The following is a 55,748-nucleotide window of genomic DNA, read 5'->3' as shown; positions in this document are numbered from 1 at the left end:
TCGGCATCACCCTGAGCGATGATCTGTGCTTTCTGAGCGCACTCATCCGCGCATATGCTGAAGATAACGGCCGGCGCCGCCGGCTAACCAGGATTCGAACTCAAGCGAGGCTTATGATGTCCGACTCTCTGCACGCCGCCGAAATCTCCCAGAACCAGCTCCCCGTCATCGATGTCAGCGGGCTTTCCTCGTCGAAATTCGCAGATCGCAAGGCAGTCGCCAAGACGATGCACGCTGCCTGTGTCAATAACGGCTTTTTCTACATCGCCAATCATGGTGTGCCGCAGGGCCTGATCGATGCCGTGCAAGAGCAGACCCGGATCTTTTTCGACCAATCGGAAGAAGACAAGCGCAAGGTCTCGAAGGCACTGTCGAACTGCAACCGCGGCTGGGAACCGCTGAAGGCGCAGACGCTCGATGTCAATGCTCCGCCGGACCTCAAGGAGACCTATTATATGGGTCTCGAACTGCCCGCCGATCACCCGATGGTCGTTGCCAGGAAATTCAATTACGGCCCGAACCTGTGGCCGCAGGATCTGCTCGGCTTCAAGCCGACGATGCGCGCCTATCACGCTGCTATGCGCGACCTCTCGGAACGCGTCATGATCGGTCTGGCGCTGTCGCTCGATCTCCCAGAAGATTACTTTGACGGCTTCAACCGCGATCCGCTCTCGACGCTGCGGATCCTGCACTACCCGCCGCATCCGGCCGATGCCGAGGCTGGCCAGGCCGGTGCCGGCGCACATACCGACTATGGCGCGCTGACGCTGTTGCTGCAGGATAGCAATGGCGGCCTGCAGGTGCGCGACGCCGGCAATAGCTGGATCCACGCTGCACCGATCCCCGGCACATTCGTGTTCAACATCGGCGATGCCATCGCGCGCTGGACCAATGACCTCTATCGCTCCACGGTACACCGCGTGGTCAACGTCTCCGGCAAGCGCCGCTATTCGGTCCCGTTCTTCTATTCGGGCAATGCCGATCATCCGCTGGAATGCATTCCCGGATGCCTGAAGCCGGGCGAGGCACCTAAATACCCGACCGCGACCGTGGCTGAACACATGCAGCAGATGTATGCGCGCAGCTATAGCACGGCGCCGAAGGCGGCCTGATCTTCGCTTTCTGTTCGCAATGAAAAGGGCCCCCGAGGGGCCCTTTGTCTTGGGGCGCTTGAGTAACCGCTTACTGATAGTCCATCGAGAGCATGTTCGGTGGCATCTTGGTGAAGCCAATGACTTCCGGACCGGCGACCTTGAAGACAATATCGAAGGTTTGGTCGAGTGCAGCATTCATGTCGGGCGTGAACTTCTTGACCAGATCGCGACGGACCTGATCGCGGAACGCGATGATGCCCTCAGGGGACAACTTCATCTCCGCACCGCGCTCTTCCCAGACCTGATCGTTGGTCATAAGGATATCGTGGACCTCCTGGTAGGCGGCAACGAAGGCTTTGACGTTATCCGGGTGCTCCTTGACGTAGTCGGCGCGCATGCCGAAGAACAGATATGGCACGGTCGGGATTCCAAGATCTTCGGTGATCTGCCGGATCGTGATCAGCGTTTTATACTTCTTCGACGCCAGCATGTCGGCCGCCAGAGAATTCCACATCTGGGTGGCATCGAGCTGCCCCTGGTCGCTCGCGCCGCGCAGCAGCGGTGCAGCAGCTTCCTGGATGGTAACCTCCTTGGCGAGATCGATGTTGTACTTCCGCTTCGCCGCCGCCTGCATGATCATCCAGTCGTAGGATGTCTTGCTGTGCACACCGAGTTTCTTGCCCTTGAGGTCCGCCAGGGTCTTGATGGTCGAATCGGCCGGCTCCAACACCGTATTGATGTATGTCATGAACGGCGCCACGCCAACCACGGGAATGCCGCCGTCGATGATACGCGCGGTGGCGAGCCACTCATAGACGATCATCTCCGCGCTCTTGCTCTGCATCGCGGCCGTCGCGGTGTTGGCATTGGTGTAATTGATGGTTTCGAACTTGAAGCCATACTTCTCGTCGAGCTTGAACTTCTTGATCACAAACGGCGGAAACGACATCGTGCCCGCCGGATTCAGCATCATGCGGATGGTGCCGCCGTCGCCCTTTGGCGCGGCATCGGCTACCGAGCCAATGACCGAGGTCGCGAAAAGAGCGAGCAACGGAAATGCCGCCGCGCGCAGAAGACGTTTGGTGCCAGACATCAATTTTCCCTTTCGTACAAAACGGTGATTAAGCGAGGACAGGATCGGTTCGGCCGGAGTGACTGCGGAGTGCATTGACGACGGTCTTGCTCTTTTCGAAAAGGCCGAGGTCCTCATAGGACCGCGGGCGCTGTACGCCGGCCATGCTGATTTCCTCCCGGATCGTTCCTCCGGGATCGCTGCCCATGACCATAATGCGATCGGCAAGAAACGATGCTTCGGTGGCATTGTGACTGACGAACAGGATGGTCGTGCGAAATGCCGACCAGATATTGAGCAGGCTCTGGCGCAGATGCCGCGCGGTCATCTCGTCCAGCGCGCTGAATGGTTCATCCATCAGCAGAATGTCGGGCTCGATCACAAAGGCACGAGCGATCGAAGCGCGCTGCTGCATGCCACCGGACAATTGCTGCGGATAGAACTCGGAGAACTTCGAAAGCTCGACCAATTCCAGCACGTTGTCGACGCGGTCACGCCACTCACTGGCCGGGAACTTCGAGGCCTTCAGCGCGAATTCGACATTGCCGCGCACCGTCTTCCAGGGCAGCAGGCGGGATTCCTGAAAAACGTAGGCGACCCTAAATCCTGCCGCGATCTGCTCCTCGATCGTCTTCCCTTGAATGGTGAACTGGCCATCATAGTCGTTGTCGAGACCGGCCACGATGTTCAGCAGCGTGGATTTTCCGCAACCGGACGGCCCAAGAATGCCGACGATCTCACCGACCTCGATCGAAAGATCGACGCCGTTCAACGCCGTCCAGCTTCGGGCACCGCGCTGGCCACCGAACTCCTTGCGGACATTACTCAAAACAATCTGCGACACGTAATCTCCTCGCGAGGACGAAAGCAACTTCTGTGGCTATTGCGCACGCCAGCGGAAGATGCGTTTCTCGATGGTTCCAAGGATGACAACTTCGATGAACAACATCACCATGAGGAAGCTGAGCGCATGCGCGAGCACCTCCTTCATGTTGAACATCTGGTAGAAGAATTCGATCTTGTAGCCGATGCCGTCGCCACGCCCGAGCAACTCAGCGAACAGGATCATCTTCCAGACCAGTCCGAGGCCGAAGCGCGCCGACGCGAGCAGAATCGGCGCGACCTGCGGCGCGACGACCTCGAATATCTGCTGCCGGGTGCTGGCGCGGAACGCCTTCGCCATTCCGAGCAATCGCGAGTCGATGCCCTTCACGCCATCGCGAATATTGATGGTAAGGATCGGAATGATCGGGATTGCCGCGCCGAAGATCGCGGCCTTGTCGTTCAATCCGATCACCATGTAGCAAGTCAGCATGATGACCAGCGCCGGGATGGTGATGAAGCAGACGATCCACACCCGGAAGAAAACGCTAGCGCGGTGCGAAAGCCCCATGGTGAAGCCAAGCGCGACCGAGATCGTCATGGAGATAGTGAACGCAATCAGGATGCGGCCAAGCGTGATGCCGATATCGAGCCAGATTCCGCCGGAACGCATCGCCTCAAAGAGTACCACGGCAACGACGTGCGGCGCAGGCAACACTTTCTCCGACATCGTCCACGAGCCAAGATACCAGGCGCCGATGATCGACAGCACGGACAGTACGCTGGTGATCGCATCCGCCGTGCGCGATTGACCGGCGCTGAAACCGGCCATCCGCAAACGGCTTGCGAGCGGACGAGACGGCATCGGCTTGATCGCGGATGACGGATCAGGCGACGCGCCAGGCATACTGGGAGCAGAAATCCGCATGCAAATTCCTTGGTGACCGGATTTTGCAACGCAAGGAGTGTGCCAATTTGCATACACGGTATTTTCGTTGATCTACGCGTGGAAACGCCCTAGTTTTGACGAAACACGACTTTTCCCAATCATTCCGCGGGCGGATTCTGGGATTTATGTATGCAAAATAGATCAAAGAGAATGCATCGATGGCGAAAAAGAATGCGGCGGCCGTTTCGGAGAGCGTGAGCCTCAAGCCGGAGACCGGCGAGACACTGACCGAGGTTCTGCACCGCGAGCTCGAGCAAGCCATTCTCAATGGCGAGCTTAAGCCAGGCGATCGACTCGACGAGCAAGAAATCGCGCAGCGCTTCGGCGTGTCGCGGACCCCGGTCCGCGAAGCGTTTCGACTGCTCGGCGCCAACGATTTAGTCGACCTGCGAAGCCGTCAGGGCGTCGTGGTGCGCAAAATCGGCATCAACACGTTGCTTGAGATGTTCCAGGTGATGGCCGAACTCGAAGGGCTCTGCGCCCGCCTCGCCTCACGCCGGATGCTGCCGGAACAGGAAATCGAAATGCGGGCAGCTCATGAACGGCTGAAGACATCGGCCGATGGCACTGACGTCGATGAGTTCAACGCGTTGAACATTGCATTTCACCGCATCATCCATGATGGCGCCCGCAACGTCTATCTCGCACAGGAAACAAGGCAACTGCGCAACCGTGTCGCGCCATTCCTGAGGCGCGTCACTTACAAACCGCACCGTTTTCAGACCACGATCACGGAGCATCAGGCAATCATCGACGCTATTTGCGCGCATGACGCAGAGAAAGCGCATTCGGCAATGCGCGTTCATGTCAATTTGCTGGGAGATGATCTTACGGACTTCATTGCCGCCTATGAGTGATGGATTGAGATGTCAGCCAACTTTGGCTGCGATGGCCATCGCTGTTCGCAGTTTCTGTGCGTATCGCGTATCGGCCAATAGCCGAGCTTGTCTAGAACGCCACCATAAACGTTGCTTGCGTAGCTGAGCTATTGTCCGCTTTGTGCGGTGAGTTCAACCGATCGCTGCAACACATTCGGCAAACCTCTCAGCCGGCGTCTGATAAAGCAATGTTTTCCGTGGTCGCTCATTGAGCTGCCTTGCAATGGCGCTGAGCTTGGCCTGGCTGTGCAAGGACAGATCCGTACCACGCGGCAGATATTGGCGCAGTAATCTGTTGGTGTTCTCGTTTGATCCGCGTTGCCACGGAGAGCGGGGGTCACAAAAATAGATGGCGACGTCGGTGGCCAATGCCAGTCGCTGATGGTCGGCGAGCTCCTTGCCTCTGTCCCAAGTCAGGGACCTGTAAAGTTCGCTGGGCAACCGCCGCGATTGCTTGATCAGCGCCGAGACAACGCTTTCGGTGTCCTTGTTCGCGACCTTGATCAGCATCACATAACGCGAATGCCGTTCAACGAGCGTTGCGATATAGCTATTCCTCGATCCGCCGATCAGATCGCCTTCCCAATGGCCAGGGACCGCACGATCATCGACGGAAGGCGGTCGTTCACTGATGGATACGGCGTTCTTGATCTGGCCGAGTCCGTTCCGTTCCATGCTCGCATGCCTGGAGCGACGAACCGTACGCTTTGCTCTCAGGTGCTCAAGAAGCTCCTTTTTCAGGACGCCGCGCGCCTGGATGAACAGGCTGCGATAGATCGTCTCGTGTGACACCTGCTTTTCGGGCTCCGCCGTGTGCGTGCGCTTCAGCCAGCCGGCAATCTGTTCCGGTGACCATTGTCTCTGCAATAAGGTCGATACTGTCCGCCTTAAGAACGGACGACAAGCCAGCTTGCAGAGCTTGGGTCGTCGCGATCTATCCCAGGCGGCCTGATCGGACCGGGCTGCCCGATAGCGATCCGCCCCACCATTGCGTTGGACTTCACGGCTGATGGTTGAAGCAGATCGTCCCAAATGACGCGCGATCGACCGCAATGAACGACGCATGCTGAGCCAACGAGAAATCTCCTCCCGTTCAGACAGACTAAGCGCTCGCTTGGCACGGCACCGATCAGGCGGTCGGATACCGCCAGTCGGCGATATGATCGAGAATACCAATGAGGAATCGCGGTCAAACCGGTGTCCGATCGAACTCATCGGTTCGCCTGCTTGCCTACGATCCCAGATCTCGGATCGTTGCGCCGCCGAATAGTTAATGCGTTGTCGCCGCTTCATGTCCGCACTCCATCTTTGCTAAAAGATTAGAGTGTTGCACCGACCAATTGAGCCCACCGCCAGAAGCGGTCATGTGGAAATCCAAAGACAGCGGAATTTCGGGAAGTCTTGCATAAAAGGTGACACCAATTGAGAATGGATGGCTCATCCAGAGCTTCGGCTCGGCCAGCGGCGAGAACGTACCGTACGTCTACCGATATGGCGGCATTTCTATCCAATCGTCGAAAGCAACGTCCGTGCCTTCTGTCAACAAAGCAAAGAAATCAACCAGCAAACGCCCGGCACGGACCAATGGCAGCATAACAGACGCAACCTATTTGAAGCTGCACAACCTGATCGAGTCGCGACAGCTGCAGCCCGGCGAGGTGATCGAAGAGCGCCGGCTTGCACTGCGGCTGAAAGTCTCGCGGACTCCGCTGCGGGCTGGCATCAGCCGGTTGCTGGGCGAAGGCAGGCTCGAGCAATTGTCCAACGGCACTGTGGTGGTTCGCACAATCGAGATGGCGGAATTGCTCGAATTGGTCCATCTCCGCATGGTGTTGGAGAGCGAAGCGACGTTCATTGCGGCGACCCGCATCGCGCTGGATATCCTTGCACCGATCAGGACCGCGTTGGAGAAGATCATTGCTGCGTCGACAGTGTCCGGGACGGTTCACTGGACCCTCGACGATGAAATTCATGACCAGATCGCACGGCATTGCGGAAATCGCTCGCTTGAGAAGCTGATTGGAGAAATCCGGCAGAAGATCCGTATGTGCAATGTGGAGCGTCAGCCTGGCCGGCTGCTGCCCGCCACCCGCGAGCATCTGGCGATTATCGATGCCATCATCGATCGTGATGCCGCCGCAGCCCGTCAGGCGATGATCCTGCATCTCACTAATGTGCGGCAGGGATTGCTCGAACGGTTCGGGATCTTCCTGCCCGAGCCTCACGGTTAGGTTGAGATCAGGCAGAATCCCTGCGGGTGCATGTCCGAAAATTCTGCAGCTGCCCGCAATTTTGTCGGACTCCGTCCAAATTTGACGCAGCTTCTGGGGCTTCGCAGCTTGACTGAAATCAGCATGGGCGGTTCACTGGTATACCAGTGGAATATCAAGCCGCTCCGCAACGCCGACCAACCAGATGTCCCGCCTGAATGACGCCAAACCACATTGCTTCCCACACCGTCGCGGCCGAATCGCTGTCCCCGGCCGCCTTTGCCGCCTTCGGCGATGTAGCCGAGCGACCGATCGACGTGCGCCGGCGCTATCTTCCGACATCGGACGATCGCACCGAGGACGCCGCCACCTTTTCCTTCTGGATCAGCAGCGCCGCCAGGCTCGGCAGTCTGCCCCTGCCAATCACGACGCTGGAGCGTCATCCGTTCTCCGCCCAGACCTTCATCCCGCTCGGCAGCAGCCAATACCTGGCGATCGTATGCGATGCCGCCCCGGATGGCCTGCCTGATGTGGCCACCCTGCGGTGCTTCATCGCCGGAGCACATCAAAGCATCACCTTCGCCCGCAATGTCTGGCATCATCCCATGACCGTTCTCGGCGCGGCCATGGAATTCGCTGTCGCCATGGGCATGACCGGCCGGCAGGACGACGACGTGTTCGTCGATATCGCAGGCAACGTTCGCGCCGTGATGCCGCAGAGCGCATAGGGATCGCAACGATGCCGCATGATGATCACCTCACCCGCGACTTCGTCGGCTACGGCCGCACCCCGCCGCATCCGCAATGGCCGGGCGCAGCGAGAATCGCACTCAACTTCTGCATCAACTACGAAGAAGGCTCCGAGCCGTCGTTCGCCGATGGCGACGGCGTCACCGAAGCGGCCCTGACCGAAGGCGGCGGCGGCGGCTTCGAGGGCCGCGACCTCGCCGCCGAGTCGATGTTCGAATATGGCAGCCGCATAGGCTTCTGGCGCGTGCTGCGCCTTCTGTCCGAGCGCGGCATGACCGCCACCGTCATGGGCTGCGCGCTGGCGCTGGAACGCAACGACGAAGCCTGCGCCGCCATTCGCGAATATGGCTACGACGTTTGCGCCCATGGCTGGCGCTGGGAGCGACATCCGTTGCTGTCCGAGGCCGACGAACGCGAGCGCATTCGCAAGACCGTCGAGAGCCTCAAGCGCACCACCGGCGAGCGTCCGCTCGGCTGGTATTGCCGCTATGGGCCGAGCGTGAACACGCGGCGCCTCGTGGTCGAGGAAGGCGGTTTCCTCTACGACTCTGACGCCTATAACGACGAATTGCCGTATTGGACACGTGTGCTCGGCAAGCCGCATCTCGTGGTGCCTTACGGTCTTGCCAACAACGACGCCAAGTTCAGCCGCGGCGCGATGGCAACGGCGGATGATTTCTTCGTCTATCTGCGCGACGCCTTCGACTTGCTCTACGCGGAAGGCGCCACCGCGCCGAAGATGATGTCGGTCGGACTGCACACCCGCCTGATCGGCCATCCCGGCCGCGCCGCCGGCCTGCAGCGCTTCCTCGACCACGTCGCCAAGCACGACAACACCTGGATCTGCCGGCGCGGCGACATCGCCCGTCACTGGCAGGCCACTCATCCCCCCACGCCCTGATCTCCACCACATCCGCACCCGAAAGGACGTCCCCATGAGACTGAAACCCACGGATTGGCTGTTCGCGCTGATGCTGTCGACTGCGGCATTCGCCGGCGGCGCCAGCGCGCAGGAAGCCGATCATCCGTCCGACAAACCGATGGTGGTCGCGTCCGACTTCGGCGTCGCGCCGTGGATGGTGCGCGGCCCCAACGGCCCCGAGGGTTTCGGTGCGGATCTGATCAACGAGATCGGCAAAGATCTCGGCCGCCCGAAGGTCGAGATCGTCGACATCAATTTCTCCGGCCTATTTGCGGCGCTGTTCGCCAAGCGCGCCGAATTCCTCGTCAACCCGCTCAACCTCACTGCCGAACGCTCCGAGCGCATGCTCTATACCGAGCCGCTATTCTCCACCGGCAACGGCTTCATCGTCCGCGCCGCCGACGAGATGAAGGGCTTCGAGGATCTCAAGGGCAAGGCCGTCGCCGTCAACCGCGGCACCATCTCGGATACCTGGGCCACCGCCAATGCGGAGAAATACGGCTTCGAAGTGCAGCGCTACGATGTATTCCCCGACACGGTGCAGGCCGTGCTGACTCGCCGCGCCTTCACAGCGCTCAATGAGATCCCGACAACCGTCTATGCCGCCAGCCAGAACAAGGCGATCAAGGTCGGTTTCAAGGACTTCAACGGCCGCAACTTCGCCTATGCATTCCGCCTGGAAGACACCGAGTATCGCAACAAGGTCGAGGCGGTCATCGAATGCATGAAGTTGGACGGCCGTCTGCGCAAGCTGCACGAGAAATGGTATGGCGCAACGCCCGATGCCGGCTCGGCCATCGACACTGTGTATTTCGGCTATGGTCCTCCCGGCTTCAAGGGTTTCGAGCCCACCTCGCACGTTCCGGCGTGCAAGTAGCACGCTTGCTCTGACAAGATAGCTGCGAACACCGGACCGGCCCGAGCCGGTCCGACCGCGGTTGGCGGACACCCGATGGACCGGATCGTCGAATACTACTTCAATGCAGAAGTCATCGCGGGCGCCTTCCCCCAGGTGCTCGCGGGCTTTCGCACGACGGTCATCGTATCGCTTTTGATTATTGCCTGCGGCACGCTGTTCGGCCTGTCGCTGGCACTGCTGCGCTGCGCCAACCTGCGCCCCGTCAATTTCATCATCACCGCTTATGTCGACGTGCTGCGCACGCTGCCGCAGCTCGTCGTCATCGTCTTCATCTATTTTGGCCTGCCTTATCTGGGCCCGACGCTGTCCCCCTTCGCAACCACTGTGCTGGCGCTCGGCATGGTGCTGTCGGCCTTTTCCACCGAGATCTTCTGGTCCGCGATCATGGCACTGCCGCGCGGACAATGGGATGCCGCGAGCGCGCTCGGCTTCAGCCGGCTACGGACGCTGATCACGATCATCCTGCCGCAGGCCGTTCGCCTCGCGATCCCGCTTCTGACCAACCGCGCCATCTCCATCAGCAAGGGTACTGCGCTCGGCACCGCCGTATCGCTCCCGGAAACGCTAGGACAGGCGCAGAGCGTGATGGCGCTGGTCGCCAATCCCTCGCCGCTGACGCTGGCCGCGGCGTTCTACCTCACCTTCTTCCTGCCGCTGGTGATCGCCAGCCGGTGGATCGAATATCGCTACAGCACGGGGCGTTGAGCGGATCGCATGCAAGATTTCCTGGACAATTTCGCCAACTGGGAGTCGCTGTTGCGGGTCTATCCGCTGCTGCTGCAGGGGCTGATCTATACTGTCTCACTGGCGGTGGTGGCGCTGCCGCTCGGCATTCTCGCCGGCCTCGCCATCGCCGTGCTGTACAGCTTCAAGAACCGCTGGGTAAATATCGCGCTACTGATCTATATCGACCTGTTCAGGTCGTTTCCCGTGGTGGTGCTGCTGATCCTGATCTTCTACGGCATGCCGTTTCTGGGCCTGACGCTCGGCGGCTTCACCGCGGCGGTGCTGGCCATCGTGCTCAACAATTCCGGCTATTATGGCGAGATCTTCCGCGCCGGCATCCTGTCCGTGCCCCACGGCCAGACCGAGGCTGCCCGAGCGCTCGGTTTCAAGCCGCTGCATGTGGTGTTCTCCATCGTGTTGCCGCAGGCGATCCGCAACGTGCTGGCGCCGCTCGCCAGCAATTCGCTGGAACTCGTCAAGGCGACACCAATTGCCGCCTTGGTCGCGCTGCCTGAACTGCTGCGCTCAGCCCGCGTCGCCCAGGAGCAAACCTACAACCCGACGCCGCTGATGGCGGCCGCGGTGATCTTCTTCGTCATTCTGTATCCGTTCGCGCGCTGGGTGGCGCGGCTGGAACGGCAAGCACTGAAAGCCCGCTGACATGGCCACACTGATCACCGGCGGCAGCGGTTTCATCGGGCTCGCGCTCGCCGAACGCCTGATCGCCGACGGCGAGACCGTTATCTTGTTCGACCTCTCAGCCCCCGGCCACGACATGCTGATGCGCGCCGAGCTTGCCGGCGCTACGCTGGTCACCGGCGATGTCACAAGCGTCGACGACGTCGACCGCGCGTTGAACACGGCCGGCATCGACCGCGTGATCCACACCGCCGCGATGACGCCGAATGCCCAGCGCGAGCATGACGCTGCGCGCCAGATCGTCGACGTCAATATCGGTGGCACCGTCAATCTGCTCGAACGCGTAACATTGCGACCCGCCATCAAGCGCGTCACCGTGCTCAGTTCGGTCGCAGTGTACGGCTTCTCGCAACCGGCCGCGTCGGGCGTGTTCGAGGAGGATTTGTCGCCGCCGGCGCCAGCCGCGCTCTACGGCATCACAAAGCTTGCATCGGAACAGGCGGCGCTGCGGATCGCCGACCTTCACAAGCTCGATGTGCGCGTGATTCGGCTCGGGCCGGTCTTTGGCCCATGGGAATTGCAGACCGGTGTCCGCGATGCGCTGAGTCCGCATTATCAGGTGCTCCGTATGGCCTTCGACGGCCGTGAAGCGATTCTCCCGCGCAGCATGGCCGGCGATTGGATCTATTCTCGCGACGCTGCCCGCGGCGTCGCGAGGGTGAGCGCCTCCGACACGCTGAAGCACCGCACCTATCACGTCAGCGGCGGTGTGTTGTCCGATCTGCCACGATGGTGCGAGATCATCGCGACGCACATGCCCGGCTTCCGCTGGCGGATGGCGGAGATCGAGGCGGAGGGCAACGTGATCTACGGCCTGCCGAAGGACCGTGCGCCGCTGAACATTGCGCGACTGGCCGCGGATGCCGGCTTCGCGCCTCAGTATCATCTGGAAGATGCGGCGCGCGACTATCTCGGCTGGTTGCCGCAGGCAGGAGAACCCGCTTGAGCAAACGTCTGGCTGGAAAGTCGGTTCTGATCACCGGCGCCTCCTCGGGCATCGGCCGCGCCATCGCCCGCCGGTTTGCTGCCGAGGGCGCGAAGCTCATGCTCGCGGAGCTCACCATGGACGTGCGCGAAGGCGGCACTCCGACATTGGAGCTGCTGCGTGCAGACGGTTATGAGGTCGATTTCATCCAGATCGACGTCGCCTCGGAGGACGACACCGTCCGCGCCGTCCAACAGACCGTTGCGCGCTACGGCCGCCTCGACGTGCTCGTCAACGACGCCGCCATCGGCACCGGCAAACGTCTGACCGACACCAGCCTCGCCGAATGGGACAGGACGCTGGCGGTCAACCTCACCGGCGTATTCCTGATGTCCCGCGCCGCCGTCAACCAGATGCTGACGCAGGATATCCGCAACGAGGCCCGCGGCCGCCTCGTCAACATCTCCTCGCAACACGGCATGATCGCCTGCCCGGAAGACATCGCCTATGGCACCTCCAAATCCGGGGTCGTCTACATGACGCGGCAGATCGCGGCGGATTACGCGAAGGATCACATCATCTGCAACGCAGTCGCGCCCGGCAAGATCGTCACCGGCAAACCGGGCCGCGCCGCGGAACCGCGCTGGATGGACTACTCCACCAGCCGCACGCCGATGCCGCGGCTGGGCCGTCCCGACGACGTCGCCAATGCAGCGCTGTTTCTGGCCTCCGACGAGGCAACTTTCATGACGGGCGAAAACATCCTCGTCGATGGCGGCTGGATGGCGTCATGAGCAACGTTTCGGAGAGCACCATGATGCAAGCGCCTGCGGAGACGTCCGCACCGATCATTCAGATGTCCGGTGTCACCAAATGGTATGGCGACGTCCAAGTGCTCAAGGGCATCGACTTCACGGTGGCGCGCGGCGAACGTGTCGTGATCTGCGGGCCTTCGGGGTCCGGCAAGTCGACCATGATCCGTTGCATTAACCGGCTGGAAGAACATCGCGACGGCCGCATCGTGGTGAATGGCGTCGAGCTCGATCACTCGACGCGCAATGTCGACGTGGTTCGCCGCGATGTCGGCATGGTGTTCCAGCAGTTCAACCTGTTTCCGCATCTGACCGTGCTGCAGAACCTCACCATCGCGCCACGCAAGATCCGCGGCGCAACAAGGCAGGAGGCCGACGAGGTCGCGCGCTATTTTCTTGAGCGCGTACGGATCTCTGAACAGGCCGATAAATATCCGAGCCAGCTCTCCGGCGGCCAGCAGCAGCGCGTCGCCATCGCGCGTGCGCTGTGCATGAAGCCGCAGATCATGCTATTCGACGAGCCTACCTCGGCGCTTGATCCGGAAATGATCCAGGAGGTGCTCGACGTCATGGTCGGCCTCGCCCGCGAAGGCATGACCATGGTCTGCGTCACCCACGAGATGGGCTTCGCGCGCACGGTCGCCGACCGCGTGGTGTTCATGGACGCTGGCCGGATCATCGAGGAAGGCGCGCCGGCCGGCTTTTTTTCGGATCCGAAACAGGATCGAACCCGTGCATTCCTCAAACAAATTATGCATCGATGACCGAAGCGTCTGCTTTGCGCCATGTGCCCCCGGATCGCATTGGACAACTGAATGCGTTAGCGCATCAGCATCAAGCGGGTCCGGTGCAGCACCATCACCGCCTGCTGCTCGCAGGACTTGATCGAGGTGATCGAGGTCGACGATACCCAAATCCGCATCAAAGGAAGCAAGGACGTGCTCGAAAGAGCGGTCTTGGCCAGCCGAAATGGGTCCAATCCGGGTTCGCAGATGAGTACTGAATGGCGCTCCGTAAGGGAATCGAACCCTTATTTTAGCCTTGAGAGGGCCATGTCCTAACCGTTAGACGAACGGAGCGTGCGCGGGAGGGGATAGCCGGGAATGGCGGTGGCTGCAAGATGCTGTCGCCCCCTCGCCCACTAATATGGTTATGGTTCGCAGGCGAACCCTTGGGGTTCGCAAGCGGACCTCAGGGCTCGCTGGCGAATTTCAGCGTTCCGGCGGGTTTCAGGCTCTTGGCGTCAAACGTGCGGATTTCGGTGCTGCCGCCGACGTCCAGCGTCAGCACGATCCGGTCGCCGGCTACCCCCGTGGAGAGGATTTTGGCGCCTTTCGGCAGGGTCGCAGTCGTCGTGGACGTGACAGTGCTTCCATCCGCGCGGAAAAGGCGGTAGCCGATCACGACGAGCAGCGCGCCGACGCCCAAGGCGGTGGTCAGGCCCGCGATCAGCATCATGCGGCGGACGCGCGCGATCATGGCGGCCTGTTCAAGGGTCGGTTCGGGCGCGCTATCTGCGGCGGGCTGGGTCATGCAAGCACTCGTCTCTTAATTCACGGCTCTCGAAGCAACACGCTTCTGTCAGGTAAGGCTTTACGGAATGAACGATCAACGGCTGGATGTCACGGTGCAGGGCGACGAAGGCTCGACCCGGCTCGATCGCGTGCTCGCCGTGCGCAGCCCGGCTTTGTCGCGGTCGCGGCTGAAGGCGCTGATCCTCGCCGGCCAGGTGACGATCACCCGGTCTTCGCAGGACCCCACCCCCGTGCGCGACCCCGCTTATCATGTCGCTGCCGGCGATACGATCACAATCGACGTCCCGCCGGCCATCGCGCCGGAGCCCGAAGGCGAGGATATCGCCCTCGATATCGTGTTCGAGGACGAGGACATCATCGTCATCAACAAACCCAAGGGCCTGGTCGTGCATCCCGCCGCCGGCCATGAAACCGGCACTCTGGTGAATGCGCTGATCGCCCATTGCGGCGCGTCTTTGTCGGGGATCGGCGGCGTCAAGCGGCCCGGCATCGTGCACCGGCTGGACAAGGACACCACCGGATTGATGGTGGTCGCCAAGAACGACGCCGCCCATGCGTCGCTGACGGCGCAATTCGCCGATCACGGCCGCACCAACGAGATGCGGCGCGGCTATATGGCCTTTGCCTGGGGCATTCCGAACCGGCCACGCGGCACCGTCGAAGCGCCGATCGACCGGCATCCCCATGCCCGCGAGAAAATGGCCGTCCGCGAAGGCGGCCGCGATGCCGTCACCCACTGGGAAGTGCTGCAGGAATTCCCGGATCGCCACGGCAAACCGATCGCGTCCCTGTTGGCTTGTCAGCTCGAGACTGGCCGGACGCACCAGATCCGTGTGCATCTGGCGCATATCCAGCATCCGCTGATGGGGGATTCGGTCTATGGCTCGCATTTCAAGACCAAGGCGTCGTCGCTGGGCGTGAAGAGCCGCGCGGCGCTGGAAGCGCTCGACCGGCAGGCGCTTCACGCCTATTTGCTGGCTCTGGAGCACCCTCGCACGGGCGAGATTCTGGAGTGGACCAGCGAGCTTCCTCACGATTTGGCGGTTCTGAGAGCCCATATGGCCGTGCCAGAATGACGCAGATGCATATAAAAAAGTAAGCCTTTCCAAACGCTTATATTTGCCCCACGGGAACGTGACAGGGAATTCACTTTCAATACGCTTGTAGTAGGGTGTATGTTGCACCTGCGTCAAATGAGACGCGGAACATCGCAGCCAGGGCGGCTTTAACAAAGCGCTCGCTGCCTGGCCCGCCGCTATCGGGGGTCTGAACCACTGGAGGGCATCATAATGGCCCGTACAGCTACCCTTCCGGTTCTCAATGGAGAATCCGGCCTCTCGCATTACCTCGCCGAGATCCGCAAGTTTCCGATGCTGGAACCTCAGCAGGAATATATGTTTGCCAAGCGTTGGCGCGAGCACGACGATCGCGACGCGGCACATCACCTTGTGACCAGCCATCTGCGACTCGTCGCCAAGATCGCCATGGGCTATCGCGGCTACGGTCTGCCGATCTCCGAAGTTGTCTCGGAAGGCAACGTCGGTCTGATGCAGGCTGTGAAACGCTTCGAGCCGGAGAAAGGCTTCCGCCTGGCCACCTACGCCATGTGGTGGATCAAGGCCTCGATTCAAGAGTACATCCTGCGTTCGTGGTCGCTCGTGAAGATGGGCACCACCGCGAACCAGAAGAAGCTGTTCTTCAACCTGCGCAAGGCGAAGAGCAAGATTTCCGCCCTGGACGAAGGCGATCTTCGCCCCGACCAGGTCAAGCTGATCGCCACGCGTCTCGGCGTGACGGAACAGGACGTGATCGACATGAACCGCCGCCTCGGTGGCGACGCGTCGCTCAACGCACCGATCCGTGACGACGGCGAAGCCGGCGAATGGCAGGACTGGTTGGTCGATAACTCGCCCAATCAGGAAACCATCATGGCGGAACACGAGGAGTTCGATCATCGCCGTCAGGCGCTGAACGGCGCCATCGGTGTCCTCAACCCGCGCGAACGGCGCATCTTCGAGGCTCGTCGCCTCGCCGATGAACCGATGACGCTGGAAGATCTGGCCTCGGAGTTCGGCGTCTCGCGCGAGCGTGTCCGACAGATCGAAGTCCGCGCCTTTGAAAAGGTGCAGACCGCGGTCAAGGGTACCATCGCCAAGGCGGAAGCTGCCGCTCTGGAAGCTGCGCACTAACAGGCGCAGCGGATACAACGAATACGAAAGCCGGCGGAAACGCCGGCTTTTTTGTTGGGTCCATGGAAGCTAGAGCATGATCCCGAAAAGTGGATGCCGGTTTTCGCCGACAAACGAGATCGTTTGTCGAGAGATCATGCTCCGATAAAGAACATTGTTCCGACACCGCGTGGCGCACTCTCCTCTTCCCGCAAGCCAGGTGAGGGAAATCGCTTCGATTGGCAAAGCGGATCGATTATCTGATCGGCTTCGCCAGCGCTTCTGTCCGGTCGCGCTCGGTCATGTCGATCACCGTTTCGACGGGTGCCGTCAGTTCATAGACGTAGGACACGTCGGTGAAGTAGCGCTTCGCCGTACCACCCAGCGCTTCCGGCGCCACGCGATCGAGCAGCACAAGACCGAAATCGCTGTCCGGCCGCCGCGTTGCTTCGCTGGTGTTGAACTCTTCCCAGCGGAAGTTGAACAGCCCATCCGGCTCACTGCCCGTGATCTCCCAATGCGCAACGATATGCGGATGTTTACCCACCAGCGACAGGCCCTCATCGGAATGCGAGGCCAGTTCAAAGAACAGCAGCGACAGGCTCTGCGCGGCGCGCGCGCTGACAATGATATCCGGACCTTCCAGTGCGATACGATCGGCATGCGGGATCGCTCGCGCCTCGAACAGACCCTTGAGCTGCACGCCCTGCCACTGGCTCTCGCTCAGCAGCGACACGACATTCGACATCGCGTGAATACGGCCGATCAGGAGATCGCGCGCGCTGTCCACGTCGGAGCCATGACGCAGCGTGCGCGTCACGATCGACTGGATCACCGCCAAAATGTTCTTCACGCGATGATTGAGCTCGTCGATGACGGCGGTCAGTCGACGTTCGAAGCCGATGCGTATCTCCACCTCGCGCCGCAGCCGCAGATTGGCGTAGGAGACATAGCCAAACAGCCCGCAAACAATGGCCGTCAGCGCGAGGCCGAACCCACCGACGATGATCGCGGTGCGCTGCGCGCGCAGCTCGGTATTGATCTTCGGGTAATAGCCCAGCGACCAGTCACGCCCGCCGAACGAAACCGTGCGCAGGACTGCCAGCGCAGGACCATTCGCCACCAGCGGGCGCGCCGTTACCCTGCCATCGTCGTCGGCGACGATTTCGCCGTCAGCGACGCGCGGATCTTTCAGCGCCACCGAGAACAATGACATCTCGTCATTGGCCAGCATCAGGGGCCCGAGCTCATAGGAGAACGACACGAAGCCGGCCGGCGCGGGATCGCCTTCGGGCACAACTGGCGTCACCAGTACCAATCCCAGCGGTCCATCGGGCTGCTGCAGCGGCGTGGGGCTGGAGGCGACCGGCTTGCCCTCGTTCACGGCGCGCACCAGCGTTGGCCCTGTGACGGGAGAGAAATTCAGGGCGCGACCGGCAAAGCCTTCGGTGACGGAATTGCGCGGCTCCACATCCATCAGCACGTCGAGCGGCTGCCCGAGCGCCCTGGCATCGAGGCGATCGTCGTTGTAGCTGCGGATCGTGGGATTGCGGTAGCCGGCACTGGCCAGCTCCGCGCTGGCGGCCGCCAATTCGTTCGGCTGCAGGCGAGCGATCCAGGCGGCAATCGCGAAATCGGTCTTGAAGGCGTAGATCGAGGCCCGCAGCGGCTGCAGCATATTGGCCTTCATGACCGTCGGCGCACGAAACAGCCCGGCTGCGACGCGCGCCAGCAATTCGCGCTCGGTCAAACGCTCCTGCACCAGGCTGGCATGGATATCCACGGCCCGGCCCAGCGCGATATTCTCGATCGCCAGCTCCTGGTCATGCACGCGATAGGCCGCAAGGCCGGAGAGCAGAGCTCCGACCAGTGCCAGTAATGCGATGATGAAACCAAGCCGGACCACACGGATACTCGGGAAATTAGGAGACGTTGCTGCCGGGTCAGCGGCTCAGGAGTATGCCAATCATGCCGGAACAATTTGGTTCCAGCTCGATGGAAATTATTTCCGGACCGGACAAATCTTGAAAAACAGGCTTAACGCAATATCACACGACACATTGGCCGACGGGCGTCGACCAGCCCGTCGTTATAGCCAACCCAATATGAACGCCTCAAGTCGAAGCCCGCTCGTGAGACTACGGCAGAGGCCTTATTCACAAGTCTCAGGCGACTGCCTTGGCCTTGAGGCCGCCCTTGCTCTCAATGAATGAGATAATCCGGTCGAGACCTTCCTGCGTCTTCATATTGGTCATCACGAAGGGCCTGACCCCGCGCATCCGTTTGGCGTCGACGTCCATCTTCTCGAGCGAAGCTCCGACATAGGGCGCAAGGTCGATCTTGTTGATCACCAGCAGGTCGGAGCGCGTGATGCCCGGCCCACCCTTGGAGGGAATCTTGTCGCCGGCTGCGACGTCGATGACGTAGATGGTGATATCGGCCAGTTCCGGCGAGAAGGTCGCCGCGAGATTGTCGCCGCCGGATTCGATCAGCACCATATCGAGATCGGGAAACTTGACGCGCATATCGGCAACGGCGGCGAGGTTCATCGAGGCGTCCTCGCGGATCGCCGTATGCGGACAGCCGCCGGTTTCGACGCCAGCAATGCGATCCGCTGTCAGCGAGCCCGAGCGCACCAGATATTCGGCGTCCCACTTCGTGTAGATGTCATTGGTGATCGCCGCGATGTCGTAGCGCTCGCGCATGGTCTTGCACAGCAGGTCCATCAGCGCGGTCTTGCCGGAGCCGACGGGACCGCCAATGCCGACGCGGAGCGGACCGTGAAAACTGGACATGTCAGGGGTGCTTTCGGTTGAGGATGAAGCGACGGCCCTCATCCTGAGGAGCGGCGGCTTCGCCGCGTCTCGAAGGATGCGCCAAGCAACTCATGGTTCGAGACGCGCGCCAAGCGGCGCGCTCCTCCAGCCTGAACGCGATTGCGTTCAGGCGACCATGAGGGGTCTGGTGTGTGATTTGAGCTGGAGCCATCATGACCTGAACAACCGCGTATACTGCGTCTCGTGACGCATGCTGGCGATATCAGAACGGAATGTCGCGCCGCCGAGATCGTCGAGGGATGCGGCCATGGCGCGATGGCCTGTGGTCACGACGACGGGCTCCAGCGCTGCAAGTACGCGCTGGCTGTCGGTCTGACCGAGCGGCACCAACCGCGCGCCAGCGGAAATCCAGTTCGAGACCACCGCGTGAAAAAAACCATGCATGGTTGCCGACAGCGGAACGCCATGGGTGGCGCTCACAAGTCCGACGGCAACGGGATAGACGATCGGGCTGTCGCATATCGCGATCAGCCGCTCCATACCCTCATGCGACCAGGCATTGCGCGCGATCTCGATGAAGGCCTTGCCTTGCGTGGTGGTCTCCAGCTGACGCTCCCTTGATGGCACGAAGGCGCTGGCGAGTTCGGCAACCTCGCGCAATGCCTCGTCGTCGCCGTCAGATGCCGCGCGGTGTACATGAGCGAGAAACACGCCATCGCAAAAACCTGCGCCATCGGACAGCATCGCCGACAGCCAGTCCTGCAGGCTTGCAGCATCAGTGATGTCGCCCGCTTCCACCGTCCATTCGATGCCGCTGGAATAGGAAAACGCGCCGACAGGAAAAGCCGGCGACAGCCAGGTCATCAGCCGGTACAGCGCAGCGCCTTCGTCGGCAGACAAGGCGGGAGAGTTGTTCAGCGAACTGTTGTCCGCCGGTCTATTTGTGGTCATGAGCATGAGAGTGACGATGGTGGTCGTGCTTGCTGTCGTGATCATGGTGATGATCGTGATTATCGTGATCGTGACCGCAATGCTCGTCATGGACATGCTGGTCATGGCCATGGCCGGCATGACCGGGCGCGTCATGGCTGTGGCCATGGTGGTCGTGCCCATGATCGTCGTGACTGTGTCCATGGTCGTGATGAGCATGATCGTGATGACCGTGATGCCCATGTCCGGCCGGCTCATGCGCAGCGGCATAGGCGCCGCCTTCGGGATCGAACGGTGCCTCGATCTCGATCACCTTGGCGCCGAGGCCCTTCACCATTTCCTCGATCACATGGTCGCTGCGGATGCGCAGCCCCTTGGCCATGATCTGCGTCGGCAGATGGCGGTTGCCGAGATGCCAGGCGAGCCGCACCAGATGGCCGGGATCGGTACCACGGATCTCGATCAGCGGCTCCGGCGCTGCGACCACCTCGATCAAGCGGCCGTCTTCCAGCACCAGCGCATCGCCGCCGCGCAAGGCGATGGCGTTTTCGAGATCGAGCAGGAATTCCAGTCCGCGCGTCCCCGTCATCGCCATGCGGCGACGATGACGATCGTCGAAGTCGAGAACGACGGTGTCTGCCGCCGCCTCTGTCCAGTTGTATTGGCCTTTGACCTCAGTCGCGCGGATCATGAACTCTCTCGTTTGGTTTAACGCACCACGACGTCAGCCGGGGTGATGATTTCGATCTTCGGAGGCGCGCTGAAGCATTTCACCGCGACGCGGCCGAAGGTCTTCATATGCTCCTGCGTTCGGTGCGGCACCAGCGCCTCGGCATTCTCCCACTGCTCGACGAACACCATGCGGGTCGGATCGGTGACGCTCTCGTGCAGATCATAGGCGATATTACCCGCTTCCTTGCGGGTCTCGGCGATACAAGCCTTGGCAGCTTCGATCAGTTCGGCGCGGGCTTCGGGTTTCACGGACAAAGTGGCAACGACGTAGATCAAGGGGAGTCCTCCCGGTTTGTTGTTATGGCTAAGAATGCCGGGAAGGACATTAGGGGGGAATGCGAGGGGGAGGAAGGGGGCTTTCGAAGACCCCTCATTCATCGTCCCCGCGAAGGCGGGGACGGCGACGGAGTGCTTCAATACATAAAGTACCTCTGCGCCATCGGCAGCACTTCGGCCGGCTCGCAGGTCAAAAGTTCGCCATCCGCCCTCACCTCATAGGTCTCCGAATCCACCTCGATCTTCGGCGTCGCGCCGTTATGGATCATGCTCTTCTTCGAGATGCCGTCGCGGACATTTTCCACCGCATAGAGCGACTTCTGAATGCCGAGCTTCTTGGCGAGACCGCCGGCCACCGCCGCACCGGATGTGAACACCACCGACGACTGGGTCAGCGCGCGGCCGAAGGCGCCGAACATCGGCTGATAATGCACGGGCTGCGGCGTCGGGATCGATGCGTTCGGATCGCCCATCGGCGCCGCGACGATGGAGCCGCCCTTGATGACGAGATCCGGCTTGACGCCGAAGAACGCCGGCGACCACAGCACCAGATCCGCCATCTTGCCCTTCTCTACCGAGCCGATCAGCTTCGAGACGCCATGGGCGATGGCGGGGTTGATCGTGTATTTCGCGATGTAGCGCTTGACGCGGAAATTGTCGTTGTTGCCCTTGTCTTCCTTCAGCGAACCGCGCTGCTTCTTCATCTTGTCGGCGGTCTGCCACGTCCGGATGATGACTTCGCCGAGCCGGCCCATGGCCTGACTGTCCGAAGACATCATCGAGAGCGCGCCGAGATCGTGCAGGATGTCTTCGGCAGCGATCGTCTCCTTGCGGATGCGGCTTTCGGCAAATGCCAGATCTTCCGCAATCGACGGATCGAGATGGTGGCACACCATCAGCATGTCCAGATGCTCATCGATGGTGTTGCGGGTGAATGGCCGCGTCGGATTGGTCGACGACGGCAACACGTTCTTGAGGCCCGCGACCTTGATGATATCAGGTGCGTGACCGCCGCCGGCACCTTCGGTGTGGAAGGCGTGGATGGTACGACCCTTGAAGGCCTTGATGGTGTCCTCGACGAAGCCAGACTCGTTCAGCGTGTCGGAGTGCAGCATCACCTGCACGTCGTAGTCGTCGGCGACGCTGAGGCAGTTGTCGATCGCGGCAGGCGTGGTGCCCCAGTCCTCGTGCAGCTTCAGCGCACAGGCACCGGCATTGATCATTTCCACCAGCGGCGCGGGCTTCGAGGCATTGCCCTTGCCGGAAATGCCGAGATTGACCGGGAACGCATCAAAGGACTGGATCATCCGTGCGATGTGCCATGGACCGGGCGTACAGGTCGTCGCGAAAGTGCCATGCGACGGGCCGGTGCCTCCCCCGAGCATCGAGGTGACACCCGACATCAGCGCGTGCTCGATCTGCTGCGGGCAGATGAAATGGATATGGCTGTCGAAGCCGCCGGCGGTGAGGATCTTGCCCTCACCCGCGATGACGTCGGTGCCGGGACCGACATTGATGGTCACGCCCGGCTGGATATCGGGATTGCCGGCCTTGCCGATGGCGTGGACCATGCCGCCCTTGAGTGCCACGTCGGCTTTCACGATGCCCCAGTGATCGACGATCAGCACGTTGGTGATGACGGTATCGACGGCGCCCTGCGCGCGCGTCGCCTGCGACTGCCCCATGCCGTCGCGGATCACCTTGCCGCCGCCGAACTTCACCTCCTCGCCATAGATGGTGAAGTCCTTCTCGACCTCGATGATCAGATCGGTGTCGGCGAGCCGCACGCGATCGCCGGTGGTCGGGCCGAACATGTCGGCATAGACGGAGCGTTTGATTTTCACGGGCATGTTTTCGCTCCATTGGCCGGAGTATTCCCTCCCCCCTTGCGGGGGAGGGTCAGGGAGGGGGGTGTGCCACAGGTCGCGGCCTCGCCGATCGCGAGGACAACACCTTCGAGATTCTTCATGACATCGTCATTACTGAAACGAAGGACGCGATAGCCACGCGCGGCAAACCAAGCGTCGCGGCGCGCGTCGTGCGCGATGCGCTCTACAAAATCATGGCTTTCACCATCGACTTCGACAATGAGCTTGCTCGCATGGGAAACGAAATCAGCAATGTAAACACCCATCGGGGCTTGTCGACGAAAACCCAAATATGCCAGACGATGTGCCTTTAGCTGTCGCCACAGCAAGGTCTCGGCGCGAGTCATTACGCGCCGCAGTTCCTTGGCGCGACCGCGCTGAAACTCGCCGACCTCGTTGTGTGGCATACCCCCCTCCCCGCCCCTCCCCCGCAAGGGGGGAGGGAGCACGACGGCCGTCACATTCCCAACAATCATAACTTCACCATTACGTCGCTGCGGAATCCATACACGGTACGCTTGCCTGCGCCTTCGTTCATTGACGGCGTGACCCGCGACTTCCATAGCTTGGCGCACCCCAACAAGGCGCGCGGCGTCGGGATCTGAGACGGAGACCGATATCGTGAGATGGAAGAACGTCTATCCATTTGCTGCGGCATGCCTGCTGTTCGCACTGACGTTCTGGCTATACATGACCCACGTCATGTGGCTCGGATTTCCGGATGGCTTCATTGCCGAACTGGACGCCGCTGAAGCGATCCTCGTCACCTGGTTCAACTGGTTCAGCATCGCTCTGGGCATCTGGTTCGTGATCCTTGGCATCCGATCGTTCCGTAACGATATCGGACGTTGGTCATTGTACAGCTGTCTTCTGTTCGTCTCGGTCATCCTGATATCGCTGGCCATCGATCGATATTTCCGCTCGTTCATGATGGACAGCGCCGGCGGCTAGGCGCTCAGAGCTTGCCCATCACGTCGCCGCGGAAACCATAGATCGTGCGTTTGCCGGCGAGCTCCACCAGTTGCACATCGCGGCTCTGGCCCGGCTCGAAGCGCACGGCCGTGCCGGCAGCGATGTCGAGGCGCATGCCTCGGGCCTTCTTGCGATCGAATTTCAGCGCCGGATTGGTCTCGAAGAAATGATAGTGCGAGCCGACCTGGATCGGCCGGTCGCCGGAGTTCGCCACAGTCAATGTCACGGTCTTGCGACCGGCATTGAGTTCGATCTCGCCGTCCTGGATGAAGAGTTCGCCGGGAATCATGTGACCTCTCGATTTTCTCGGTGTCATGGCCGGGCTTGACCCGGCCATCCACGCCTTAGAGCGCTGAAGATGGATGCCCGGGTCAAGCCCGGGCATGACGGAGTTTAAACTAGCGGATCGGTTCGTGCACCGTGACGAGCTTCGTCCCGTCGGGGAATGTCGCTTCCACCTGAATGTCGTGGATCATCTCGGCGATGCCGTCCATGCATTGCGCGCGGGTGATGACCTCGGCGCCGGATTTCATCAGCTCGGCAACGGTGCGGCCGTCGCGCGCGCCCTCGACGATGAAATCGGAGATGATGGCGATGGCCTCGGGATGGTTGAGCTTGACGCCGCGCTCCAACCGGCGTCGCGCCACGATGGCGGCCATCGAGATCAGGAGCTTGTCTTTTTCGCGGGGAGACAGGTTCATTGCAGGTCTCTGAATAAGTTTAGTTGAGCCACATGCGCGGCAGCATCGCGCCTGATCGTCCAAGCACCGCCATCATGTCGGTACGCAGCTTCGCCGCATCTTGTGCACAGAAGCGGGCCATTGCAAAGCCGTTCCAGCAGGAGATACCAACCTCGCCGCCAGCGCCATCCGTGGCTTCGCGTAGCCGCTCAATGAGTGCTTCATCGCCGGGCACGATCAGCGCCGTGCCGATGGCCACCGCGCCATTGCCGATTGCCGGTCTGGCCAGTTTCGCGGCGATATCGCCATCCAGCCGCACGTTTTCCGCGAACACCAGCCTGCCACCGCGACGCAGGCGCCAGCGGTCGACGAAAGATCCCGTCCGCATCACCTCGCCCATGGCCGCACGACCGAACACGACGATCTCGCAAAGCAAAAGCGTCGCGCGATCGGCCAGATCGATATCGATGCGCCTGATGGTGCGGGCCTGATCGAACAGGATGGTTTCCTGCGGCAGCCAGGACAGATGCGCGCCGGCCTCGGCCTTTAGCGCGATGTTGATTTCGGCGGCGGGGCCATGGGAGCGATAGATCTTCTCGGCGGCTGCCGTGGTCACTGTCAGGCTGGTGCCCTCGCCGGCCGCGATGTCGATATCGAAACGGTCGCCGCCTGCGGCACCGCCGGCGGTGTTGACGAACATCGCAGACAAGCCGTGATCTTCGGGAGAAGGAAAGCGCACGCGCAGCGAGCCGGATTCATGGAGCTGGCGGCGGCGGGTCTTGCCCTCCAGCAGATGCACGTCGAACGTCACCGCGCCGCGGGCACGGTTGGCGGCAAAGATCGCCGAGGGCGACAGCGTGGTGTTGTCAGCCTGCATGCATTCTCCGGCTTTGAGCCCGCGTTACAGCGCCATCTGGCGGCTGATCTCGGCGGGATCAAGCGTCGAGCGGTCGCAGGTGTATTTCACCGCGCCGCGGTCCATCACGGCGAAGTTGTCGCCGAGTTCGCAGGCAAAGTCGAGATACTGCTCCACGAGGACGATGGCGATATTGCCGAGGGAGCGCAGATAGGAAATCGCGCGGCCGATATCCTTGATGATCGAGGGCTGGATGCCTTCGGTCGGCTCATCCAGCAGCAGGAGCTTCGGTCGCATCACCAGCGCACGGCCAATGGCGAGCTGCTGCTGCTGGCCGCCGGACAGATCGCCGCCGCGCCGGCCGAGCATCGAATTCAGCACCGGAAACAGCGAGAACACATCGTCGGGAATGTTGCGGTCGGCGCGCTTCAGCGGCGCGTAGCCGGTCTTGAGGTTTTCTTCCACCGTGAGCAGCGGAAAGATCTCGCGGCCCTGCGGCACGAAGGAAATGCCGCGCCGCGCCCGCTCGAACGGCTTCAGCGTCGAGATGTCCTGACCATCGAAAGTGATGGAGCCTGACGAAATCGCCTGCTGGCCGACCATGGCGCGCAGCAGCGACGTCTTGCCGACGCCATTGCGGCCGAGGACACAGGTGACCTTGCCGGGCTCCGCCGAGACCGTGACGCCGCGCAGCGCCTGGGCTGCACCGTAATAGAGGCTGATATTATCGACTTTGAGCATACTCTATCGCCCCAGATACACTTCGACCACGCGGTCATTGGTCGACACCTGATCGATGGTGCCTTCGGCCAGCACCGTGCCTTCATGCAGGCATGTCACCTTGACGCCGAGCTCGCGCACGAAGGTCATGTCGTGCTCGACCACCATGACGGTCTTGTTATCGCGGTTGATCGCCTTCAGCAGTTCGGCGGTCTGATGCGTCTCCACGTCGGTCATGCCCGCGACGGGCTCGTCCACCAGCAGGAGCTTGGGGTCCTGCGCCAGCAGCATGCCGATTTCGAGCCACTGCTTCTGGCCATGCGAGAGATTGCCGGCGAGCCGATCGCGCGAGTCCGTGAGGCGAATGGTCTCAAGCACCTTGTCGATGCGCTCTGCCTCGCCCCGGCTACCGCGCCAGAACAGCGTGCCGCGCACGCTGTGATCGACATTCAGCGCCAGCAGGAGATTGTCGTAAATCGTCTGGCTCTCGAACACCGTCGGCTTCTGGAATTTGCGGCCGATGCCGAGCTCGGCGATCTTGGTCTCATCCAGCAGCGTCAGGTCGTGAATGCCGTCGAAATAGACGTCGCCCTCGTCCGGCTTGGTCTTGCCGGTGATGATATCCATCATCGTGGTCTTGCCGGCACCGTTGGGGCCGATGATGGCGCGCATCTCGCCGGGAGCGAGCACCATCGACAGGTTGTTGATGGCATGGAAGCCATCGAACGACACATGGACGCCGTCGAGATAGAGCTGCGCCGAGGTGATGCGCTTCTGCCGTGCTTCCGCCTCGCGTGCCGCAACCACGGGATCGATCACAGCAGGCGCGTGGGAGGCGGGCGTTGCGGGGGCTGGCGTTTCAATCACGGTCATCACGCCTTCTCCGCCAGATGAGGTTTGGTGACACCATCTTCCGCTGCGGCGCTATCGGCATTCGCGCTATTGCTGGCTTTGCGGCTTTCCGACCATGCATTGAAGGTGCCGATGATGCCCTTGGGCAGCAGCAACGTGACAAGAATGAATAGCGCGCCCAGCATGAACAGCCAGTAGGGAGCAAGGGCGCCGGACGTGAACACCGTCTTGGCGTAGTTGACCACGACCGCGCCGAGCGCCGCACCGACCAGCGTGCCACGGCCACCGACCGCGACCCAGATGACTGCTTCAATCGAGTTCGCCGGGGCGAATTCACCGGGATTGATGATACCCACCTGCGGCACATAGAGCGCACCCGCAACGCCGGCCATGCAGGCCGACAGCGTGAACACGAACAGCTTGTAGGATTCGACACGGTAGCCCAAAAATCTTGTGCGGGATTCCGCGTCGCGTATGGCGATCAGCACCCTGCCGAGCTTCGAGGTGACGATGGCACGGCAGACGAGGAAGCCTATGATCAGCGCCAGACAGCTCAGCGCGAACAGCGCCGCACGCGTGCCGTCGGCCTGCACGTTGAATCCGAGGATGTCCTTGAAATCGGTCAGGCCGTTATTGCCGCCGAAGCCGAAATCGTTACGGAAGAAGGCCAGCAGCAGCGCATAGGTCATCGCCTGGGTGATGATCGACAGATACACGCCTGACACGCGCGAGCGGAAGGTGAGCCAGCCGAACACGAAAGCCAGGATGCCCGGCGCGATCAGCACCATCGCCGCCGCGAACCAGAACATGTCGAAGCCATACCAGTACCATGGCAGTGCCTTGTAGTTCAGGAACACCATGAAGTCCGGCAGGATCGGGTTGCCATAGACGCCGCGGGAGCCGATCTGGCGCATCAGATACATGCCCATGGCGTAACCGCCGAGCGCGAAGAAGGCACCGTGACCGAGCGAGAGAATGCCGCAATAGCCCCAGATCAGATCGATCGAGAGCGCGAGAATGGCGTAGCAGACATATTTGCCGAACAGCGCCATCAGATAGGTCGGTACCTGCAGCGGCGAGTCCGCCGGCAGCAAAAGGTTCGACAGCGGAATGAGAATGCCGACGGCGGCGACGATCAGCAGGAAGATCGTGGCGCTGCGGTCCAGCGTTCGGGTGAGGAAATGCGGCGTCATGCTTCGATCGCCCTGCCCTTGAGCGCGAACAGACCGCGCGGCCGTTTCTGAATGAACAGGATGATCAGCACCAGGATGGCAATCTTGCCAAGCACGGCGCCGGCGACCGGCTCCAGGAACTTGTTGGCGATGCCGAGCGAGAACGCACCGACAAGCGTGCCCCACAGATTCCCGACGCCGCCGAACACCACGACCATGAAACTGTCGATAATGTAGCTCTGGCCGAGATTGGGCGAGACGTTGTCGATTTGAGAGAGCGCCACGCCGGCAATGCCCGCAATGCCGGAGCCGAGACCGAAGGTCAGCGCATCCACGCGCGAGGTTGCGATGCCCATGGACGCGGCCATGCGGCGATTCTGGGTGACGGCGCGCATCTCGAGTCCGATCGAGGTGTAGCGCAGCATCGCCAGCAGGATCGCAAACACGGCAAGCGTGAAGCACAGGATCCAGAGCCGGTTGTAGGTGATGGTGAGCTGACCCAGCTCGAATGCGCCGGACATCCATGAGGGATTGCCGACCTCGCGATTGGTCGGGCCAAACATGGTGCGCACCGCCTGTTGCAGCACCAGCGACAGCCCCCAGGTCGCCAGCAGAGTTTCCAGCGGGCGGCCATAGAGGAAGCGGATGATGGTGCGCTCGATGACGATACCGAGCAGACCAGCGACGATGAAGGCGAGCGGCACCGCCATCAGCAGCGAATAATCGAACAGGCCAGGATAGCTGGTGCGGATCACGTCCTGCACCACGAAGGTGACATAGGCGCCGATCATCACCATCTCGCCATGCGCCATGTTGATGACGCCCATCACGCCGAAGGTGATGGCGAGACCGATGGCGGCGAGCAGGAGAACCGAGCCGAGCGACAATCCATACCAGGCGTTCTGACCGATCGACCACAGTGTCTGCCGGCTGTTGATTGCCGTGACGGCGCTGGCCGCGCTGCGCGCGACGCCGACGGTCTGGTCGCTAGGCAGGCTGGTGAGCAGCGCCAGCGCGTCCTGATCGCCGCGCCCCTTGATGATCGCAATGGATTCGATCTTCTCGGCCTCGGTCGCATCTTCCTTGTAGAGCAGGATCGCGGCGCGGGCTTCGGTGAAGGCCTGCTTGGCGGATTTGTTGGTTTCCTTTTCCAGAGCAGCCTCGATCACCGGCAGCATCGCGGTTTCGTGGCTCTTGAACACCGATTGCGCCGACGCAATGCGTTTGGCGGGATCCGGCGACATCAGCGTGAGCCCGCCCAGTGCGGATTCGATGTTGCGGCGAAGACGATTGTTGAGGCGCACCGCGGCGGCACTGGCCGGCACTTCGGCAACGGCCTCGCCGGTCGCGGCGTCGGTGACCTTGCCGTCGGTGCCGGTGAGATAAACCTTCTTGCTGTCGGGATCGGCGGAGAGCCGGCCTTCCTGCAGCGCGGTGATCACAGCGAAAGCCTGCGGATTGCCGGAGGTGGCAATGATGCCCACGGCTTCGTCGCTGTCGGAGAAGTCGTCATTGGCGAATTTGGCGACGGCATCCTCGAAAGGACCCGCAAAGGCCGGAATGGCGGTCGCAACGATCAGCGAAAATGCAACAGCGATCGCGCGGAAACGATAAAGGAGATCAGTCACTGGAAAACCCCGGCCGAAGAAAAAAGAGAAGGCGACGGATTCACCGCCTTCTCCAGTTTTGGGAGTCTCGTGTCAGAAGAGCCTCGGGAGGATCATCATTGCGGGCGGAAAATGCCCGCAATGATGGAGAACACAGAACCTCAGAGCGAGATCAGGAACCCTGACCGCCGCACTTGTTCGTCTTGGTGTTGAAGTTGCCGCACTTCTTGCCGACCCAGTCGCCGATCAGGTCCTTGGAGCCGTCCAGCTCCTTCGACCATGCATCGCCAGCCACCAGCGCCGGGGTCTTCCAGACCACGTCGAACTGGCCATTGGCCTTGATCTCGCCAATGAACACCGGCTTGGTGATGTGGTGGTTCGGCAGCATCTTCGAGGTACCGCCGGTCAGGTTCTTGGCTTCGATGCCGGGCAGTGCGTCGATGACCTTGTCGGCTTCGATCGACTTGGCCTTTTCGACCGCCTTCACCCACATGTTGAAGCCGATCACGGTGGCTTCCATCGGGTCGTTGGTCACGCGCTTCGGATTCTTGGTGAAGGCCTGCCATTCCTTGATGAACTTCTCGTTCTCCGGATTCTTGATCGACTGGAAGTAGTTCCAGGCGGCGAGATGGCCGAGCAGCGGCTTGGTGTCGATGCCGGCGAGTTCTTCTTCACCCACCGAGAACGCAACCACCGGAATGTCGGTCGCCTTGATGCCCTGGTTGCCGAGCTCCTTGTAGAATGGAACGTTGGCATCGCCGTTGATGGTCGAGACCACGGCGGTCTTCTTGCCGGCCGAGCCGAACTTCTTGATGTCGGCGACGATCGTCTGCCAGTCGCTATGACCAAATGGCGTGTAGTTGATCATGATGTCTTCCTGCTTGACGCCCTTCGACTTCAAGTAGGCTTCGAGAATCTTGTTCGTGGTGCGCGGATAGACGTAGTCGGTGCCGGCCAGCACCCAGCGCTTCACCTTCTCGTCCTTCATCAGGTAGTCGACGGCCGGGATCGCCTGCTGGTTCGGAGCAGCACCCGTGTAGAACACGTTACGCTCGGACTCTTCGCCCTCGTACTGCACGGGATAGAACAGGATGTTGTTCAGTTCCTTGAACACCGGGAGAACCGACTTGCGCGACACCGAGGTCCAGCAGCCGAACACGACGGCAACCTTGTCCTTGGTGATCAGCTCGCGCGCCTTTTCGGCGAACAGCGGCCAGTTCGATGCGGGATCGACCACCACGGCTTCGAGCTTCTTGCCGTTCACGCCGCCCTTCTTGTTCTGCTGATCGATCATGAACAGCACGGTGTCCTTCAGCGTGGTCTCGGAAATCGCCATGGTGCCCGACAGCGAGTGCAAAACGCCGACCTTGATGGTGTCGTCTGCCGCTTTGGCCGGCGAAAATGCCGACAGACCCAGAGCCAGACCCGTCGCGGCAGCCATCAGGCTCCGGCGTGAGATCGGCTTGGCTATAGCGTGAGTCAAATTGGTAATCATGTGCGGTCTCTCCCTGACGCAGACGAAATCAATGCGGAACGGCCCCACGGCCGGCGCGTTAAGGAGATCGCAAGAAGTGTGCCAGCCCCGGAACACACGTTAAGTATTTGGGATTGTTTGCGTGTTTCCGATTTTCGGAAAGCGCGGAGGTTTTCCTGTTTATTTATTGTGCAGAAAAATTGATCATGCACACGGCAAACAGCTTAAATAATCGCCAAAAATTGCCTCATGTCTAAATTTCATGCAGCGGTGTTTTGTCGCTGGTTTTAACCCTCTCGCCGATTGACCTTGAATCCGCCGCCTTGCTGTTCCATATCAATCGAACGACCTAGAGAATCATCAGGTCCTTGCGAGCCGCGTGTTCTGATCCCGTCTTTACTCTGATCTCCTCAGGGCAGTTCGACGGTTTCTGGCTTGCCCCTTCAGCTAACCAGAACTGACGCCCCAAACACGCGGGTGTCCCAGACACACTCGCGCGCTCCCTGGCCCCATGGTCTTTGAATCATGGCCGGGCGCCTGCTTTCACTTTGGAAAGATTAATCTTTTGACCACCTTTCAGGAATTCGGCCTCGCCGATCCCATCACCCGTGCGCTTAAAGAAGAAAACTACACCACCCCGACCCCGATCCAGGCCCAGACCATCCCGATTGCCATCACCGGCAAGGACGTGATCGGTATCGCCCAGACCGGCACCGGCAAGACCGCTTCCTTCGCGCTTCCCATCCTTCACCGCCTGCTCGAGAACCGCATCAAGCCGCAGCCCAAGACCTGCCGCGTGCTGGTGCTGAGCCCGACCCGCGAACTCTCCGGCCAGATCCTCGACAGTTTCAACGCCTATGGGCGCCATATGCATCTCGCATCGGCGCTGGCCATTGGCGGCGTGCCGATGGGCCGTCAGGTCCGTTCGCTGATGCAGGGCGTCGACGTCCTCGTCGCCACCCCGGGCCGCCTGCTCGATCTCGTGCAGAGCAACGGCCTCAAGCTCAACATGGTTGAGTTCCTGGTGCTCGACGAAGCCGACCGTATGCTCGATATGGGCTTCATCAACGACATCCGCAAAGTCGTCGCCAAGCTCCCGATCAAGCGCCAGACGCTGTTCTTCTCGGCCACCATGCCGAAGGACATCGCCGATCTTGCCGAAGCAATGCTCAAGGATCCGGCCCGCGTTGCGGTGACCCCGGTCGCCTCCACCGTGGAGCGCATCAGCCAGCGGATCATGCTGGTCGATCACTCCGCCAAGCCGACGATCCTCGCCCAGATCCTCAAGACCGAGACGGTTGACCGCGCCCTTGTGTTCACCCGCACCAAGCACGGCGCCGACAAGGTCGTGAAGGGCCTCGAGCGCGCCGGCATCGCCGCTGCCGCGATCCACGGGAACAAGTCGCAGAACCACCGCGAGCGCACGCTGGCCCAGTTCCGCACCGGCGAAATCCGCACCCTGGTGGCCACCGACATCGCCGCCCGCGGCATCGACGTCGACGGCATCACCCATGTGGTAAACTTCGACCTGCCGAATATTCCGGAAACCTATGTCCACCGAATCGGCCGTACGGCCCGTGCCGGACGCGAAGGCATCGCAATCTCGCTTTGCGCGGGCGAGGAAATGGCGTATCTGCGCGATATTGAAAAGTTGATCCGCATTTCGCTTCCGAAGGAAGACCGCCGCACCCCAGGCCGCAACGACGTGGGGCCGTCGCCTTCCCAGAACCGTGGCGGTCAGCGCAACGGTCGCTCCGCCCCGCACGCACCACGCAGCAATGACGGAGCGCCCGGCAAGAACGCGCGCAATCGTCGTCGTCCCCATGGCGGCAACGGCGGCGCATCGCAGCCGAACCGCGATCATGGTCGGAACGAGAATGCGAGACACGAGAATGCACGGCATGAGCCGATCTCACGCCCGGCCAACCAGGCTGGAACTGCGACTAAAGAAGGGATGCAGGGCGTTGCCTTCCTGCACCGCGAAAGCCGACCGAATACAACCCCGAACCGCACCCAGCGGCCACGCTAACAGCCGATCGATCTGGAGCTAACAATGGCCAAAGAAGAGCTGATCCAGTTCGAAGGACTGGTGACCGAAATCCTCCCCGATGCACGCTATCGCGTGCAATTGGACGCAGGACACGAAATCGTCGCCTACACCGCCGGCAAGATGAAGAAGAACCGCATCAAGACGCTGGCCGGCGATCGCGTGACCATCGAGATGTCGCCTTACGATCTCGAAAAAGGTCGTCTGATTTTCCGCCACAAGGACGAGCGTCCCGGCGGTCCTCCGCGTGGCGCACCGCCGCGCGGTCAGTTCCGCCGCCGCTAAGCGCATCCAGCGTTTAAAACTGTCGACAGTTTAGATCGCAACGACAACCCATCCGCGCATCGGATCACTCGCGATGCGCGGATGGGTAAGCGTTCCTGACCGTTCGTGCGCAATCAAAAAATCGTGCGCGTCAGGATTGTTTTGAAGGGACGCTTCCCCTAATATGAGTTAATCGATTTTCGGCCGGACGACATTATCTATCCCCCGGTGCAGCCGGTCTAGACTGACGACCCTTCCAAAAATTCGATGTCACCAGCCCACATTTGTTTCGTGGGCTACACTATATCTTTGAGAAGGGACTACCCCCATGAGCATGGGAACAGTGAAGTGGTTTAACGCGACCAAGGGCTTCGGCTTCATTCAGCCGGACGATGGTGGCAACGACGTGTTCGTTCACATCAGCGCCGTTGAGCGTGCCGGTCTCGGCACCCTGCGTGAAGGCCAGAAGATCAGCTACGAAATCGTTGCTGACCGTCGTTCCGGCAAGTCGTCGGCCGACAATCTCCGCGCCGCAGGCTAAACGATCACTCGCGAGCTTGATGCTTGCGAACTGATCGACTGAATACGAAAAGGCCGCGCTCTCGAGCGCGGCCTTTTTGCTGAAGCATGATCCGGGAAAATGGATCGATGATCGTTCGCCGCAACTACAAATGCGCAGCGCATGATCGCAAATTACGGCGTGCAGCTCGTCACCATCACGACGCATGACGTTTGCCGCGGGCGCGTGAACATCGCATCGGACAGCGCGAGCCCGCCCTTCGGCACGACCCAGCCGATTGTCGGCACGTAGTCATAGTTGGCCTCGCCGAGGATCAGATACTGGTTCGGCAGATAGTTCCCGTTGGCGTCCTTGACGATCAGATTGGTGGGAACCGATACGATGTCGTTCACTTTCCTGACCACTTTCCCGACAAGAAAATCGCCGCGCGTCCACACCACCTTGGCGATCTTGGTCGACGGATCGATATATACCTGACTGATCGACGCCTTGAGCTGCGTCTTGTCATAGGGCGTCAGCATCGCATCGGCGATGATGAAGAAATTCGAGACATCGGTTTCCGCCAGTGTCGTGTAACGTGACGCCAGGTCGGCCATGCCCTGTGAGATCTGGCTGACTTTGCGATCGATGGCAAAGCCGTTGGTAAGGTCCAGCATGCCGAAGAACATCAGGAATATCAGCGGAATGATCATCGCGAACTCGACCGCGGAGACGCCTCTCGTATCGTCTCGCAACAGCAAGGCCCGTCGCCAGGCTGCCAGTGCTGCCATCCGCACGCGCATTGTCCCGATCCCTGCCATCACTGCGGCCCGGTCGCCGCTGTCGCGGCCAGCAATCGCTTGTTGGTGGTCTTTAAGCGATCGATATTAGCGATGTTGTAGCCGAGGCCCGTCACATAGAGCGGCCACTGATAGAAGGCGCGCACGACCACCGTCTTGCTGGTCGGACAAGCCGGCGGCTCGTAGACGAAATTCGTCGACACGTAGTTGCCGCCGGCGTCGATCGGATTCGAAATGTTGATCGTTGTGCCGGGATCGTACGAGCGCACGTCGATGTCGATCTTGGCGCAATCCATCAGCGCCGATGTGCGCGCGCAGATCGGCGTTTTGAAATCGACGACTTTAGCTGCAGCGGAACACGTATAGACCGACCGCGCACCATCCTCGACGGCGGTTTCAAGGACCTGACCGGCGAAGAACACCATGCCGGTTTCCATGATGGCAAAAATCAGCGCGAAGAAGACCGGCGCAATCATAGCGAATTCGACCGCGGCCGAGCCGCTGCTGTTATGGCCGAAGCGGCGCAGGCGCCCGGCGAGCGTCGCCATCGAAATCAGCGGTAGCAGCATCTGCAAGTGCCTCGGTGATAGGAAATAACTACCGCCGAGATGTATCGGAAACAGATTGTTGAAGTGTTTCGCCGGATCGAGACAAGATGGCTCGCTGCGTTAACCCGCAATTAACCATGTGGCAACGCTTGCGATGGTGTCCGGCGGGATTGGTCTGACCGACGAAAAGTGGTGGCTTAGTTGTTCCTCGCCCCGATCGTCGCGGCCTGACTGCCGATGGCGCCGGCCTGATCCATCGTCGACTTGAAGAAGGTTTCCCCGTCACCCAGCGTCAAACGCCGCTCGCAATTCGCCGCGCAGCTATAGGTCTCCCGGCTCATACCGCGATAGACCGTCACGACCTTGTCGGTCGGGCCTTCCACCTGAATAACGCGGTCCATCAGCACGGAGCCCTGGCGATCAATGGCAATCACATTGGTGGCGCCATAGCTCTTGCCGGTGACGACGACCATGCCGCCAGCCTGCAGCGTCACATCGGCGATCAAGGGGTTGCCGACCACGATGGTCGCGATCTTCTCGGGAAATTTGACGAGCCTGGCCTGATCGACGCTGACTGCGATCAGATCATTCGCAGGGGCCGCAAGACCGCCCGCCGGCAACAGCATGGTCCCTGCCACCAGAGCACGGGCCACAAACACCGCGCGCATCCGCGCGCGCTTCGACTGAAACGACATCCTGTACTCCGGGACGATACAAGCCGACAAAAGCAGATACGCAGCGGTGCCGGCGCCCGACATGGCAAATGTGCCGTTAATTGATGAAGGAACTGGAAACGGCGGTGGCAGGGTGCATGATGGACGCTGTCCCGGCTTAGGAAGCCTGGATTGACTGGCATTCCGGGGCAGGACGGACCGCGAAGCGGGCCGAACTGAACCCGGAATGACGAGTTTGTGGCGAGGAAACACCCTCAAACATTTTTTCCTATCTCCCGTTGACAATATCCCTTTAAGGTTTATATTCCCTTCCGTCCGACCCCGATGAGAGGGGCGAGCGCGATCGTCACGTTCGGGGGGTGGGATGCGGTGGACGCCGGAGATGCGGCGTTACGCGGTTCATGGGTGACGTCTGTCTTCGGGCAGGACGGATCTGCGCCAGCACTGCCACTGGCAAGGAGACGGCCGACCTTCGGATGGAAAGAATCCTGGACAGTGTGACGGACGACCAAGTCAAAACGCGTTCGGCCTATTCGCTTGAGGCTCCCTTCCCATCGCCTTGGGACTTTAATTCGGTGATCGGATCGTTCGCTGAGGCAAAGTGCAAGCAACCGAAAAAACACCGTATGCGGAACGCCAGGCAATCGCTCGGCGCCTCCGAAAGTCCTGATGCATTACCCCTTGCGGAAGACCGCATCGCATCAGGCCCAAGGGTGCAACGGGCACCCGGCGTTCCGCACGCCCTCTCACAAGGGGGCGGGAATGCAAGAGACGACGGCGCCCCCGCGCCGCAAACAATGGGGGTGATGACGCATGTCTGAAAAACAGTGGCTGTTTGAAATTTGGATCACCAACGGCGCTCTGGCGCCAGAAATATCCCTCCCCCAAGCGAAGCGCAGTGGGGAGGGTCGGTCGAGCGAGGCGATGCGAAGCATCGACGAAGTGGAGGCCGGGGTGGGGTCCCTCCCCACGTGAGAGCGGCGCCTGTTGCACCACCCCACCCGTCACGTCGCTCGCTGAACGCTCGCATGGATCGATCCACCCTCCCCGCGTCGCGCGGCTACGCCGCTTGGGGGAGGAGCAGGAAGAGCTGCTACTGCTTGAACGGATAGGCCAGTTGCCCGGTGAATTCGGTCGGCAAAGGCTCGCCGTCGACACCGTAATTGTCCGGCAGTTCCCCCTTCGGCATGCGGAAGGTCCCGAACATGATGTCCCAGATCGGAAATGTGCCGGCGAAGTTGGTGTTGCCGCCGCGCTCCAGCGACGTGTGGTGCCAGCGGTGAAACACCGGCGTCGCCAGCACATATTTGAACGGCCCGAGGGTCCAGTTCAGATTGGCGTGCACGAAAGCCGAGTGGAAGGTCGTGAACGGTCCGACCCACAACATGATGTTCGGCGAGATACCGGCCATCAATAGCAGCACGTCAACCGCGACGGTGCCGAGAAACAGATTGACCGGGTGAAACCGCGCCGCCGAGATCCAGTCGATCTCTTCCGAGGAGTGATGGATCGCGTGGTATTTCCAAAAGCCGCCGCCGTGATACATCCGGTGCAGCCAGTACAGCATGAAGTCGGACACCACGAGGAAGAATATCCCCTGTACCCAGAGCGGCATCTGCGCCAGCGGCCCGTGGCCGTTGTCGTAGAAGGCAATCAGTTCATCGGCATCGTGAATATTGAAGACGACGGCCGCGCCGACCACGAGCAGTCCGATTCGCACGACGCGGGTGATCAGCGGCACGAAGAACCAGTAGACCACGTCGGTCACGATCTCCGTCTTGCGCCACCAGTGCTTGCCGGGATTGCAGGCCCAGAAATGCGTCAGCACCGTAAAGACCACCGCAACAACGAGCGTGATCGGCACCACCTTCATGATGGTCTCGCCGAACATGTTCAGGACTTCCATGGGGAGTATAGTCATCGCGACCTCGTAGGCTCCGGAGGCCAAGAGTTACCGCGGTATGCTTAAGGAGCGATGAAGCGAAAAGGACACGCCTAGTGTCATCACACCCAAGTCATTCTAAAATCGCCTTAAGTAGGTATTTACCGTGCAAAAGAAGAGACAAATGCGACCGACTTTCATCAATCGAATTAACCGCACTGCAATTCCCCACTCCTAGTGTTCCCTCATGGTCACGGTGCTGAGAACGCCGGGGAGACCAGGCATCACGATCGACAGCCACGTGCACATATGGAGTTTTGTATTATGAAGAACCTCGTTTCGCGTTTCATGAAGGATGAGTCCGGCGCCACCGCTATCGAATACGGCCTGATTGCTGCCGGCATCTCGCTGGCCATCATCGCGGTCGTTAACGGCCTCGGCTCGAACCTGAACGGCAAGTTCACCTCGATCAACGGCTCGCTCAAGTAAGCGACTGTTACGAGTGCATCAAAGGCTCCGGTGTCCGGAGCCTTTTTTGTTTCGGAATGCTGCTGAGCCGTCCTCGTCAAAAGTGTAATGCGTATGAGACACCCGGACATTCCCCGCTTTGTCCTGCAGGAACTTCAGATCTCGCTCCGCGACCCTGCCGGCCTGGTCTGCGCCGCATTGATCCTCGCGCTGGTCGCTGTTGCGATCCAGATCGCCAGCGTTTGGTAAATTCTTTCTTGTTGTCCGATTGTTCATTTCTGCTGGCTAGGTTTTCCGTCGTCGCCGTAACGGGCCCTTGAAGCCATGATCCTCGACTTGACGCGCCTCCTGCTGTTCCCGGGCCTGATGGCCTATGCGGCGATCAGCGACCTTTTCACGATGACCATTTCGAACCGCATCTCGCTGCTGCTGGTGGCGGGCTTCGCTGTACTGGCGATCTTCGGCGGGATGGGTCTTCACGATGCGCTGTCGCATCTCGGCGCGGGGGCGACCGTGCTGGTGGTCGCTTTCGCCTGTTTCGCGTTCGGCTGGATCGGTGGCGGCGATGCCAAGCTCGCCGCAGCCGCGGGATTGTGGTTCGGCTTCGACCATCTCCTGAACTACCTCGTTTACGCCTCGCTGTTCGGCGGCGCGCTCACGTTGCTGCTGCTCCAGTTCCGGCAGTGGCCGCTGCCCTATGCGCTCGGCGGCCAGGCCTGGCTGATGCGTCTGCATCACAAGGAAACCGGCATCCCCTACGGTATCGCCCTCGCCCTCGGCGCACTGCTCGTTTACCCCGACACCGACTGGGTAAAGACGATCGACCTGGCGCGTCTCGCGCTTCGCTAAGATCGGAACTTTTTATTAACGCGATTTAGATACCGCTCATTAACCATGCTTTGACGAATAACTGGTCAACTCCCGTTACAGCGGCGGCAGCGTCGCGGCGTAATGTGGAAAGTTGAAGCGTATGAATACCGCACGCATTGTGGTCCTCGCCATTGCACTCGGCGCTGGCAGTGTGGCGCTATATCTTGCGAGCACATCGGACGCACCGCCGCCCCCTCAGGTCGCCGAAGCCCCGACAACTGACGTTCTCGTTGCCAAGGCCGATATCGCGCTCGGTCAGGCGCTCGGTCCCGATGATGTCCAGTGGCAGTCCTGGCCCGCATCAGCGGCGAGCACCAATGTCATCAGCCGTAACAGCCGCCCGGACGCAGCGACGCAAATCGCCGGCTCCATCGCGCGTTCGGCCTTCATTGCCGGCGAACCGATCCGCGAACCGAAACTGGTGCGCGCCAATGGCGCTGGCTTCATGGCCGCCGTTCTGCCGACCGGCATGCGCGCCGTCTCCACCGAAATTTCGCCGGAAACCGGCGCCGGCGGCTTCATCCTGCCAAACGACCGCGTCGACGTGATCCTGTCGAAGCGCGAACGCGGTACGGATCGCAGCGGCATTGAGGTCATCAACTCCGAGATCATCCTGAACAATATCCGCATTCTCGCCATCGATCAGGCGCCCAAGGAAAAGGACGGTCAGAACTCAGTCGTCGGCAAGACCGCAACGCTCGAATTGAAGCCCGAACAGGCCGAGTTGCTCGCCCGCGCGCGGCAGAGCGGCACGATCTCACTGGCGTTGCGGGCCCTGGTCGACGCTAACGCGTCTGCGCCGGTCGAAGATCCCAATGGCGGCAAGCGCGACAGCATTAGCATCGTGCGTTACGGCATCCCGTCGACCGCGACCATGACGAAGTGATCAAGAGGACGCAGGCGATGAAGCGCATCACAACAGGCGGATCGATGCGGGCTCTTGCAGCCCGCGCGCTGTCGCTCACCGCCATCACGGCGCTCACGATCAATCTCGTATTGACGCCCGTTTTCGCGGCCGACTCCGCGTCCATGCAAGCCGGCAGCGCCGGCGCCTTGAACGCGAAATTCCTGCCGCTCGGCATCGGCAAGTCGATCGTCATCGACCTGCCGCGCGACATCAAGGATGTGCTGGTCGCCGATCCCAAGATCGCCAACGCCGTCGTGCGTTCGGCACAGCGCGCCTACATCATTGGCGCGACCGTAGGCCAGACCAACATCGTATTCTTCGACGTCAACGGCCAGCAGATCGCCGCCTATGATATCGCCGTCACGCGCGACCTGAACGGTATTCGGGCCGCGCTCAAGCAGACCATGCCCAATACGGATATTCGCATCGAAGGTCTCGGCGATGGCGTGATGCTGTCGGGTACGGCATCGAGTCAGGTCGAAGCGCAGCAGGCCGCGGACCTCGCGGCGCGCCTCGTCGGTGGCATGGACAAGGTCGTGAACAGCATCTCGGTACGCGGGCGTGATCAGGTCATGCTCAAGGTCACAGTCGCGGAAGTCCAGCGCAACATCGTCAAGCAGCTCGGCGTCGATCTGTCGGCATCGATGAGCTACGGCACGTCCGTCGTCAACTTCAACAATAGCAACCCGTTCACGGCGCGCGGCAGCAGCCTGGTCGGCGATAATGCCCTCAAGGCATCCTTCGGATCGACGCCATCCGTCACGGCGACGCTGAAGGCGATGGAAAACGCCGGCGTCATCCGGACGCTTGCCGAGCCCACGCTGACCGCGATCTCCGGCGAGACCGCCAATTTCCTTGCGGGTGGTGAATTCCCGGTCCCCGGCGGCAATACCTGCGATCCCACGACGCGGATCTGTACGACGCAGATCACCTTCAAGAAATTCGGCATTTCGCTGGGCTTCACGCCGGTGGTTCTGAGCGAAGGTCGTATCAGCCTGCGTGTCGGTACCGAAGTCTCCGAGCTATCGCAGGAAAATTCCGTCACGATCAGCGGAACGTCGATCCCGGCGATCAAGGTCAACCGCGCGGACACCACGCTCGAGATTCCGTCCGGCGGTTCGATGGTAATGGCCGGCCTTATCAAGCAGCAGACCAAAGCGGCCATCAGCGGCCTGCCGGGCATGTCGCAATTGCCTGTGCTGGGCACGCTGTTCCGCAGCCGGGATTACGTCAACAACAACACCGAGCTGATGGTCCTGGTCACGCCCTATGTGGTCCGCGCCGTCGCGCAGAAGGATCTCTCGCGTCCGGATGACGGCTTCGTGGATGCATCCGATCCGCAGGCCGATCTGCTCGGCAACGTCAACCGCATCTATGGCGCACCGCACCGCACCGAGCCGACCCAACCGACGCGCAGCTATCGTGGCGTTTTCGGCTTCATCACGGATTGAGACGGGGCAAGTATCCGATGACCATGATCAATCACACAGCGATACACTCTTCGCGCACACGGACCGCCACTGGCGCGCTGCTGTTCCTGGCGCTTGCGCTCGGCGGCTGCAAGACCGTTGCGCAGGACACCACGTCGAGCATACCGGACGATTACCGGCTGCGGCATCCCATCGTTGTCGAAGAACGGGCCAAGACCACCGAGGTCTTCGTCGGCAGCCAGCGCGGCGGCCTGTCGGCCACACAGCGCGCGGATGTCGTATCGCTCGGTCAGGACTGGTTGCGCGAAGGCACCGGCGTCATCACTGCGGAGGTGCCGGTCAATACACCGAATGCACGCGCCGCCAGAGAGTCTTATCGTGAGGTTCATTCGCTCCTGATGGCGATTGGCGTGCCCCAGAACGGCGTCCTGATGCGTAGCTATCAGCCGAGCGATCCGCGTATGTTGCCGACCATCCGCGTCAGCTACCCGCTGATCGCGGCTTCGGCCGGTCCGTGCGGCACCTGGCCCGACGACCTTGCGTCGTCGATCAAGAACAAGGGCTATCTCGCGAACAAGCCATATTACAATCTCGGCTGCGCCCAGCAACGCAATCTCGCCGCCATGGTCGCCAATCCTTCGGACCTGGTTCAGCCGCGCGCCGAAACCCCTGTCTATTCCGGCCGACGTACCGTCGTGCTGGACAAGTATCGCAAGGGTGAGAGCACCGCGACGACCTATCCCGAAGACAAGACCAGAATCAGCAATGTGGGCCAATGATTAGCTACGCGCAGAAAACCGCAGACGAGCAGCCCTCCGCCGCAACACCCGCGGCAGAGGAGCATATTGCGCCGGCACCGCGGGTGTCGGTGCAGGCGTTCTGCGAGACAGTGGAAACCGCTGCCGCTGTGCAGGCCGCCGCCGAGGACAGGCGTCTGGGCAAAGCTCACATCAAGATCCAGATGGGCGGCATGCCTGCGGCCATCGAGGCCTATCGGTCGGCACCGACGCCTAACGTCATCGTTCTCGAGACCGAACCGCGCGGTGACATTCTCGCCGGCCTTGATCAACTGGCGACGGTTTGCGATTCCGGCACCCGCGTGGTGGTGATCGGCAAGGTCAACGATGTCACGCTCTACCGCGAGCTCGTTCGTCGCGGTGTCAGCGACTACGTGATCGCGCCTGTTGCGACTATCGACGTCGTTCGTTCGATCTGCGGACTGTTCTCGGCGCCGGAAGCCAAGGCGGTCGGCCGTATCATTGCCGTAGTCGGCGCCAAGGGCGGCGTCGGCGCGTCCACCATCGCTCACAACGTCGCCTGGGCGATCGCGCGCGATCTGGCACTGGACTCCGTTGTCGCCGACCTCGATCTTGCCTTTGGAACCGCCGGGCTGGACTACAACCAGGACCCGCCGCAAGGCATCGCCGACGCAGTGTTTTCGCCGGATCGTGTCGACACCGCCTTCATCGACCGTCTGCTGTCGAAGTGCACCGACCATCTCAGCCTGCTGGCTGCCCCCGCCACGCTGGACCGCGTCTACGATTTTGGCGCCGAGGCCTTCGACTCGATCTTTGACACGCTGCGGTCGACAATGCCCTGCATCGTGCTCGACGTGCCGCATCAATGGTCGGGCTGGACCAAGCGGGCCCTGATCGGCGCGGACGACATCCTGATCGTTGCAGCACCGGATCTCGCCAACCTGCGCAATACCAAGAACATGTACGATCTGATCAAGGCCTCACGCCCCAATGATCGCGCACCGCTGTACTGCCTCAATCAGGTCGGCGTTCCAAAGCGGCCCGAAATCAGCGCCAGCGAATTCGCCAAGGCCATCGAGACACCGCCGATCGTCACGATCCCGTTCGATCCGCAGATGTTCGGCTCGGCCGCCAACAACGGGCAGATGATTGCCGAAATTGCCGCCGGCCATCGCACCACCGAACTCTTTCTGCAAATTGCGCAGCGGCTGACGGGCCGCGGCGAGGCCAAGAAGCCACGAGGATCCTTCCTGGGTCCGTTCCTGGAGAAGTTGCGGTCGAAATAATCCGCCGCATGGAGTGTTGTCGTGTTTGGTAAGCGTAGCGGAACAGATACCGATGTCCGGGCCGTCAAGCCCGCCAGCGCGCCGGAGCCCTCTCCCGGCGCGATGGCTGCGTCTGCGCCACCAGCTGTGTCATCGCCGCCGCTGTCACCCGCTCGCGCCGCACCTGCCCCCGTCATCGCAGAGCGCCGCTCCGAAAATTACTATCAGGTCAAAGCGACGATTTTCGGCGCCCTGATCGAGGCGATCGACCTCGCGCAGCTTGCCAAGCTCGATGGCGAATCCGCGCGCGAGGAAATCCGCGACATCGTCAACGAGATCATCGCGATCAAGAACATCGTGATGTCCATTGCCGAGCAGGAAGAACTGCTCGACGACATCTGCAACGACGTGCTCGGTTACGGGCCGCTCGAGCCGCTTCTGGCGCGGGACGACATCGCCGACATCATGGTCAATGGCGCCGGCACGGTGTTCATCGAAGTCGCCGGCAAGATCCAGAAGACCGGCATCCGTTTCCGCGACAATCAGCAGCTGCTGAATATCTGCCAGCGCATCGTCAGTCAGGTCGGCCGCCGCGTCGATGAATCATCACCGATCTGCGACGCCCGTCTTGCCGACGGCTCGCGCGTCAACGCCATCGTACCGCCGCTCGCCATCGATGGTCCCGCGCTGACCATTCGTAAGTTCAAGAAGGACAAGCTGACACTCGAGCAGCTGGTCAAATTCGGCGCAATCTCGCCGGACGGCGCCCAGATCCTTCAGATCATCGGCCGCTGCCGCGCCAACGTGCTGATCTCCGGCGGTACCGGTTCGGGCAAGACCACGCTGCTGAACTGTCTCACCAACTATATCGACGACGACGAGCGCATCATCACCTGCGAAGACGCCGCTGAACTTCAGCTGCAGCAGCCCCACGTGGTGCGGCTCGAAACCCGGCCGCCGAATATCGAGGGCGAAGGCCAGGTCACGATGCGCGAACTGGTGCGCAACTGTCTGCGTATGCGTCCGGAGCGGATCATCGTCGGCGAAGTCCGCGGACCCGAGGCATTCGACCTGTTACAGGCGATGAATACCGGCCATGACGGCTCGATGGGCACCCTGCACGCCAACAATCCGCGTGAAGCGTTGTCGCGCTGCGAATCCATGATCACCATGGGCGGTTTCTCGCTGCCCTCGCGCACCATTCGCGAAATGATCTGCGCGTCGATCGACGTCATCGTGCAGGCGGCGCGTCTGCGCGACGGTTCGCGCCGCATCACGCACATCACCGAGGTGATGGGCATGGAAGGCGACACCATCATTACGCAGGACCTGTTCGTCTACGACATGGTCGGCGAAGACGCCAACGGCAACATCATCGGACGGCACCGCTCGACCGGCATTGGCCGCCCGCGGTTCTGGGATCGTGCCCGCTATTACGGCGAGGAGAAGCGGCTCGCGGCGGCGCTCGATGCTGCCGAAGTCATAGCGCCGAACTGAGGAGCGAATGATGAACATGCAGGCGCTCGCATTGGCATTCATGGCCAGCATCGCTGTCGGCGGTCTGGCCTGGGTTTTTCTCTATCCGCTGTTGTCCGGCGAGAAAAAGGCCGAAACCCGCCGTGCATCGGTCGCGCGGACGGAGCCCGTGGCGCGCCAGGTCGACAGAAACCAGCGCTCCCGGCGCGAGCAGGTCGAAGGATCGCTCAAGGAAGTCGAAGCACGCCTTCAGAAGGAAAAGAAGATCCCGCTCGGAATCCGGATCGCGCAGGCCGGCCTCGACTGGAGCGACCAGAAATTCATGGTGATCTCCGGCATTCTGGGAGGCGGAAGCTTCCTAATGACCATGATGTTTGGCGGCGGTCTGCTCGCGGCCGCCGGTCTCGGATTCGCCGCCGGCTTCGGCCTGCCGCGCTGGATCCTCAGCTTTCTCAAGAAGCGGCGCGAGGCGGCCTTCCTCAAAGCGCTTCCAGATGCCGTCGACGTCATCGTTCGCGGTATCAAGGCCGGTCTGCCGCTATTCGACTCGATCAAGGTTGTCGCCGCCGACGCGTCGGAACCCCTACGCAGCGAATTTCTTGCCATCATCGAAACTCAGACGATCGGTATGCCGCTCGGCGAGGCTTGTGCGCGGCTCTATGAGCGCATGCCGCTTCCGGAGGCCAACTTCTTCGGCATCGTCATCGCGATTCAGCAGAAGTCGGGTGGCAACCTCTCGGAAGCTCTTGGCAATCTCTCCAAGGTGCTGCGCGACCGCAAGAAGATGGCCGAGAAAATCCAGGCCATGTCGATGGAAGCCAAGGCGTCCGCCGGCATCATCGGCTCGCTGCCGCCGATCGTGATGTTGCTCGTCTATCTCAGCACGCCTGAATATATTTCGCTGCTGTGGACCCATCCGACAGGCCGCCTGATGCTGGCGGCCTGCGTGGTCTGGATGTCCTGCGGCATCTACGTCATGAAGCGCATGATCAACTTCGACTTCTGATGGTGCTGGCATGCTCGATCTCCTGATAGCAAAGCTTCACGACATCCGTTTCATGACGATGCTGCTGGCCGCGATCGCGGTTGCAGCAACGGCCTACAGCCTGCTGACGCCGCTATTCGCCGGCGACGGTCTCGCCAAGCGAATGAAAGCGGTCGCCAGCGAACGGGAGCGGCTGCGGCAGCGCGAGCGGGACCGCATGGCGAAAGGCGAGAGAGTGTCGCTGCGCCAGACGCCGAAGCAGTTGGTCTCCAAGGTCGTGACCGACTTCAACCTCAGCAAATGGCTGGCGCAGGAAGCCGCGCTCGACAAGCTGGTCATGGCCGGCTATCGCGGCCAAGCGCCCTATATCACCTTCCTGTTCTTCCGCGCCGTCACGCCGATCGTGTTCCTCGTCTTCGCGATCCTCTATGTGTTCGTCATCTCGCGCATGGAACAGTCGATGCCCATCAAGATCGGCATGTGCCTCGGTGCCGCCTATCTTGGCCTGCAGGCGCCGATGATCTTTCTCAAGAATGCAATCACCAAACGCCAGCTTTCGATCCGCCGCGCATTTCCGGATGCTCTCGATCTGCTGCTGATCTGTATCGAATCCGGCATGTCCATCGAAGTCGCGTTTCGCCGCGTGTCCATCGAGATCGGAACGCAGTCGGTGGCGCTGGCCGAGGAATTCACACTGACCACGGCCGAACTGTCCTATCTGCAGGATCGCAAGGTTGCATATGAGAACCTCGCAAAGCGTACCGGATTGGAGGGTGTCAAATCAGTCTGTCTGGCGCTGATGCAGTCGGAACGCTACGGCACTCCGCTCGGTCAGAGCCTTCGCGTGATGGCGCAGGAAAACCGCGACATGCGCATGAACGAAGCCGAGAAGAAGGCCGCCGCGCTGCCGCCGAAGCTGACGGTGCCGATGATCCTGTTCTTCCTGCCGGTTCTGTTCGTCGTCATTCTCGGCCCAACCGGCATCAAGGTCGCAGCGATGCAGTGAGGCCGGTGAGCTTGGCCTTGCTCAACGTCATTGCGAAATTTGACCTGCGAGAAATTACGACCGACGCGGTGCGTCGTCCTGGGGGCCCAAACGCGGCGTGCCCTTACTGTTCAGCATCTGCTTGAGATAGGCGACATTTGCCGCCGCTTCGTCTGGCGGCAGGTCAGCCTTCACGATGGATTCCGCTTCACCGAACCGGCCCTGCAGGCCAACCACGAGACCGAGATTCTGACGAACGCGCGGATCGACATTGCCGCGGCCCTGCGCGCGGCGCAGCGTCGCCTCGGCCTGCAGCAGATCCTTCGAGAGCATGTAGGACAGACCGAGATTGGAGAGCACGGACGGCTCCTCCGGCCTGATCTTCAGAGCGCTGTCGTAGTAACGGCGGGCTTCGTCATGCCTCCCCATCTGGTCAAGGACGGCGCCCTGTGCCGACAGGATACGCCAGTCCGGATTGGCCGGGCTATGTGCGGTGGTCAGCACATCGAAGGCGCGCTGGAAGCTGCCAGCGTCGGCCAGCGCGCGGCCGTAGCCTGCCAGCAACGGCCTGTTACCGGGATTCGTCAGGGTCGCTTGTTCGAACACCGAAACGGCCTGGGCCCGCTGGCCGTTGGCCCGGAGCGCCTGGCCGTAACGCAGGGCAGCGTCAGCATCCTTAGGATTGGCGCGATAGCGTTCGCCATAGACTTCGGCAGCACGCGCGGGATCGGCATCGCTTGGTGCTTCCGCCCGAGCGCCAAGGGAACCGGTGATATCGGACATGCCCGCCGTCTTGCAGCCGGCAAGGCCTGCGGCCAGGATCGCAGTCACTGCCACGGTCGTCAAAAGCCGGGCAAGACAAGGGGGCTGACGCATGGCACTTTGACTCAACAATGGAGCGGACGGGCGAGCCGGATGCCTTCAGCAATAGAGTGTTAACCCTAATGGCTGGTTAATCGGCGCGGGCCACGCCATATCCTCCAATACCGTCGCTTGACGCCCTTTGCGCTTGGGTGTCATTACCGCTCCCTTTCGCGAGATTCTGCATATGCATTCCGCCTTCGAGACCGCTGCCGCCGCATCCGCCATACCGATCACCTTCGCAACCAAGACGACCTGGCCAGAGATCAGTGCGGCGCTCCCCGCGCCGGCGAAAGCTTTCGCCGCGGCCAACGGTTTTGCGGCGAAACCCGGCGCCTGGCTGGCGCTGCCGACGGCGGATGGCGCCATTGCCCAGGTCATCTTTGGGCTGGAAGACGACGGCGCGACCTTCCGCGACCTGTTCCGCCCGGGGCAATTGCCCGGCCTGCTGCCGCCGGGCACCTACCGTTTCGCCAACGCACCACACGACACCCGACTCGCCGTGCTCGCTTTCGCCCTCGGCAGCTATCGTTTCGGCCGTTATCGCAAGAATGATGAGCCCAAGGTGAAGCTGGTGCCGCCGGATGGCATCGATGTCGTCGATATCAGCCGTATGGCCGAGGCCGCAGCACTGGCGCGCGATCTCATCAATACGCCGTCGAACGATATGGGACCGGAAGAACTCGCCGCGGCCGCAAAGAATCTCGCCACGCGTTTTGGCGCAGAGTTCAACTGCATCGTGGGCGACGACCTCGTGCAACAGAATTTCCCGTTGATCCACGCCGTGGGCATAGCCTCGACGCGCGCGCCACGACTGATCGATTTCTCCTGGGGTGATCCGTCGCACCCGAAGGTGACGCTGGTCGGCAAGGGTGTCTGCTTCGACACCGGCGGCCTCGATCTCAAACCATCGAGCGGCATGCTGATCATGAAGAAGGATATGGGCGGTGCGGCCAATGTTCTCGCGCTGGCGCTGATGGTGATGGATGCCAAGCTGAAAGTGCGGTTGCGCGTGCTGATCCCTGCTGTCGAGAACGCCGTGGCCGGCAATGCCTTTCGTCCGCTCGATATTTTCAAATCGCGCAAGGGTCCGACGGTCGAAATCGGCAATACTGACGCCGAGGGGCGCCTGGTGCTCGCCGATGCGCTGGCCTATGCCGATGAGGAGAAGCCGGACCTGCTGGTCGATCTGGGTACACTGACCGGCGCTGCACGCGTGGCGCTCGGACCCGATCTGCCGCCCTACTACACCAATGACGAGACGCTGGCGCTGGACGTCGCGCGCTGCGCCAAGGAGCAGAACGATCCGCTGTGGCGGCTGCCGCTCTGGGCTCCCTACGATGCCTGGCTCGACTCCAAGGTGGCCAATATCAACAACGCGCCCTCCGGCGGCTTTGCCGGCTCGATCACCTGCGCGCTGTTTCTGCAGCGTTTCGTCGAAGCCGCGAAGAGCTGGCTTCACGTGGATATCTATGGCTGGACACCATCGGCGAAACCGGCGCGCCCCGAAGGCGGCGAATGTCAGGCGGCACGTGCGATCTATCAACTATTGAGCCAGCGCTATGGATAAGCGAGATCCCCGGCTCACGCCCGCACGCCCGGACGTCGCCGCGCGATATCTTGAAGGCGAGATCGAAGCCGCACGCTTCGTCGACGGCGAAGAATTCGAAGTTGTCGATGGCGTCACCTCCATGCGGCTCCAGCCATTCGCCGGCGCCGAAATGAGTACGCAGGCCTTGAAGGGCGAGCTCTTCACCGTCTACGATCGCAACGAAGAAGGCTGGGCCTGGGGTCAACTCAATGGCGACGGCTATGTCGGCTGGCTCTCGGATCTCGCGCTCTATCCACCCGGGCTGATACCGACACACAAGGTGACCGCGCTCCGGACGTTCCTTTTTCCTGGGCCCTCGATCAAACTGCCGCCGACAGATACGCTGCCGCTGGGCGCGCGCCTGGCCATCGTCAAGATGACCGATGCGTTTGCGATGACGAATGCCGGACATTGCGTGCCGCGGCGGCATGTCGCGGAGATCGATGCGTTCGAGACCGACTTCGTTGCCGTGGCCGAGTGCTTCGTTGGCACGCCTTATCTCTGGGGCGGCAAGAGCAGCCTCGGTATCGATTGCTCCGGGCTGGTGCAAATCGCATTGACCGCATCAGGCACCGGATGCCCCCGCGACAGCGACATGCAGGAGAGCAGCCTCGGCCGCACACTGTCAGACTCCGAGATGCAGCACCTGAAGCGCGGCGACCTGATCTTCTGGAAGAGCCACGTCGCTATCGCCCGCGATGCCAACACGATCGTCCATGCCAATGCGCATCACATGGCGACGGCCATCGAGGACACGAAAGGCGCCATTGCGCGGATCAGCGCGGCCGGCAGCAACGTCACGAGCATCAAACGGCTGGACTAGGCACCGCGCGCTCGTAGCAATCCTGCAGTCGGTCACGATGCAGCGCCAACCACTGCAGGGCACTGACCATCAAGCCATTGAAGATAGCACCACTCTCAAGCACAGCGATCGCCGCATCGATCGATACCACGAATGGCCGCGTATCTTCTGCTTCGCCGACGAGGCCACCGCGGGACGGAACCTTACTCGTGTCAACGAAGCCAAGAAAGAACGTAACATACTCGTCTGTAATCCCCGGCGTCGTCAGCACACTGTAGAGCTCAAGCAGGCGATTCGGAGTGATACCGATCTCCTCGCGACATTCACGCGACGCCGCCGACAACGCGCTCTCACCGCCATCGACACGCCCAGCCACAATCTCGATCATTTCGCCGCGGCCGGTGGCCAGATGCGCCGGGAGGCGGAATTGCCGGATCAACACGATCTCCTGCCGCGCAAGATCAATCGGCAGAACTGCCGCAACACGGCCCGCACGGATCACATCGCGGCGCTGCCGCAGAGTTTCATCATCATCACGAATGACCGCAACGTCGAAGCGCTCATAGGGCATGTAGCCCTGCCCAATCGAGGTCGGCGCGGATACGGCGACATCGGCAGCGCGGTCCGCGATTGCAGCTTCTTTGTCCAAATGCTCAGCCATGATCTTACTGCGCCGCAGCCCCGCCCGGTGCCGTTTCGATCCTGAACGCTGCAGCAAACAGCGCGCGGGTGTAATCGCTCTTCGGATTCTTGAACAGATCTGCAGCCGGGCCCTCTTCGACCACCTTGCCGTGCCGCATCACGATGAGGTGGCTCGCTAGTGACGCGACTACGCGCAGATCGTGTGAGATAAACAAATAAGTGAGATCGCGCTTGCGTTGCAGCTCGCGCAAAAGGTCCACCATCTGCGCCTGGAACAGCATGTCGAGCGCGCTGGTCGGCTCGTCCAGTACAACGAAGCTTGGCTCCAGCACGGCAGCGCGCGCAATGCTGATGCGCTGGCGCTGGCCGCCGGAGAATTCATGCGGATAGCGGAACCGGGTCTTGGGATCGAGGCCGACATCCTGCAGAGCCTTGACGACGCGCGCCTCGCGGTCCTCCGCTGACAGCGACGGCTGATGCACACTCAGACCCTCGGCGACGATATCGCCGACCGACATACGCGGCGACAGCGCCCCGAACGGATCCTGAAACACGATCTGCATGTCGCGCCGGATCGGTCGCATGTCCTTGAATTGCAAACCCTGGATATCCTTGCTCAGGAACACGATCGGCCCCTGCGAGGAAATCAGCCGCAGCAGCGCGAGACCGAGCGTGGTCTTGCCCGAGCCGGACTCGCCGACGACACCAAGCGTTTCACCTTGCCGCACTTTGAGACTGACACCGTCCACTGCCTTTACGTGGCCCACCGTCTTGCGGAGCAGTCCACGCTTGATCGGAAACCAGACCTTGAGATCGTCCGTCGACATCACCACCGGCGCTTCCGGCCGCGGCGGCGCGGGGTCGGGCTTCGGTTCCGCGGCGAGGAGTGCCTTAGTATAGGGATGCTGCGGCGCCGTGAAGACCTGCTCCACCGGTCCCTGCTCGACGATCTTGCCGTTGTTCATCACGCAGACGGTGTCTGCAATACGGCGCACGATGCCGAGATCATGCGTGATGAACAGCAGGCTCATCCCGAGTCGCTGCCGGATATCGGCCAGCAGCGCGAGGATCTGCGCCTGCACCGTGACATCCAGTGCCGTGGTCGGTTCATCCGCGATCAACAGATCCGGTTCATTGGCGAGCGCCATCGCGATCATCACGCGCTGGCGCTGGCCGCCGGACAGCTGATGCGGATAGCTGGCGAGACGCGTCTCCGGGTCGGGAATGCCGACCTGCGTGAGCAATTCCAGCGTTCGTTCACGCGCCTTGCTGCCGCGGATGCCGTTATGGAGCTGCAGAATCTCGCCGATCTGCGCACCGATCGTGTGCAGCGGATTCAGCGAGGTCATCGGCTCCTGAAAGATGATCGAGATATCGTTGCCGCGGATGCCGCGGATCTCGCGCTCCGACATGCTCAGGAGCTCATGGCCCTTGAAGCGGATATGGCCGGACGGATGCGACGCTGTTGGGTACGGCAGCAGCCGCAGGATCGACAAGGCGCTGACGGATTTGCCCGAGCCGGACTCGCCCACAAGCGCGACGCACTCGCCCCGTTTGATCTCGAACGACACCTTGTCGACCGCGACCGACGTATTGCCGCCATGGTGGAACGCGACCGAGAGATCGCGGACATCGAGCAGCGGCTGGTTGATGGCATCCATGCTGCGGCCCTACCTGAACGTCTTGCGCGGATCGAACGCATCGCGCACGCCCTCGCCGATGAAGATCAACAGCGACAGCATGATCGCCACCGCGAAGAAGCCGGTGAAGCCGAGCCATGGCGCCTGCACATTGGCCTTGCCTTGCGACAGCAGCTCGCCGAGCGATGGCGAGCCCGGCGGCAGGCCGAAGCCGAGGAAATCCAGCGCAGTCAGCGTCATCACCGAGGACGAGACGATGAACGGCAGGAAAGTCATCGTCGCGACCATCGCGTTCGGCAGCAGATGCCGGATCATGATCTTGGCGTTGGACACGCCGAGCGCCCGCGCCGCCATGATGTATTCGAAGTTACGGCCGCGCAGGAATTCCGCGCGCACGAGGCCGACCAGCGACACCCATGAGAACAGCAGCAGGATCCCAAGCAGCACGAAGAAGCCGGGCACCAGCACCGAGGACAGGATCAGCAGCAGATAAAGTGACGGGATCGCACTCCAGATCTCGATGAAGCGCTGAAAGGCGAGATCCACCCAGCCACCGAAATAGCCCTGCACACCGCCTGCGGCGATGCCTATGATTGACGAAACGATCGTGAGCGCGAGACCGAACAGCACCGAGATGCGGAAGCCGTAGATCAGCCGCGCCACGACATCGCGGCCCTGATCGTCGGTGCCGAGCCAGTTATATTCGAGATCGCGGCAGCTCTTGAGGCCCTTTTTCTCGACCACCGGCTTGCACTGCTCTTCGGTCAGCATCCATGTCGGCTTCGATGGCGCCGGCGTCGGCAGATCGAGATTGTGCGTGTCGTAGGAATAGCGGATCAGCGGCCAGAGGATCGTGCCGTTCTTCTCGGCAATCAGCTTCTGCAGGAAGGGATCGCGATAGTCCGCAGCCGTCTCGAAATCACCGCCGAACGTCGTCTCCGAATAGGTGACGAAAGCCGGGAAATACATCTTGCCGTCGAACTTGATGAAGAACGGCCGGTCATTTGCGATCACCTCGGCGAACAGCGAGACGAAGAACAGGAACAGGAAAATCCAGAACGACCAGTAGCCACGGCGATTGGACTTGAAGTTCTGCCAGCGGCGCTGGTTGAGCGGCGAGATGCCGAGCGGGTGACGCGACGGGGGCACGGCCTCGCCGAGCGGCGATTGAGTCGTACTTTCCACGGGAAGGGGCGCGGTGATGGTCATCAGACTTCTCGCGCCTCAAAGTCGATCCGCGGATCGATCCACATATAGGCCAGATCGGACAGGAGATTCACGACGAGACCGACCAGCGAGAAGATGAACAGCGTGCCGAACACTACGGGGTAATCGCGATTCAATACGCTCTCGAAACCGAGGAGACCGAGACCGTCGAGCGAAAAGATGGTCTCGATCAGGAGCGAACCTGAGAAGAAAGCGTGAATGAACGCGCCGGGGAAGCCGGCGATGACGATCAGCATGGCGTTGCGGAAGATGTGATTGTAGAGCACCTGCCGCTCGTTACAGCCCTTGGCGCGCGCCGTCATCACATATTGCTTGCGGATTTCATCGAGGAACGAGTTCTTGGTCAGCAGCGTCATGGTGGCGAAGGCGCCAAGCACCATGGAGATCAGCGGCAAGGTCATGTGCCAGGCATAATCGATGATCTTCCAGTACCACGGGAACTGGCTCCAGCCATCCGAGGTCAGGCCGCGCAACGGAAATATGCTCCAGAACGATCCGCCCGAGAACAGAATGATCAGCAGAATCGCAAACAGGAAGCCGGGAATGGCGAAACCGACAATGATGACCGCCGAGGTCCAGGTGTCGAAGCGCGAGCCGTCCTGCACTGCCTTGCGGATGCCGAGCGGGATCGAGATCAGGTAGGTGATCAGCATCATCCAGATGCCAAGCGACATCGAGACCGGCAGCTTCTCCTTGATCAGCTGCAGCACCGTCGTATCGCGGAAATAGCTCTTGCCGAAATCGAAGCGGGCGAAGTTCCACAGCATCAGTGCGAAACGTTCCGGCGCCGGCTTGTCGAAGCCGAACTGCTTTTCAAGGCTCTTGACGAAATCCGGATCGAGCCCCTGCGCGCCGCGATATTTCGAATTCACCGCATCACCTGCAGCGCCCGGCTGCGCCCGGTTGCCGAAGTCGCCGCCGGACGAACCGGAGACGCGCGACGCGCCGGTATCGGCGCCGCTGAGTTGCGCGATCACGCGCTCGACGGGACCTCCGGGCGCGAATTGCACCACGACAAAGGAGACGAACAGGATTCCCAGCAGTGTGGGAAACATCAGCAGCACGCGCCGTGCGATATATGCGCCCATGCTATTTGGCCTGCTCGCTTGACGGTTTTGCGGACGCCCACCACAGATCGGGGGCACCGACGCCGATATATTTCGGCAGATTGGCGGGATGGCCGAACACATCCCAATAGGCCACGCGATGCGAGGCCGCATACCATTGCGGCACCCAATAGCGGCCGGCACGGATGACACGATCCAGCGCGCGCGCCGCGAACACCAGCTTGGGCCGCGTATCGGCGGCGATGACTTCGTTCATCAGGGCATCCACCACAGGATCGGAAATGCCGGCGAGATTGTTCGAGCCCTTGGTGGCCGCCGACTGCATCGAGAAGAACGAGCGCAGCGAATCGCCAGGAATGGTGGAAAAGCTGAAGCGCTCAATGGCCGCATCGAAATCGAAGTCGTCGCGGCGTGCGCGGAATTGCACGGGATCGACAAGGCGCACACTGGCCTCGATGCCGAGCGTACCGAGATTCTTGATATAGGGCATGTGGTGCGCCTGGAAAGCAGGCTCATCGAGCAGAAACTCGATCTTGAACGGCTCACCCTGCGCGGTCATGCGCTTGCCATCTTTCATTACGCAGCCGGCGTCGTTCAGGAGCTGGATGGCCTTGCGCAGCAGCGCACGGTCCTGACCTGATCCATCCGATGTCGGGGGCAGAT

Annotated in this window: 59 protein-coding genes and 1 tRNA gene (1 of these 60 cut by a window edge); 29 read left to right on the top strand and 31 right to left on the bottom strand. The window is 61.3% G+C overall.

Annotation, left to right across the window (positions count from 1 at the left end; all coding sequences use genetic code 11):
- Positions 1-116 precede the first annotated feature (116 nt).
- Positions 117-1,112 (top strand): isopenicillin N synthase family dioxygenase, encoded by a 996-nt coding sequence (locus tag SFY93_RS11485; RefSeq protein WP_320447168.1) that lies wholly within the window; start codon positions 117-119, stop codon positions 1,110-1,112.
- Positions 1,113-1,182: 70 nt separating this feature from the next.
- On the opposite strand, the gene SFY93_RS11480 is transcribed toward SFY93_RS11485, so the two are convergent.
- From SFY93_RS11480 to SFY93_RS11470, 3 genes are read right to left on the bottom strand one after another with little or no spacing between them, the layout of a single operon-like run.
- Positions 1,183-2,187, bottom strand: a complete 1,005-nt coding sequence (locus SFY93_RS11480) for an ABC transporter substrate-binding protein (RefSeq protein ID WP_320447167.1) — start codon at positions 2,185-2,187, stop codon at positions 1,183-1,185.
- A 28-nt stretch (positions 2,188-2,215) separates the two neighbouring features.
- Positions 2,216-3,010, bottom strand: coding sequence for an ABC transporter ATP-binding protein (locus SFY93_RS11475; RefSeq protein ID WP_320447166.1), 795 nt, complete (start codon positions 3,008-3,010; stop codon positions 2,216-2,218).
- 36 nt (positions 3,011-3,046) lie between these two features.
- Entirely contained in the window at positions 3,047-3,916 is an 870-nt protein-coding gene (locus SFY93_RS11470) for an ABC transporter permease (protein ID WP_320447165.1), read from the bottom strand.
- Between the two features lie 179 nt (positions 3,917-4,095).
- On the opposite strand from SFY93_RS11470, the gene SFY93_RS11465 reads away from it, so the two are divergent.
- Entirely contained in the window at positions 4,096-4,794 is a 699-nt protein-coding gene (locus tag SFY93_RS11465) for a GntR family transcriptional regulator (protein ID WP_320447164.1), read from the top strand.
- 153 nt (positions 4,795-4,947) lie between these two features.
- On the opposite strand, the gene SFY93_RS11460 is transcribed toward SFY93_RS11465, so the two are convergent.
- Complete coding sequence (locus tag SFY93_RS11460) at positions 4,948-6,108, bottom strand: IS30 family transposase (RefSeq protein ID WP_320445365.1); 1,161 nt, start codon at positions 6,106-6,108, stop codon at positions 4,948-4,950.
- 317 nt (positions 6,109-6,425) lie between these two features.
- Between SFY93_RS11460 and SFY93_RS11455 the strand changes: the two genes are divergently transcribed.
- The 9 genes from SFY93_RS11455 to SFY93_RS11415 all read left to right on the top strand — a co-directional run bounded on the left by SFY93_RS11455 (position 6,426) and on the right by SFY93_RS11415 (position 13,542).
- Positions 6,426-7,046 carry a GntR family transcriptional regulator gene (locus SFY93_RS11455; protein WP_320447163.1) on the top strand — a complete coding sequence of 207 codons (621 nt, stop codon included), beginning with the start codon at positions 6,426-6,428 and terminating at the stop codon, positions 7,044-7,046.
- A 197-nt stretch (positions 7,047-7,243) separates the two neighbouring features.
- A complete protein-coding gene (locus SFY93_RS11450; protein WP_320447162.1) occupies positions 7,244-7,753 on the top strand; it encodes an ureidoglycolate lyase in 510 nt (169 codons plus the stop codon).
- An 11-nt stretch (positions 7,754-7,764) separates the two neighbouring features.
- Positions 7,765-8,676 carry an allantoinase PuuE gene (locus SFY93_RS11445; RefSeq protein WP_320447161.1) on the top strand — a complete coding sequence of 304 codons (912 nt, stop codon included), beginning with the start codon at positions 7,765-7,767 and terminating at the stop codon, positions 8,674-8,676.
- A 34-nt stretch (positions 8,677-8,710) separates the two neighbouring features.
- The gene (locus SFY93_RS11440; RefSeq protein WP_089266341.1) at positions 8,711-9,574 is read left to right on the top strand and encodes a substrate-binding periplasmic protein; all 864 of its coding nucleotides are present in this window, start codon (positions 8,711-8,713) and stop codon (positions 9,572-9,574) included.
- A 75-nt stretch (positions 9,575-9,649) separates the two neighbouring features.
- Positions 9,650-10,321 (top strand): amino acid ABC transporter permease, encoded by a 672-nt coding sequence (locus SFY93_RS11435; RefSeq protein ID WP_320447160.1) that lies wholly within the window; start codon positions 9,650-9,652, stop codon positions 10,319-10,321.
- Between the two features lie 9 nt (positions 10,322-10,330).
- Positions 10,331-11,002 carry an amino acid ABC transporter permease gene (locus tag SFY93_RS11430; protein WP_320447159.1) on the top strand — a complete coding sequence of 224 codons (672 nt, stop codon included), beginning with the start codon at positions 10,331-10,333 and terminating at the stop codon, positions 11,000-11,002.
- Position 11,003: 1 nt separating this feature from the next.
- Entirely contained in the window at positions 11,004-11,987 is a 984-nt protein-coding gene (locus SFY93_RS11425; protein ID WP_320447158.1) for an NAD-dependent epimerase/dehydratase family protein, read from the top strand.
- A complete protein-coding gene (locus SFY93_RS11420) occupies positions 11,984-12,760 on the top strand; it encodes an SDR family NAD(P)-dependent oxidoreductase (RefSeq protein ID WP_320447157.1) in 777 nt (258 codons plus the stop codon). Before SFY93_RS11425 ends, SFY93_RS11420 begins: the two co-directional genes overlap by 4 nt.
- The gene (locus SFY93_RS11415) at positions 12,757-13,542 is read left to right on the top strand and encodes an amino acid ABC transporter ATP-binding protein (RefSeq protein WP_320447156.1); all 786 of its coding nucleotides are present in this window, start codon (positions 12,757-12,759) and stop codon (positions 13,540-13,542) included. Before SFY93_RS11420 ends, SFY93_RS11415 begins: the two co-directional genes overlap by 4 nt.
- Before the next feature lie 240 nt (positions 13,543-13,782).
- Here the strand turns inward: SFY93_RS11415 and SFY93_RS11410 are convergent.
- Both SFY93_RS11410 and SFY93_RS11405 read right to left on the bottom strand, forming a co-directional pair.
- A tRNA-Glu gene (locus tag SFY93_RS11410) sits at positions 13,783-13,857 on the bottom strand.
- A 112-nt stretch (positions 13,858-13,969) separates the two neighbouring features.
- The gene (locus tag SFY93_RS11405; protein ID WP_320447155.1) at positions 13,970-14,311 is read right to left on the bottom strand and encodes a hypothetical protein; all 342 of its coding nucleotides are present in this window, start codon (positions 14,309-14,311) and stop codon (positions 13,970-13,972) included.
- Between the two features lie 67 nt (positions 14,312-14,378).
- Between SFY93_RS11405 and SFY93_RS11400 the strand changes: the two genes are divergently transcribed.
- Together SFY93_RS11400 and rpoH are read left to right on the top strand one after the other, a co-directional pair.
- Positions 14,379-15,389 (top strand): RluA family pseudouridine synthase, encoded by a 1,011-nt coding sequence (locus SFY93_RS11400; protein ID WP_320447154.1) that lies wholly within the window; start codon positions 14,379-14,381, stop codon positions 15,387-15,389.
- Positions 15,390-15,602: 213 nt separating this feature from the next.
- The gene (gene rpoH / locus SFY93_RS11395) at positions 15,603-16,502 is read left to right on the top strand and encodes an RNA polymerase sigma factor RpoH (protein WP_089261507.1); all 900 of its coding nucleotides are present in this window, start codon (positions 15,603-15,605) and stop codon (positions 16,500-16,502) included.
- Between the two features lie 235 nt (positions 16,503-16,737).
- On the opposite strand, the gene SFY93_RS11390 is transcribed toward rpoH, so the two are convergent.
- The 7 genes from SFY93_RS11390 to SFY93_RS11360 all read right to left on the bottom strand — a co-directional run bounded on the left by SFY93_RS11390 (position 16,738) and on the right by SFY93_RS11360 (position 23,471).
- Positions 16,738-18,387 carry a CHASE domain-containing protein gene (locus tag SFY93_RS11390; RefSeq protein ID WP_320447153.1) on the bottom strand — a complete coding sequence of 550 codons (1,650 nt, stop codon included), beginning with the start codon at positions 18,385-18,387 and terminating at the stop codon, positions 16,738-16,740.
- 259 nt (positions 18,388-18,646) lie between these two features.
- Positions 18,647-19,276 (bottom strand): urease accessory protein UreG, encoded by a 630-nt coding sequence (gene ureG, locus SFY93_RS11385; RefSeq protein ID WP_068733948.1) that lies wholly within the window; start codon positions 19,274-19,276, stop codon positions 18,647-18,649.
- Between the two features lie 192 nt (positions 19,277-19,468).
- Positions 19,469-20,215 (bottom strand): urease accessory protein UreF, encoded by a 747-nt coding sequence (locus SFY93_RS11380; RefSeq protein ID WP_414717142.1) that lies wholly within the window; start codon positions 20,213-20,215, stop codon positions 19,469-19,471.
- Positions 20,196-20,879, bottom strand: coding sequence for an urease accessory protein UreE (locus tag SFY93_RS11375; RefSeq protein ID WP_320447152.1), 684 nt, complete (start codon positions 20,877-20,879; stop codon positions 20,196-20,198). The genes SFY93_RS11380 and SFY93_RS11375 overlap by 20 nt, the downstream gene beginning before the upstream one ends.
- Positions 20,880-20,896: 17 nt before the next feature.
- Positions 20,897-21,196: a putative quinol monooxygenase gene (locus SFY93_RS11370; protein WP_068733944.1), complete on the bottom strand. Its 300-nt coding sequence runs from the start codon at positions 21,194-21,196 to the stop codon at positions 20,897-20,899.
- 137 nt (positions 21,197-21,333) lie between these two features.
- Positions 21,334-23,046, bottom strand: coding sequence for an urease subunit alpha (ureC, locus tag SFY93_RS11365; protein WP_068733942.1), 1,713 nt, complete (start codon positions 23,044-23,046; stop codon positions 21,334-21,336).
- Positions 23,037-23,471, bottom strand: coding sequence for an endonuclease domain-containing protein (locus tag SFY93_RS11360; protein WP_320447151.1), 435 nt, complete (start codon positions 23,469-23,471; stop codon positions 23,037-23,039). Before SFY93_RS11360 ends, ureC begins: the two co-directional genes overlap by 10 nt.
- 214 nt (positions 23,472-23,685) lie before the next feature.
- Here SFY93_RS11360 and SFY93_RS11355 point away from each other — a divergent pair, with 214 nt between their 5' ends.
- A complete protein-coding gene (locus SFY93_RS11355) occupies positions 23,686-24,015 on the top strand; it encodes a hypothetical protein (protein WP_320447150.1) in 330 nt (109 codons plus the stop codon).
- A gap of 4 nt (positions 24,016-24,019) precedes the next feature.
- Here the strand turns inward: SFY93_RS11355 and SFY93_RS11350 are convergent, their stop codons facing one another.
- From SFY93_RS11350 to urtA, 8 genes are all read right to left on the bottom strand, one after another.
- Positions 24,020-24,325, bottom strand: a complete 306-nt coding sequence (locus tag SFY93_RS11350; protein WP_120288704.1) for an urease subunit beta — start codon at positions 24,323-24,325, stop codon at positions 24,020-24,022.
- Positions 24,326-24,434: 109 nt separating this feature from the next.
- On the bottom strand, positions 24,435-24,737 hold the full coding sequence (locus SFY93_RS11345; RefSeq protein ID WP_068733936.1) for an urease subunit gamma: 303 nt from the start codon (positions 24,735-24,737) through the stop codon (positions 24,435-24,437).
- 19 nt (positions 24,738-24,756) lie between these two features.
- Complete coding sequence (locus SFY93_RS11340) at positions 24,757-25,593, bottom strand: urease accessory protein UreD (protein WP_320447149.1); 837 nt, start codon at positions 25,591-25,593, stop codon at positions 24,757-24,759.
- 24 nt (positions 25,594-25,617) lie between these two features.
- Positions 25,618-26,313, bottom strand: coding sequence for an urea ABC transporter ATP-binding subunit UrtE (gene urtE / locus SFY93_RS11335; RefSeq protein ID WP_068733931.1), 696 nt, complete (start codon positions 26,311-26,313; stop codon positions 25,618-25,620).
- 3 nt (positions 26,314-26,316) lie between these two features.
- Positions 26,317-27,165: an urea ABC transporter ATP-binding protein UrtD gene (gene urtD, locus SFY93_RS11330; RefSeq protein ID WP_184514027.1), complete on the bottom strand. Its 849-nt coding sequence runs from the start codon at positions 27,163-27,165 to the stop codon at positions 26,317-26,319.
- A complete protein-coding gene (gene urtC / locus SFY93_RS11325; protein ID WP_320447148.1) occupies positions 27,165-28,337 on the bottom strand; it encodes an urea ABC transporter permease subunit UrtC in 1,173 nt (390 codons plus the stop codon). The genes urtD and urtC overlap by 1 nt, the downstream gene beginning before the upstream one ends.
- A complete protein-coding gene (gene urtB / locus SFY93_RS11320) occupies positions 28,334-29,944 on the bottom strand; it encodes an urea ABC transporter permease subunit UrtB (RefSeq protein ID WP_320447147.1) in 1,611 nt (536 codons plus the stop codon). The genes urtC and urtB overlap by 4 nt, the downstream gene beginning before the upstream one ends.
- Before the next feature lie 151 nt (positions 29,945-30,095).
- On the bottom strand, positions 30,096-31,418 hold the full coding sequence (gene urtA / locus SFY93_RS11315) for an urea ABC transporter substrate-binding protein (RefSeq protein ID WP_068733926.1): 1,323 nt from the start codon (positions 31,416-31,418) through the stop codon (positions 30,096-30,098).
- Positions 31,419-31,908: 490 nt separating this feature from the next.
- Between urtA and SFY93_RS11310 the strand changes: the two genes are divergently transcribed.
- From SFY93_RS11310 to SFY93_RS11300, 3 genes are all read left to right on the top strand, one after another.
- Complete coding sequence (locus SFY93_RS11310; protein ID WP_089261529.1) at positions 31,909-33,426, top strand: DEAD/DEAH box helicase; 1,518 nt, start codon at positions 31,909-31,911, stop codon at positions 33,424-33,426.
- A 24-nt stretch (positions 33,427-33,450) separates the two neighbouring features.
- The gene (gene infA, locus SFY93_RS11305) at positions 33,451-33,729 is read left to right on the top strand and encodes a translation initiation factor IF-1 (RefSeq protein ID WP_068733922.1); all 279 of its coding nucleotides are present in this window, start codon (positions 33,451-33,453) and stop codon (positions 33,727-33,729) included.
- 307 nt (positions 33,730-34,036) lie between these two features.
- Positions 34,037-34,249, top strand: coding sequence for a cold-shock protein (locus SFY93_RS11300; RefSeq protein ID WP_011474122.1), 213 nt, complete (start codon positions 34,037-34,039; stop codon positions 34,247-34,249).
- A gap of 152 nt (positions 34,250-34,401) precedes the next feature.
- Here SFY93_RS11300 and SFY93_RS11295 read toward each other — a convergent pair whose 3' ends face one another.
- The 4 genes from SFY93_RS11295 to SFY93_RS11280 all read right to left on the bottom strand — a co-directional run bounded on the left by SFY93_RS11295 (position 34,402) and on the right by SFY93_RS11280 (position 38,150).
- Positions 34,402-35,010 (bottom strand): TadE/TadG family type IV pilus assembly protein, encoded by a 609-nt coding sequence (locus SFY93_RS11295; RefSeq protein ID WP_320447146.1) that lies wholly within the window; start codon positions 35,008-35,010, stop codon positions 34,402-34,404.
- A 17-nt stretch (positions 35,011-35,027) separates the two neighbouring features.
- Positions 35,028-35,576: a TadE/TadG family type IV pilus assembly protein gene (locus SFY93_RS11290; protein WP_320447145.1), complete on the bottom strand. Its 549-nt coding sequence runs from the start codon at positions 35,574-35,576 to the stop codon at positions 35,028-35,030.
- A 176-nt stretch (positions 35,577-35,752) separates the two neighbouring features.
- On the bottom strand, positions 35,753-36,250 hold the full coding sequence (locus SFY93_RS11285) for a pilus assembly protein N-terminal domain-containing protein (RefSeq protein WP_320447144.1): 498 nt from the start codon (positions 36,248-36,250) through the stop codon (positions 35,753-35,755).
- A gap of 1,072 nt (positions 36,251-37,322) precedes the next feature.
- Positions 37,323-38,150 (bottom strand): sterol desaturase family protein, encoded by an 828-nt coding sequence (locus SFY93_RS11280; protein WP_089263571.1) that lies wholly within the window; start codon positions 38,148-38,150, stop codon positions 37,323-37,325.
- Between the two features lie 285 nt (positions 38,151-38,435).
- Here SFY93_RS11280 and SFY93_RS11275 point away from each other — a divergent pair, with 285 nt between their 5' ends.
- The 10 genes from SFY93_RS11275 (at position 38,436) to SFY93_RS11230 (ending at position 47,276) form a co-directional block, all read left to right on the top strand.
- Positions 38,436-38,600, top strand: a complete 165-nt coding sequence (locus tag SFY93_RS11275; protein ID WP_089261533.1) for a Flp family type IVb pilin — start codon at positions 38,436-38,438, stop codon at positions 38,598-38,600.
- 87 nt (positions 38,601-38,687) lie between these two features.
- Complete coding sequence (locus SFY93_RS11270) at positions 38,688-38,828, top strand: hypothetical protein (protein WP_320447143.1); 141 nt, start codon at positions 38,688-38,690, stop codon at positions 38,826-38,828.
- A 75-nt stretch (positions 38,829-38,903) separates the two neighbouring features.
- A complete protein-coding gene (locus SFY93_RS11265) occupies positions 38,904-39,428 on the top strand; it encodes an A24 family peptidase (RefSeq protein ID WP_320447142.1) in 525 nt (174 codons plus the stop codon).
- A 121-nt stretch (positions 39,429-39,549) separates the two neighbouring features.
- A complete protein-coding gene (gene cpaB / locus SFY93_RS11260) occupies positions 39,550-40,335 on the top strand; it encodes a Flp pilus assembly protein CpaB (RefSeq protein ID WP_320447141.1) in 786 nt (261 codons plus the stop codon).
- Positions 40,336-40,352: 17 nt separating this feature from the next.
- Entirely contained in the window at positions 40,353-41,807 is a 1,455-nt protein-coding gene (locus tag SFY93_RS11255) for a type II and III secretion system protein family protein (RefSeq protein WP_320447140.1), read from the top strand.
- Between the two features lie 23 nt (positions 41,808-41,830).
- Positions 41,831-42,565: a CpaD family pilus assembly protein gene (locus tag SFY93_RS11250; RefSeq protein WP_414717141.1), complete on the top strand. Its 735-nt coding sequence runs from the start codon at positions 41,831-41,833 to the stop codon at positions 42,563-42,565.
- The gene (locus SFY93_RS11245; RefSeq protein ID WP_089261540.1) at positions 42,562-43,830 is read left to right on the top strand and encodes a CpaE/TadZ family protein; all 1,269 of its coding nucleotides are present in this window, start codon (positions 42,562-42,564) and stop codon (positions 43,828-43,830) included. The genes SFY93_RS11250 and SFY93_RS11245 overlap by 4 nt, the downstream gene beginning before the upstream one ends.
- A 21-nt stretch (positions 43,831-43,851) precedes the next feature.
- Positions 43,852-45,306, top strand: a complete 1,455-nt coding sequence (locus SFY93_RS11240) for a TadA family conjugal transfer-associated ATPase (RefSeq protein WP_093759229.1) — start codon at positions 43,852-43,854, stop codon at positions 45,304-45,306.
- Positions 45,307-45,316: 10 nt separating this feature from the next.
- Positions 45,317-46,291 carry a type II secretion system F family protein gene (locus SFY93_RS11235; RefSeq protein ID WP_120288695.1) on the top strand — a complete coding sequence of 325 codons (975 nt, stop codon included), beginning with the start codon at positions 45,317-45,319 and terminating at the stop codon, positions 46,289-46,291.
- A 10-nt stretch (positions 46,292-46,301) separates the two neighbouring features.
- Positions 46,302-47,276 carry a type II secretion system F family protein gene (locus SFY93_RS11230; protein ID WP_089261544.1) on the top strand — a complete coding sequence of 325 codons (975 nt, stop codon included), beginning with the start codon at positions 46,302-46,304 and terminating at the stop codon, positions 47,274-47,276.
- A gap of 54 nt (positions 47,277-47,330) precedes the next feature.
- Here the strand turns inward: SFY93_RS11230 and SFY93_RS11225 are convergent, their stop codons facing one another.
- Positions 47,331-48,131, bottom strand: a complete 801-nt coding sequence (locus SFY93_RS11225) for a tetratricopeptide repeat protein (protein WP_320447138.1) — start codon at positions 48,129-48,131, stop codon at positions 47,331-47,333.
- A 172-nt stretch (positions 48,132-48,303) separates the two neighbouring features.
- On the opposite strand from SFY93_RS11225, the gene SFY93_RS11220 reads away from it, so the two are divergent.
- Both SFY93_RS11220 and SFY93_RS11215 read left to right on the top strand, forming a co-directional pair.
- On the top strand, positions 48,304-49,686 hold the full coding sequence (locus SFY93_RS11220) for a leucyl aminopeptidase family protein (protein ID WP_320447137.1): 1,383 nt from the start codon (positions 48,304-48,306) through the stop codon (positions 49,684-49,686).
- Positions 49,679-50,530 (top strand): C40 family peptidase, encoded by an 852-nt coding sequence (locus tag SFY93_RS11215; protein ID WP_320447136.1) that lies wholly within the window; start codon positions 49,679-49,681, stop codon positions 50,528-50,530. Before SFY93_RS11220 ends, SFY93_RS11215 begins: the two co-directional genes overlap by 8 nt.
- Here SFY93_RS11215 and SFY93_RS11210 read toward each other — a convergent pair.
- The 5 genes in view from SFY93_RS11210 to SFY93_RS11190 are tightly spaced (at most 9 nt apart) and all read right to left on the bottom strand, a layout consistent with a single transcriptional unit that may run on beyond the window.
- On the bottom strand, positions 50,514-51,227 hold the full coding sequence (locus tag SFY93_RS11210) for an NUDIX domain-containing protein (protein ID WP_320447135.1): 714 nt from the start codon (positions 51,225-51,227) through the stop codon (positions 50,514-50,516). The genes SFY93_RS11215 and SFY93_RS11210 overlap by 17 nt on opposite strands.
- Complete coding sequence (locus tag SFY93_RS11205; RefSeq protein WP_320447134.1) at positions 51,175-52,812, bottom strand: ABC transporter ATP-binding protein; 1,638 nt, start codon at positions 52,810-52,812, stop codon at positions 51,175-51,177. Before SFY93_RS11205 ends, SFY93_RS11210 begins: the two co-directional genes overlap by 53 nt.
- Positions 52,813-52,821: 9 nt before the next feature.
- On the bottom strand, positions 52,822-54,000 hold the full coding sequence (locus tag SFY93_RS11200; RefSeq protein WP_320447133.1) for an ABC transporter permease: 1,179 nt from the start codon (positions 53,998-54,000) through the stop codon (positions 52,822-52,824).
- Positions 54,000-55,106: a microcin C ABC transporter permease YejB gene (locus tag SFY93_RS11195; RefSeq protein ID WP_149534014.1), complete on the bottom strand. Its 1,107-nt coding sequence runs from the start codon at positions 55,104-55,106 to the stop codon at positions 54,000-54,002. The genes SFY93_RS11200 and SFY93_RS11195 overlap by 1 nt, the downstream gene beginning before the upstream one ends.
- 1 nt (position 55,107) lies before the next feature.
- Positions 55,108-55,748, bottom strand: the final stretch of a protein-coding gene (locus tag SFY93_RS11190) for an extracellular solute-binding protein (protein WP_320447132.1). Its footprint extends 1,216 nt past the window's final position; 641 of the gene's 1,857 nt are visible here — the last part of the coding sequence; its start codon lies beyond the right edge, outside the window; its stop codon occupies positions 55,108-55,110.

The sequence above is a fragment of the Tardiphaga sp. 42S5 genome (assembly GCF_034044155.1).
Taxonomy (GTDB): domain Bacteria; phylum Pseudomonadota; class Alphaproteobacteria; order Rhizobiales; family Xanthobacteraceae; genus Tardiphaga; species Tardiphaga robiniae.
This window is presented reverse-complemented; position numbering and strand designations above follow the sequence as displayed.

Coding starts and splice junctions, on each gene's coding strand:
- SFY93_RS11485 (WP_320447168.1), top strand. CDS start 117: ATGTCCGACTCTCTGCACGCCGCCGAAATCTCCCAGAACCAGCTCCCC.
- SFY93_RS11480 (WP_320447167.1), bottom strand. CDS start 2,187: ATGTCTGGCACCAAACGTCTTCTGCGCGCGGCGGCATTTCCGTTGCTC.
- SFY93_RS11470 (WP_320447165.1), bottom strand. CDS start 3,916: ATGCGGATTTCTGCTCCCAGTATGCCTGGCGCGTCGCCTGATCCGTCA.
- SFY93_RS11465 (WP_320447164.1), top strand. CDS start 4,096: ATGGCGAAAAAGAATGCGGCGGCCGTTTCGGAGAGCGTGAGCCTCAAG.
- SFY93_RS11460 (WP_320445365.1), bottom strand. CDS start 6,108: ATGAAGCGGCGACAACGCATTAACTATTCGGCGGCGCAACGATCCGAG.
- SFY93_RS11450 (WP_320447162.1), top strand. CDS start 7,244: ATGACGCCAAACCACATTGCTTCCCACACCGTCGCGGCCGAATCGCTG.
- SFY93_RS11445 (WP_320447161.1), top strand. CDS start 7,765: ATGCCGCATGATGATCACCTCACCCGCGACTTCGTCGGCTACGGCCGC.
- SFY93_RS11440 (WP_089266341.1), top strand. CDS start 8,711: ATGAGACTGAAACCCACGGATTGGCTGTTCGCGCTGATGCTGTCGACT.
- SFY93_RS11435 (WP_320447160.1), top strand. CDS start 9,650: ATGGACCGGATCGTCGAATACTACTTCAATGCAGAAGTCATCGCGGGC.
- SFY93_RS11430 (WP_320447159.1), top strand. CDS start 10,331: ATGCAAGATTTCCTGGACAATTTCGCCAACTGGGAGTCGCTGTTGCGG.
- SFY93_RS11425 (WP_320447158.1), top strand. CDS start 11,004: ATGGCCACACTGATCACCGGCGGCAGCGGTTTCATCGGGCTCGCGCTC.
- SFY93_RS11415 (WP_320447156.1), top strand. CDS start 12,757: ATGAGCAACGTTTCGGAGAGCACCATGATGCAAGCGCCTGCGGAGACG.
- SFY93_RS11405 (WP_320447155.1), bottom strand. CDS start 14,311: ATGACCCAGCCCGCCGCAGATAGCGCGCCCGAACCGACCCTTGAACAG.
- SFY93_RS11400 (WP_320447154.1), top strand. CDS start 14,379: ATGAACGATCAACGGCTGGATGTCACGGTGCAGGGCGACGAAGGCTCG.
- rpoH (WP_089261507.1), top strand. CDS start 15,603: ATGGCCCGTACAGCTACCCTTCCGGTTCTCAATGGAGAATCCGGCCTC.
- ureG (WP_068733948.1), bottom strand. CDS start 19,276: ATGTCCAGTTTTCACGGTCCGCTCCGCGTCGGCATTGGCGGTCCCGTC.
- SFY93_RS11380 (WP_414717142.1), bottom strand. CDS start 20,215: ATGCTCATGACCACAAATAGACCGGCGGACAACAGTTCGCTGAACAAC.
- SFY93_RS11375 (WP_320447152.1), bottom strand. CDS start 20,879: ATGATCCGCGCGACTGAGGTCAAAGGCCAATACAACTGGACAGAGGCG.
- ureC (WP_068733942.1), bottom strand. CDS start 23,046: ATGCCCGTGAAAATCAAACGCTCCGTCTATGCCGACATGTTCGGCCCG.
- SFY93_RS11360 (WP_320447151.1), bottom strand. CDS start 23,471: ATGCCACACAACGAGGTCGGCGAGTTTCAGCGCGGTCGCGCCAAGGAA.
- SFY93_RS11350 (WP_120288704.1), bottom strand. CDS start 24,325: ATGATTCCCGGCGAACTCTTCATCCAGGACGGCGAGATCGAACTCAAT.
- SFY93_RS11345 (WP_068733936.1), bottom strand. CDS start 24,737: ATGAACCTGTCTCCCCGCGAAAAAGACAAGCTCCTGATCTCGATGGCC.
- SFY93_RS11340 (WP_320447149.1), bottom strand. CDS start 25,593: ATGCAGGCTGACAACACCACGCTGTCGCCCTCGGCGATCTTTGCCGCC.
- urtE (WP_068733931.1), bottom strand. CDS start 26,313: ATGCTCAAAGTCGATAATATCAGCCTCTATTACGGTGCAGCCCAGGCG.
- urtD (WP_184514027.1), bottom strand. CDS start 27,165: ATGACCGTGATTGAAACGCCAGCCCCCGCAACGCCCGCCTCCCACGCG.
- urtC (WP_320447148.1), bottom strand. CDS start 28,337: ATGACGCCGCATTTCCTCACCCGAACGCTGGACCGCAGCGCCACGATC.
- urtA (WP_068733926.1), bottom strand. CDS start 31,418: ATGATTACCAATTTGACTCACGCTATAGCCAAGCCGATCTCACGCCGG.
- SFY93_RS11310 (WP_089261529.1), top strand. CDS start 31,909: ATGGTCTTTGAATCATGGCCGGGCGCCTGCTTTCACTTTGGAAAGATT.
- infA (WP_068733922.1), top strand. CDS start 33,451: ATGGCCAAAGAAGAGCTGATCCAGTTCGAAGGACTGGTGACCGAAATC.
- SFY93_RS11300 (WP_011474122.1), top strand. CDS start 34,037: ATGAGCATGGGAACAGTGAAGTGGTTTAACGCGACCAAGGGCTTCGGC.
- SFY93_RS11295 (WP_320447146.1), bottom strand. CDS start 35,010: ATGCGCGTGCGGATGGCAGCACTGGCAGCCTGGCGACGGGCCTTGCTG.
- SFY93_RS11290 (WP_320447145.1), bottom strand. CDS start 35,576: ATGCTGCTACCGCTGATTTCGATGGCGACGCTCGCCGGGCGCCTGCGC.
- SFY93_RS11285 (WP_320447144.1), bottom strand. CDS start 36,250: ATGTCGTTTCAGTCGAAGCGCGCGCGGATGCGCGCGGTGTTTGTGGCC.
- SFY93_RS11280 (WP_089263571.1), bottom strand. CDS start 38,150: ATGACTATACTCCCCATGGAAGTCCTGAACATGTTCGGCGAGACCATC.
- SFY93_RS11275 (WP_089261533.1), top strand. CDS start 38,436: ATGAAGAACCTCGTTTCGCGTTTCATGAAGGATGAGTCCGGCGCCACC.
- SFY93_RS11270 (WP_320447143.1), top strand. CDS start 38,688: ATGCGTATGAGACACCCGGACATTCCCCGCTTTGTCCTGCAGGAACTT.
- SFY93_RS11265 (WP_320447142.1), top strand. CDS start 38,904: ATGATCCTCGACTTGACGCGCCTCCTGCTGTTCCCGGGCCTGATGGCC.
- cpaB (WP_320447141.1), top strand. CDS start 39,550: ATGAATACCGCACGCATTGTGGTCCTCGCCATTGCACTCGGCGCTGGC.
- SFY93_RS11255 (WP_320447140.1), top strand. CDS start 40,353: ATGAAGCGCATCACAACAGGCGGATCGATGCGGGCTCTTGCAGCCCGC.
- SFY93_RS11250 (WP_414717141.1), top strand. CDS start 41,831: ATGATCAATCACACAGCGATACACTCTTCGCGCACACGGACCGCCACT.
- SFY93_RS11245 (WP_089261540.1), top strand. CDS start 42,562: ATGATTAGCTACGCGCAGAAAACCGCAGACGAGCAGCCCTCCGCCGCA.
- SFY93_RS11235 (WP_120288695.1), top strand. CDS start 45,317: ATGAACATGCAGGCGCTCGCATTGGCATTCATGGCCAGCATCGCTGTC.
- SFY93_RS11230 (WP_089261544.1), top strand. CDS start 46,302: ATGCTCGATCTCCTGATAGCAAAGCTTCACGACATCCGTTTCATGACG.
- SFY93_RS11225 (WP_320447138.1), bottom strand. CDS start 48,131: ATGCGTCAGCCCCCTTGTCTTGCCCGGCTTTTGACGACCGTGGCAGTG.
- SFY93_RS11220 (WP_320447137.1), top strand. CDS start 48,304: ATGCATTCCGCCTTCGAGACCGCTGCCGCCGCATCCGCCATACCGATC.
- SFY93_RS11215 (WP_320447136.1), top strand. CDS start 49,679: ATGGATAAGCGAGATCCCCGGCTCACGCCCGCACGCCCGGACGTCGCC.
- SFY93_RS11205 (WP_320447134.1), bottom strand. CDS start 52,812: ATGGATGCCATCAACCAGCCGCTGCTCGATGTCCGCGATCTCTCGGTC.
- SFY93_RS11200 (WP_320447133.1), bottom strand. CDS start 54,000: ATGACCATCACCGCGCCCCTTCCCGTGGAAAGTACGACTCAATCGCCG.
- SFY93_RS11195 (WP_149534014.1), bottom strand. CDS start 55,106: ATGGGCGCATATATCGCACGGCGCGTGCTGCTGATGTTTCCCACACTG.